Annotated in this window: 56 protein-coding genes (2 of these 56 only partly in view); 33 read left to right on the top strand and 23 right to left on the bottom strand. The window is 66.4% G+C overall.

All coding sequences use genetic code 11. The features are described from left to right. Both ACFVUS_RS04710 and ACFVUS_RS04715 read right to left on the bottom strand, forming a co-directional pair. Positions 1–40, bottom strand: partial view of a VOC family protein gene (locus ACFVUS_RS04710; RefSeq protein WP_387761790.1) — the beginning only. The gene continues 419 nt to the left of window position 1, outside the view; 40 of the gene's 459 nt are visible here — the first part of the coding sequence; its start codon is at positions 38–40; its stop codon lies off the left edge, out of view. A gap of 108 nt (positions 41–148) precedes the next feature. Next, entirely contained in the window at positions 149–1,360 is a 1,212-nt protein-coding gene (locus tag ACFVUS_RS04715) for a pyridoxal phosphate-dependent aminotransferase (protein ID WP_387761791.1), read from the bottom strand. A 92-nt stretch (positions 1,361–1,452) separates the two neighbouring features. Between ACFVUS_RS04715 and ACFVUS_RS04720 the strand changes: the two genes are divergently transcribed. Continuing rightward, complete coding sequence (locus ACFVUS_RS04720) at positions 1,453–2,025, top strand: winged helix-turn-helix transcriptional regulator (protein WP_387761792.1); 573 nt, start codon at positions 1,453–1,455, stop codon at positions 2,023–2,025. Beyond that, on the top strand, positions 2,025–3,023 hold the full coding sequence (locus ACFVUS_RS04725; protein WP_387761793.1) for a zinc-binding alcohol dehydrogenase family protein: 999 nt from the start codon (positions 2,025–2,027) through the stop codon (positions 3,021–3,023). The genes ACFVUS_RS04720 and ACFVUS_RS04725 overlap by 1 nt, the downstream gene beginning before the upstream one ends. Here the strand turns inward: ACFVUS_RS04725 and ACFVUS_RS04730 are convergent. Further along, on the bottom strand, positions 3,012–3,440 hold the full coding sequence (locus ACFVUS_RS04730) for a CBS domain-containing protein (protein ID WP_387761794.1): 429 nt from the start codon (positions 3,438–3,440) through the stop codon (positions 3,012–3,014). The two genes, ACFVUS_RS04725 and ACFVUS_RS04730, sit on opposite strands and share 12 nt — an antisense overlap. Before the next feature lie 88 nt (positions 3,441–3,528). Then, entirely contained in the window at positions 3,529–4,899 is a 1,371-nt protein-coding gene (locus ACFVUS_RS04735) for a dihydrolipoyl dehydrogenase family protein (RefSeq protein ID WP_387761795.1), read from the bottom strand. A 198-nt stretch (positions 4,900–5,097) separates the two neighbouring features. Here ACFVUS_RS04735 and ACFVUS_RS04740 point away from each other — a divergent pair, with 198 nt between their 5' ends. The 15 genes from ACFVUS_RS04740 to ACFVUS_RS04810 all read left to right on the top strand — a co-directional run bounded on the left by ACFVUS_RS04740 (position 5,098) and on the right by ACFVUS_RS04810 (position 23,351). Beyond that, positions 5,098–5,508: a hypothetical protein gene (locus ACFVUS_RS04740; RefSeq protein WP_387761796.1), complete on the top strand. Its 411-nt coding sequence runs from the start codon at positions 5,098–5,100 to the stop codon at positions 5,506–5,508. A 318-nt stretch (positions 5,509–5,826) separates the two neighbouring features. Then, positions 5,827–6,207, top strand: a complete 381-nt coding sequence (locus tag ACFVUS_RS04745; protein WP_364634516.1) for an NADH-quinone oxidoreductase subunit A — start codon at positions 5,827–5,829, stop codon at positions 6,205–6,207. Positions 6,208–6,281: 74 nt separating this feature from the next. Beyond that, the gene (locus ACFVUS_RS04750) at positions 6,282–6,836 is read left to right on the top strand and encodes an NADH-quinone oxidoreductase subunit B family protein (RefSeq protein ID WP_330180717.1); all 555 of its coding nucleotides are present in this window, start codon (positions 6,282–6,284) and stop codon (positions 6,834–6,836) included. Continuing rightward, a complete protein-coding gene (locus tag ACFVUS_RS04755; protein WP_387761798.1) occupies positions 6,833–7,648 on the top strand; it encodes an NADH-quinone oxidoreductase subunit C in 816 nt (271 codons plus the stop codon). The genes ACFVUS_RS04750 and ACFVUS_RS04755 overlap by 4 nt, the downstream gene beginning before the upstream one ends. Beyond that, positions 7,648–8,976 carry an NADH dehydrogenase (quinone) subunit D gene (nuoD, locus tag ACFVUS_RS04760; protein WP_387761800.1) on the top strand — a complete coding sequence of 443 codons (1,329 nt, stop codon included), beginning with the start codon at positions 7,648–7,650 and terminating at the stop codon, positions 8,974–8,976. Before ACFVUS_RS04755 ends, nuoD begins: the two co-directional genes overlap by 1 nt. After that, on the top strand, positions 8,973–9,665 hold the full coding sequence (gene nuoE / locus ACFVUS_RS04765) for an NADH-quinone oxidoreductase subunit NuoE (RefSeq protein WP_387761801.1): 693 nt from the start codon (positions 8,973–8,975) through the stop codon (positions 9,663–9,665). Before nuoD ends, nuoE begins: the two co-directional genes overlap by 4 nt. Continuing rightward, a complete protein-coding gene (gene nuoF, locus ACFVUS_RS04770) occupies positions 9,662–10,999 on the top strand; it encodes an NADH-quinone oxidoreductase subunit NuoF (protein WP_387761802.1) in 1,338 nt (445 codons plus the stop codon). Before nuoE ends, nuoF begins: the two co-directional genes overlap by 4 nt. Next, complete coding sequence (locus ACFVUS_RS04775) at positions 10,996–13,461, top strand: NADH-quinone oxidoreductase subunit G (protein WP_387761803.1); 2,466 nt, start codon at positions 10,996–10,998, stop codon at positions 13,459–13,461. The genes nuoF and ACFVUS_RS04775 overlap by 4 nt, the downstream gene beginning before the upstream one ends. Positions 13,462–13,471: 10 nt before the next feature. Beyond that, positions 13,472–15,292 (top strand): NADH-quinone oxidoreductase subunit NuoH, encoded by a 1,821-nt coding sequence (nuoH, locus tag ACFVUS_RS04780; protein ID WP_387765400.1) that lies wholly within the window; start codon positions 13,472–13,474, stop codon positions 15,290–15,292. After that, a complete protein-coding gene (locus ACFVUS_RS04785) occupies positions 15,292–16,134 on the top strand; it encodes an NADH-quinone oxidoreductase subunit J (protein WP_387761804.1) in 843 nt (280 codons plus the stop codon). Before nuoH ends, ACFVUS_RS04785 begins: the two co-directional genes overlap by 1 nt. Next, positions 16,131–16,430, top strand: a complete 300-nt coding sequence (gene nuoK, locus ACFVUS_RS04790; RefSeq protein WP_067563639.1) for an NADH-quinone oxidoreductase subunit NuoK — start codon at positions 16,131–16,133, stop codon at positions 16,428–16,430. Before ACFVUS_RS04785 ends, nuoK begins: the two co-directional genes overlap by 4 nt. Positions 16,431–16,449: 19 nt before the next feature. Continuing rightward, a complete protein-coding gene (gene nuoL, locus ACFVUS_RS04795; RefSeq protein ID WP_387765402.1) occupies positions 16,450–18,321 on the top strand; it encodes an NADH-quinone oxidoreductase subunit L in 1,872 nt (623 codons plus the stop codon). Further along, a complete protein-coding gene (locus ACFVUS_RS04800) occupies positions 18,318–19,934 on the top strand; it encodes an NADH-quinone oxidoreductase subunit M (RefSeq protein ID WP_387761805.1) in 1,617 nt (538 codons plus the stop codon). Before nuoL ends, ACFVUS_RS04800 begins: the two co-directional genes overlap by 4 nt. After that, the gene (gene nuoN / locus ACFVUS_RS04805; protein ID WP_387761806.1) at positions 19,931–21,544 is read left to right on the top strand and encodes an NADH-quinone oxidoreductase subunit NuoN; all 1,614 of its coding nucleotides are present in this window, start codon (positions 19,931–19,933) and stop codon (positions 21,542–21,544) included. The genes ACFVUS_RS04800 and nuoN overlap by 4 nt, the downstream gene beginning before the upstream one ends. Before the next feature lie 85 nt (positions 21,545–21,629). Beyond that, on the top strand, positions 21,630–23,351 hold the full coding sequence (locus tag ACFVUS_RS04810) for a WD40 repeat domain-containing protein (protein ID WP_387761807.1): 1,722 nt from the start codon (positions 21,630–21,632) through the stop codon (positions 23,349–23,351). Here the strand turns inward: ACFVUS_RS04810 and ACFVUS_RS04815 are convergent. The 3 genes from ACFVUS_RS04815 to ACFVUS_RS04825 all read right to left on the bottom strand — a co-directional run bounded on the left by ACFVUS_RS04815 (position 23,330) and on the right by ACFVUS_RS04825 (position 26,395). Beyond that, the gene (locus ACFVUS_RS04815) at positions 23,330–24,268 is read right to left on the bottom strand and encodes an alpha/beta hydrolase fold domain-containing protein (protein ID WP_387761808.1); all 939 of its coding nucleotides are present in this window, start codon (positions 24,266–24,268) and stop codon (positions 23,330–23,332) included. The two genes, ACFVUS_RS04810 and ACFVUS_RS04815, sit on opposite strands and share 22 nt — an antisense overlap. 38 nt (positions 24,269–24,306) lie before the next feature. Then, the gene (locus ACFVUS_RS04820; RefSeq protein ID WP_387761809.1) at positions 24,307–25,644 is read right to left on the bottom strand and encodes a S8 family serine peptidase; all 1,338 of its coding nucleotides are present in this window, start codon (positions 25,642–25,644) and stop codon (positions 24,307–24,309) included. A gap of 79 nt (positions 25,645–25,723) precedes the next feature. Continuing rightward, positions 25,724–26,395 carry a TetR/AcrR family transcriptional regulator gene (locus ACFVUS_RS04825; protein ID WP_387761810.1) on the bottom strand — a complete coding sequence of 224 codons (672 nt, stop codon included), beginning with the start codon at positions 26,393–26,395 and terminating at the stop codon, positions 25,724–25,726. A gap of 79 nt (positions 26,396–26,474) precedes the next feature. On the opposite strand from ACFVUS_RS04825, the gene ACFVUS_RS04830 reads away from it, so the two are divergent. From ACFVUS_RS04830 to ACFVUS_RS04850, 5 genes are all read left to right on the top strand, one after another. Then, positions 26,475–27,038, top strand: coding sequence for an ester cyclase (locus tag ACFVUS_RS04830; protein WP_387761811.1), 564 nt, complete (start codon positions 26,475–26,477; stop codon positions 27,036–27,038). After that, positions 27,035–27,826 carry an MBL fold metallo-hydrolase gene (locus tag ACFVUS_RS04835; RefSeq protein ID WP_387761812.1) on the top strand — a complete coding sequence of 264 codons (792 nt, stop codon included), beginning with the start codon at positions 27,035–27,037 and terminating at the stop codon, positions 27,824–27,826. Before ACFVUS_RS04830 ends, ACFVUS_RS04835 begins: the two co-directional genes overlap by 4 nt. Before the next feature lie 87 nt (positions 27,827–27,913). Continuing rightward, on the top strand, positions 27,914–28,669 hold the full coding sequence (locus ACFVUS_RS04840) for a DUF3658 domain-containing protein (RefSeq protein ID WP_387761813.1): 756 nt from the start codon (positions 27,914–27,916) through the stop codon (positions 28,667–28,669). A gap of 89 nt (positions 28,670–28,758) precedes the next feature. Then, positions 28,759–29,607, top strand: a complete 849-nt coding sequence (locus ACFVUS_RS04845) for an SMP-30/gluconolactonase/LRE family protein (protein ID WP_387761814.1) — start codon at positions 28,759–28,761, stop codon at positions 29,605–29,607. A gap of 178 nt (positions 29,608–29,785) precedes the next feature. Next, on the top strand, positions 29,786–30,037 hold the full coding sequence (locus tag ACFVUS_RS04850) for a hypothetical protein (RefSeq protein ID WP_387761815.1): 252 nt from the start codon (positions 29,786–29,788) through the stop codon (positions 30,035–30,037). Here the strand turns inward: ACFVUS_RS04850 and ACFVUS_RS04855 are convergent, their stop codons facing one another. Continuing rightward, the gene (locus ACFVUS_RS04855) at positions 30,038–30,856 is read right to left on the bottom strand and encodes an alpha/beta fold hydrolase (RefSeq protein ID WP_387761816.1); all 819 of its coding nucleotides are present in this window, start codon (positions 30,854–30,856) and stop codon (positions 30,038–30,040) included. Between the two features lie 199 nt (positions 30,857–31,055). Here ACFVUS_RS04855 and ACFVUS_RS04860 point away from each other — a divergent pair, with 199 nt between their 5' ends. Continuing rightward, positions 31,056–31,847 carry a CPBP family intramembrane glutamic endopeptidase gene (locus ACFVUS_RS04860; protein ID WP_387761817.1) on the top strand — a complete coding sequence of 264 codons (792 nt, stop codon included), beginning with the start codon at positions 31,056–31,058 and terminating at the stop codon, positions 31,845–31,847. Positions 31,848–31,865: 18 nt separating this feature from the next. Here the strand turns inward: ACFVUS_RS04860 and ACFVUS_RS04865 are convergent, their stop codons facing one another. Then, the gene (locus ACFVUS_RS04865; RefSeq protein ID WP_387761819.1) at positions 31,866–32,726 is read right to left on the bottom strand and encodes a helix-turn-helix domain-containing protein; all 861 of its coding nucleotides are present in this window, start codon (positions 32,724–32,726) and stop codon (positions 31,866–31,868) included. Between the two features lie 117 nt (positions 32,727–32,843). On the opposite strand from ACFVUS_RS04865, the gene ACFVUS_RS04870 reads away from it, so the two are divergent. The 3 genes from ACFVUS_RS04870 to ACFVUS_RS04880 all read left to right on the top strand — a co-directional run bounded on the left by ACFVUS_RS04870 (position 32,844) and on the right by ACFVUS_RS04880 (position 35,087). After that, the gene (locus ACFVUS_RS04870; RefSeq protein WP_387761820.1) at positions 32,844–33,245 is read left to right on the top strand and encodes a heme-binding protein; all 402 of its coding nucleotides are present in this window, start codon (positions 32,844–32,846) and stop codon (positions 33,243–33,245) included. A gap of 69 nt (positions 33,246–33,314) precedes the next feature. Further along, positions 33,315–34,154, top strand: a complete 840-nt coding sequence (locus ACFVUS_RS04875) for an alpha/beta fold hydrolase (RefSeq protein WP_387761821.1) — start codon at positions 33,315–33,317, stop codon at positions 34,152–34,154. A 105-nt stretch (positions 34,155–34,259) separates the two neighbouring features. Continuing rightward, the gene (locus ACFVUS_RS04880) at positions 34,260–35,087 is read left to right on the top strand and encodes an NAD(P)H-binding protein (RefSeq protein ID WP_387761822.1); all 828 of its coding nucleotides are present in this window, start codon (positions 34,260–34,262) and stop codon (positions 35,085–35,087) included. On the opposite strand, the gene ACFVUS_RS04885 is transcribed toward ACFVUS_RS04880, so the two are convergent. From ACFVUS_RS04885 to ACFVUS_RS04905, 5 genes are all read right to left on the bottom strand, one after another. After that, positions 35,088–37,124: a M3 family metallopeptidase gene (locus tag ACFVUS_RS04885; protein ID WP_387761823.1), complete on the bottom strand. Its 2,037-nt coding sequence runs from the start codon at positions 37,122–37,124 to the stop codon at positions 35,088–35,090. Between the two features lie 120 nt (positions 37,125–37,244). Beyond that, positions 37,245–38,294, bottom strand: coding sequence for a ParB/Srx family N-terminal domain-containing protein (locus tag ACFVUS_RS04890; protein ID WP_387761824.1), 1,050 nt, complete (start codon positions 38,292–38,294; stop codon positions 37,245–37,247). Between the two features lie 127 nt (positions 38,295–38,421). Next, positions 38,422–38,931 carry a hypothetical protein gene (locus ACFVUS_RS04895; protein WP_387761825.1) on the bottom strand — a complete coding sequence of 170 codons (510 nt, stop codon included), beginning with the start codon at positions 38,929–38,931 and terminating at the stop codon, positions 38,422–38,424. A 33-nt stretch (positions 38,932–38,964) separates the two neighbouring features. Then, positions 38,965–39,765 (bottom strand): inositol monophosphatase family protein, encoded by an 801-nt coding sequence (locus ACFVUS_RS04900; protein WP_387761826.1) that lies wholly within the window; start codon positions 39,763–39,765, stop codon positions 38,965–38,967. A 22-nt stretch (positions 39,766–39,787) separates the two neighbouring features. After that, on the bottom strand, positions 39,788–40,660 hold the full coding sequence (locus tag ACFVUS_RS04905) for an LLM class flavin-dependent oxidoreductase (RefSeq protein WP_387761827.1): 873 nt from the start codon (positions 40,658–40,660) through the stop codon (positions 39,788–39,790). A gap of 204 nt (positions 40,661–40,864) precedes the next feature. Between ACFVUS_RS04905 and ACFVUS_RS04910 the strand changes: the two genes are divergently transcribed. After that, positions 40,865–42,427, top strand: coding sequence for an alpha/beta fold hydrolase (locus ACFVUS_RS04910; protein WP_387761828.1), 1,563 nt, complete (start codon positions 40,865–40,867; stop codon positions 42,425–42,427). A gap of 9 nt (positions 42,428–42,436) precedes the next feature. Here the strand turns inward: ACFVUS_RS04910 and ACFVUS_RS04915 are convergent, their stop codons facing one another. Both ACFVUS_RS04915 and ACFVUS_RS04920 read right to left on the bottom strand, forming a co-directional pair. Then, the gene (locus ACFVUS_RS04915) at positions 42,437–43,090 is read right to left on the bottom strand and encodes a response regulator (protein ID WP_387761829.1); all 654 of its coding nucleotides are present in this window, start codon (positions 43,088–43,090) and stop codon (positions 42,437–42,439) included. Between the two features lie 3 nt (positions 43,091–43,093). Then, the gene (locus tag ACFVUS_RS04920) at positions 43,094–44,257 is read right to left on the bottom strand and encodes a sensor histidine kinase (RefSeq protein WP_387761830.1); all 1,164 of its coding nucleotides are present in this window, start codon (positions 44,255–44,257) and stop codon (positions 43,094–43,096) included. A 151-nt stretch (positions 44,258–44,408) separates the two neighbouring features. On the opposite strand from ACFVUS_RS04920, the gene ACFVUS_RS04925 reads away from it, so the two are divergent. Both ACFVUS_RS04925 and ACFVUS_RS04930 read left to right on the top strand, forming a co-directional pair. Then, positions 44,409–45,563 (top strand): helix-turn-helix domain-containing protein, encoded by a 1,155-nt coding sequence (locus ACFVUS_RS04925; RefSeq protein WP_387761831.1) that lies wholly within the window; start codon positions 44,409–44,411, stop codon positions 45,561–45,563. A 75-nt stretch (positions 45,564–45,638) separates the two neighbouring features. Then, complete coding sequence (locus ACFVUS_RS04930; protein WP_387761832.1) at positions 45,639–46,049, top strand: hypothetical protein; 411 nt, start codon at positions 45,639–45,641, stop codon at positions 46,047–46,049. 67 nt (positions 46,050–46,116) lie between these two features. Here ACFVUS_RS04930 and ACFVUS_RS04935 read toward each other — a convergent pair whose 3' ends face one another. Then, complete coding sequence (locus tag ACFVUS_RS04935) at positions 46,117–46,518, bottom strand: PPOX class F420-dependent oxidoreductase (RefSeq protein WP_387761833.1); 402 nt, start codon at positions 46,516–46,518, stop codon at positions 46,117–46,119. Positions 46,519–46,555: 37 nt separating this feature from the next. Then, positions 46,556–48,166, bottom strand: a complete 1,611-nt coding sequence (locus ACFVUS_RS04940; protein WP_387761835.1) for an FAD-dependent monooxygenase — start codon at positions 48,164–48,166, stop codon at positions 46,556–46,558. 100 nt (positions 48,167–48,266) lie between these two features. Here ACFVUS_RS04940 and ACFVUS_RS04945 point away from each other — a divergent pair, with 100 nt between their 5' ends. Further along, positions 48,267–48,965 (top strand): TetR/AcrR family transcriptional regulator, encoded by a 699-nt coding sequence (locus ACFVUS_RS04945; protein ID WP_387761836.1) that lies wholly within the window; start codon positions 48,267–48,269, stop codon positions 48,963–48,965. A 10-nt stretch (positions 48,966–48,975) separates the two neighbouring features. On the opposite strand, the gene ACFVUS_RS04950 is transcribed toward ACFVUS_RS04945, so the two are convergent. Next, on the bottom strand, positions 48,976–49,917 hold the full coding sequence (locus ACFVUS_RS04950; RefSeq protein ID WP_387761837.1) for a LysR family transcriptional regulator: 942 nt from the start codon (positions 49,915–49,917) through the stop codon (positions 48,976–48,978). 75 nt (positions 49,918–49,992) lie between these two features. On the opposite strand from ACFVUS_RS04950, the gene ACFVUS_RS04955 reads away from it, so the two are divergent. Genes ACFVUS_RS04955 through ACFVUS_RS04965 form a run of 3 tightly spaced genes read left to right on the top strand, consistent with a single transcriptional unit; the run spans position 49,993 to position 52,975 of the window. After that, positions 49,993–51,513: an MFS transporter gene (locus ACFVUS_RS04955; RefSeq protein WP_387761839.1), complete on the top strand. Its 1,521-nt coding sequence runs from the start codon at positions 49,993–49,995 to the stop codon at positions 51,511–51,513. 50 nt (positions 51,514–51,563) lie between these two features. Beyond that, on the top strand, positions 51,564–52,385 hold the full coding sequence (locus ACFVUS_RS04960) for a metalloregulator ArsR/SmtB family transcription factor (protein ID WP_387761840.1): 822 nt from the start codon (positions 51,564–51,566) through the stop codon (positions 52,383–52,385). Beyond that, positions 52,382–52,975: a dihydrofolate reductase family protein gene (locus ACFVUS_RS04965; protein ID WP_387761842.1), complete on the top strand. Its 594-nt coding sequence runs from the start codon at positions 52,382–52,384 to the stop codon at positions 52,973–52,975. Before ACFVUS_RS04960 ends, ACFVUS_RS04965 begins: the two co-directional genes overlap by 4 nt. Before the next feature lie 14 nt (positions 52,976–52,989). On the opposite strand, the gene narI is transcribed toward ACFVUS_RS04965, so the two are convergent. The 4 genes in view from narI to ACFVUS_RS04985 are tightly spaced (at most 2 nt apart) and all read right to left on the bottom strand, a layout consistent with a single transcriptional unit that may run on beyond the window. Beyond that, positions 52,990–53,718, bottom strand: coding sequence for a respiratory nitrate reductase subunit gamma (gene narI, locus ACFVUS_RS04970; RefSeq protein WP_387765404.1), 729 nt, complete (start codon positions 53,716–53,718; stop codon positions 52,990–52,992). A 2-nt stretch (positions 53,719–53,720) separates the two neighbouring features. Beyond that, positions 53,721–54,359: a nitrate reductase molybdenum cofactor assembly chaperone gene (narJ, locus tag ACFVUS_RS04975; RefSeq protein ID WP_387761843.1), complete on the bottom strand. Its 639-nt coding sequence runs from the start codon at positions 54,357–54,359 to the stop codon at positions 53,721–53,723. Further along, complete coding sequence (gene narH, locus ACFVUS_RS04980) at positions 54,356–56,020, bottom strand: nitrate reductase subunit beta (RefSeq protein WP_387761844.1); 1,665 nt, start codon at positions 56,018–56,020, stop codon at positions 54,356–54,358. The genes narJ and narH overlap by 4 nt, the downstream gene beginning before the upstream one ends. Then, positions 56,017–56,852: the 3' end of a nitrate reductase subunit alpha gene (locus ACFVUS_RS04985; protein ID WP_387761845.1), read on the bottom strand. Its footprint extends 2,851 nt past the window's final position; the window shows 836 of its 3,687 coding nt (coding positions 2,852–3,687); its start codon lies beyond the right edge, outside the window; the stop codon is at positions 56,017–56,019. Before ACFVUS_RS04985 ends, narH begins: the two co-directional genes overlap by 4 nt.

Consider the following 56,852-nt stretch of genomic DNA (forward strand, 5'->3'; position numbering starts at 1 on the left):
GGTTGTCGAACCAGAGGAAGGTGTTGACGGTGGTGCTCATGATGGGCTCCTGAGGTGTTGGTGCGGTGCGTTCACCTACAGGTCGGAGCCAATCACGTCCCCTCGACGTATCCCCGGAGATCTCTCGAAAACTTTTTCGCGCCCCGGATCACTGCTTGTAGGTGGCCAGGAAGCGGCCGACGCGCTCGATGATCGCCTCCAGGTCATCGGCGTACGGCAGGGTGACGATCCGGAAGTGATCGGGGCGCGGCCAGTTGAAGCCGGTGCCCTGCACGATATGGATCTTCTCCTGGAGCAGCAGATCCAATACGAACTGCTCGTCATCGTGGATCGGGTACATATCGAGGTCGATGCGCGGGAACGCGTACAGCGCGCCCTTGGCCTTCACGCACGAGACGCCCGGAATCGTATTGAGCGCCTCCCACGCGCGATCACGCTGCTCACGCAGTCGGCCGCCGGGCAGGGTGAGATCGTAGATGCTCTGGTGCCCACCGAGCGCGGCCTGAATCGCTTGCTGCGCAGGCACATTCGCGCACAACCGCAGCCCCGCGAGCATGGTCAGCCCCTCGAGATAGTTCTGCGCGTGCTCGATCGGACCGGAGACCACCAGCCAGCCGGAGCGGAATCCGGCCGCGCGATAGGACTTCGACAGTCCGGAGAAGGTCAGCACCAGCAGATCGGGAGCGAGCGAGGCGGTGGCGGTGTGCTGCAGATCGTCGTAGAGGATCTTGTCGTAGATCTCATCGGAGAACACCACGAGGTTGTGCCGCCGCGCGACCTCGAGTACCTCGCGCACCACCTCGGGCGAATACACCGCTCCGGTCGGGTTATTGGGGTTGATCAGCACGATCGCGCGGGTGCGATCGGTGACCTTGGATTGGATATCGGCCACATCCGGAAACCAGTCCGAACCCTCATCGCAGATGTAGTGCACGGGCTTGCCGCCATTGAGCGCCGTGGCGGCGGTCCAGAGCGGGAAATCCGGTGCGGGAACCAGGACTTCGTCCCCGTTCTCCAGCAGCGCCGTCATCGCCATCATGATGAGCTCGGACACGCCGTTGCCGAGGAACACCTCTTCGACATCGACCCCCGTCACCCCGAGCGTCTGGTAGTACTGCACCACCGCGCGCCGCGCCGAGAGCAGCCCCTTCGATGACGAGTACCCGCTGGAAACTGGCAGGTTCCGCACCATGTCGTGCAGCAGTTCCGCAGGCGCCTCGAACCCGAAGGGCAGCGGGTTGCCGGTATTGAGCTTCACCACATGATGACCCTCCGCCTCCAGCCGTGCCGCATGCTCAGCCACCGGCCCGCGGATCTCATACGACACACCCGACAGCTTGCTCGACTGCTTGACCTGCATGGAAGTCCCTTCTGAATGCGCTTGCGGCATACCTTACTTGGAAATTCCAAGTTTGCACTTTGTTTTTCCAAGTTAGAAGTTACAGTAGACCCGTGCCCCGCCGAAGCTACGACCACTACTGCGCCGTCAGCCGCGCCCTCGACATAGTCGGCGACCGCTGGAACCTCCTGATCGTCCGCGAACTCTGTTCCGGCCCCCGCCGCTACAGCGACCTGTTCGCCGACCTCCCCGGCATCAGCACCGACGTCCTGGCCGCCCGCCTCAAGGAACTCGAACGCGACAACATCCTCACCCGGGGCAAAGCCGGCCCCCGCGCCGCCACCGCGCTGTACGAACTCACCCCCACCGGCATGGCCCTGCGCCCCGCACTGGACGCGCTGTCCGATTGGGGCACAGCCCATCTCGGCGACCGCCGCCCCACCGACGCGGTACGCGCCCACTGGTTCGCCCTCCCCCTGGGCCGCGCGATCGCCCGGATCCTGCCCGCGGGAACGGCCACCGTGCACATCGGCGAGACCGTGCTGCACTATGAGGTAACCGAGAACGGCATCACCCATCACGACGGCCCCGCTGCCGCCTCGGATCTGGAGTTGCACCTCGATCTGGCCACCGCCACCGAAGTGGCAACGGGGGCAAGAACTCTCACGGAGGAGATGTCACGGTAATGCGGGCGATAGTGGTCGAGACCCCCGGACCGGCGGAGGCGTTGCGCACCGCCGAGATCGCCGAACCCGCTCCGGGCGCGGGTGAGCTGGTCATCGAAGTGGCCTATGCCGGAGTCGGTTTCGTCGACACACTGTTTCGCTCCGGGGTTTTCGATCTCCCCGCGCCGTCGGTGCCGGGGTTGGAGATCACCGGCCGCGTGCATCGGGTCGGGGCGGGTGTCGCCGGTTTCCATCCCGGACAGCGGGTGGCCGCGCTGCTCAATGACTTCGGCCGGGGACCGCGGGCGGGTGGGTATGCCGAATTCGCGGTCGCGCACAGCAGCATGGTGATTCCGCTGCCCGCCGATGCCGATTTGGCGATGACGGCCGCGGTGCTGATCAACGGTGTCACCGCGTGGATGGCGCTGCATGATCTCGCTCGCGTCGATACTTCGGACAGCGTGCTGGTACTGGGTGGTGGCGGGGTCGGTGCCATGACTCGGCGATTGGCCGAGATCAGCCCGGTGGGAACGGTTATCGCGGTGGCGAGTGGTAGGGCGAAGGCGCTCGACAAGCCCGGGACGTGGATCCACCTGACCCCCGCAGATCTGCTGGAGCGGACGGTCGGCGAGGTGACCGGCGGACGCGGGGTCGATGTGGTGGTCGACGCGGTCGGCGGTGAGCTGCGCACGCGGGCGTGGGAGCTGCTCGCGCCGTTCGGTCGGCACGTCATCCTGGGTAATGCCAGTGGGGACGATCCGGTGGTATCCACCGATTCGGCCTGGCACGGCACCCGCCAGCTGATGGGTCTGAGTTTGGGCGGTGTCGCGCATCGGATTCCGGATCGCATCCGGACGGTGCTCGCCGCGGTGGCCGATCTCGCGCACCGCGGAATTCTGGTGCAGAACGGTCTGGCGGTGGTTCCGCTGGATGAGGTCGCCGAGGTGCATCGCGCGCTCGAACAGCGGACCGCGCCGCCGAAGACCGTTCTGGCCGTATCCGACTTCTCAGCCGTGTAGGTAGCGGACCAGGTGTTCGCGTTCGGTTTCCAGTTCGGAGATTTGGCTTTTCACTACGTCGCCGATGCTGACTATTCCGACCATGAGGCCGTCCTGGAGGACGGGGAGGTGGCGGACGCGGTGTTCGGTCATGGTTTCGTTGAGGGATTCGACGCGGTCCTCGGGTGCGCAGGTGTGTACCACCGCGGTCATGATCTCCGATGTCGGACGGTCGAGTAGGCCGGCGCCGATGCTGTGTAGGCGGCGGACCACATCGCGTTCGGAGGCGATGCCGACAATGTGCTCACCATCGTCGGACACCACCACCGCGCCGACATTCTTCTCGGCCAACACTCTGATCAATTCCCGCACTGTTGCATCGGGTGCAACAGTGACCACATCGGGCCCCTTGCGACGCAGGATTTCGGAGATTCGCATATGCCACCGCCAATTGCTCGAACCATCGATGCCTCTCAGGATGGCGCGTTCACGAGCGAGTGAACAGCAACGTTTTGTGCGTCGAAACCTAACTGGCAGACAGTGCATCCAGCGCGGCTTCGACGGCGCGATGGAATGTGGGGTAGGCGAAGATCATTCGGCGGAAAGTACTGGTCGGCACCTTCGCGTGCACCGCGAGAGTCAATACGGCGAGAACTTCGCCGCCGTCAGGCCCCACTGACGTGGCTCCGACCAGAATGCCGCGATCCGCGTCTTCGACGAGTTTGATGAAACCCGCATTACCGGTCTTGTGCAGCCAGCCGCGGGTGGAATTCGGCAGTTCGGTGAAACCGGTGCGGACATTCAGACCCGCCTTGCGCGCCTGGGCTTCGGTCATACCCACACCGCCGATTTCCGGATCGGTGAAGGTGACATGCGCGACCGCGTGATATTCGGCGGTTTCATCGGAATCGCCGAGAATATCGCCCGCCGCGATGCGCGAGTGGTACATCGACATATGGGTGAAGGCGCCGTGACCCACCACATCGCCGATGGCCCAGACGCCCTCGGCGGCGCGCAGGCGCTCATCCACGGTGATGCTGTGCGCGGATTCATCCAGCCCGATGGCCCCGATGCCCAAGGCGGACAAATCGATTCGACGGCCGGTGGCGATCAACAACTGCTGGGCGCTGACCGGATCGCCGCTGTCGAGCTCGACCGTGAATCGCGAACCGTCATGGCTGACCGCCGTGCCGTGGCCGCTGTGCACCGCGATGCCCTCGGATTCGAAGACCTGCGCCAGCAACTCACCCGCTTCCGGTTCGTTCTGCGGCACCAGATGACTGGCGATCACGGTGACCTTCGCACCGAAGCGCGAGAACACCTGCGCGAACTCGACTCCCACCGGACCGCCGCCCATGACGATGAGCGATTCGGGCACCTCGGTGACCGCGACGGCTTCGCGATTGGTCCAGTACGGAGTTTCGGCAAGACCGGGCAGCGGTGGAACCTGCGGCGAGGTACCGGGATTCAGCACGATCGCCCGGCCCGCCCGAAAGACCCGATCGCCGTCCGAGGTCGCGACGGTGACTTCGCCGGGTGCGCTGATCCGGCCCCAGCCGCGCACGAAGTGGCCGCCCGCCTTCTCGAATTTCACGACCGCGGCGGTGTCATCCCAGTTGTCGGTGATCTCATCGCGAATCCGCTCGGCGACCGGCGTCCAATCCGGTGTCACCACAGCCGATCCCGCGAGTTCGCCCACCCGCCGCGCCTCGGCCAGCGCCCCGGCCGCGCGCACCATCGCCTTGGTCGGAACGCACGCGTAGTACGGGCATTCACCGCCGACGAGCCGACCGTCGACACCGATGACATTCAGCCCGGCGCGCACCAGCCGCGTCGCCAGATCCTCACCGCCCGGCCCCATTCCGATCACGACTACATCCACGGCTTCGGCAGGCATGGCTCCTCTTTCGTTCGGCGGCGGTCCCGTCCGACGTTAATGCGCTCGTGCACTTGGCAACACCTGCCCCGCCGACTCGTCCCGGTCCGGTAATACTTCGGCGGGCCCGCCCCATCCGCCGGAGTTTCGTCGCGACGCGCGGAGGGATTCCGGCGAACCTGCCACCAGCACTCATACCTAACCCGTACCATCCGGTGCGTGGCCGAACCGAAGCGTCCCGCCGCGTTGCGGGTTCTCGTATACAGCAGTGACGCCGATACTCGGAGGCAGGTGATGCTGGCTCTGGGCAGACGCCCCGATCCGGCCCTGCCCCCGATCGAATACATCGAGGTGGCCACCGGTCCGATTGTCATCGAGCGCATGGACGCCCGTGAGCTCGACGTGGCCATTCTGGACGGCGAATCCGCGCCGACCGGTGGCCTGGGCCTGGCCAAACAGTTGAAGGACGAGATCGCGGACTGCCCGCCGATCGTGGTCCTGACCGGCCGCCCGGATGATGTGTGGCTGGCGAACTGGTCGCGGGCCGAGGCCGCGGTATCGCATCCGCTCGATCCGATCCGGTTGACCGACGCCGTGCTCGGCGTACTCCGGAACCGTTCCGCGGCCTGATCTTTCCGCTCCCCGTCACCTGGGGAAATCTGTGTCACGTGACATTCGCGATTCCGTCGAATCGGTCATGAAAGACCGTTCCGAATTCGATCAAACACCGTCGCGAAACGTCATGTATGTTCTCGTCTGAGTTGTAGGCTGTGCCGTAGCTCACACGAGCGCGGGCCCCGGTATCAATGAAGCCGCCGCGTCAGTCCCCCGAAGTCCGCGCCCTCGACGAGTGGTGCCCTGGTGTGACTGGCCCGGCAGACAACGATGTCAGCCCGCCTCGGCAGCTGCCGTCCACACGCGTCAGTCCGCAGGAGGGGTAGTGCTGTTGTGAATATCGAGGTGCCGACGCTTGTCCTCGGCGCGGTAGCAGCCGCGTTCGGGGTGTTCTCCGTTCTGCTTGCGGCCATGATCGGCCCCAAGCGCTATAACCGCGCCAAACTCGAAGCGTACGAGTGCGGTATCGAGCCGACCCCGCACGCCGTCGGCGGCGGTCCGGGAAATGGTGCGGGACAACGCTTTCCGGTGAAGTACTACCTCACCGCCATGTTGTTCATCATCTTCGACATCGAAATCGTCTTCCTCTACCCGTGGGCTGTGCATTTCGATTCGCTCGGCCTGTTCGGGCTGGCGGCGATGGCGCTGTTCATCTTCAACGTCTCGGTGGCCTACGCCTACGAGTGGAGGCGAGGCGGGCTCAGCTGGGACTGAGCCGCACACAGGGGATTCCAACCAGAACACCTCGCCCCGTGCGGGGTGTTCCGATCCGGGAGATGTAGTTCGACATGGGTCTCGAGGAGAAACTGCCCAGCGGATTCCTGCTGAGCACGGTGGAAGATTTGGCCGGCTATCTGCGCAAGAGTTCGCTGTGGCCCGCGACATTCGGCTTGGCCTGCTGCGCGATCGAGATGATGGCAACGGGCGGTGGGCGTTTCGATATCGCCCGCTTCGGTATGGAGGCGTTCCGCGCCTCGCCGCGCCAGGCCGATCTGATGATCGTCGCCGGACGGGTGAGCCAGAAGATGGCCCCCGTCCTGCGCCAGGTCTACGACCAGATGACCGAACCGAAATGGGTGCTGGCCATGGGTGTGTGCGCATCCTCGGGCGGCATGTTCAACAACTACGCCGTCGTGCAGGGTGTGGATCACATCGTGCCGGTGGACATCTACCTGCCCGGCTGCCCGCCGCGCCCGGAGATGCTGTTGAACGCGATCCTGAAGCTGCACGAGAAGATTCAGGAAATGCCGCTCGGCGTCAATCGTGAGGAAGCCGTGCGCGCCGCCGAGGCCGCCGCCCTCGCCAGCCCCACCACCATTCAGATGAAGGGGCTGTTGCGATGACGTTCGATGGTCCGACCGGCACCGAAAGCCCTCCGGAGGAAGCCGTGAAAGCACCCGGGGAATCCAATCAGGCGCCCGAGCCCGAACCGGTGGCCGAACAGCTCGCCGCAGGCGAAATCGAGCCCACGCCAACCGAATCCGCCGCACCGGCGGATGAGGTCATCGGCGTGCGCAAGGGCATGTTCGGTGTCACCGGTACCGGCGACACCTCCGGCTACGGCCGCCTGGTGCGCACGATCAGCCTGCCCGGCGGCAGCGCGCCGCCCTACGGCGGCTACTTCGACGAGTTGGTCGCCGTGCTGCACGACGCGCTCGCGGGTACGCAGAGCCGTTTCGAGGACGCCATCGAGAAGATCATCGTCTTCCGTGACGAACTCACCCTGCACGTGCGGCGCGAGCACCTGCCGGTGGTGGCGCTGACGCTGCGCAATCACGAGGCCCTGCGCTTCGAACTGTGCCTGGGCGTGAACGGCGCGCACTTCCCCGAGGACGCCGGACGCGAATTGCACGCGGTGTATCACCTGAACTCCATCACACACAATCGCCGTGTGCGCCTGGAGGTTTCGGTACCCGACGCCGATCCGCACCTGCCCTCGCTCTACTCCGTGTACCCCACCACGGATTGGCACGAGCGCGAGACCTATGACTTCTTCGGCATCCTGTTCGACGGTCACCCGTCGCTGACCAGGATTTCGATGCCCGACGACTGGCGCGGTCACCCCCAGCGCAAGGACTACCCGCTGGGCGGGATCCCGGTCGAGTACAAGGGTGCGCGTATCCCGCCGCCCGACGAGCGGAGGGCGTACCACTAATGCACGACACAGACATCGAACGTCCCCAGACCGGCGAGCGCCCCGAGCGCGTCATCACCGTCGGCGGCAATGACTGGGACGAGATCTCCGCCGCCCTCGATGGGGCCGCCGAGGAACGCATAGTCGTGAATATGGGCCCACAGCACCCCAGTACACACGGGGTGCTGCGTCTGATTCTGGAGATCGAGGGCGAGACGGTCACCGAGGCCCGCTGCGGCATCGGCTACCTGCACACCGGTATCGAGAAGAATCTCGAATACCGCAGCTGGGTGCAGGGCGTCACCTTCGTCACGCGCATGGACTACCTGTCGCCGTTCTTCAATGAGACGGCGTACTGCCTGGGCGTGGAGAAGCTGCTCGGCATCACCGACGATATTCCCGAGCGCGCCAGCGTCATTCGCGTCATGCTCATGGAGCTCAACCGCATCTCCTCGCATCTGGTGGCCCTGGCCACCGGCGGTATGGAGCTGGGCGCGCTCACGCCCATGCTGTTCGGCTTCCGCGAGCGCGAACTGATCCTGGACGTCTTCGAGAACATCACCGGTCTGCGCATGAATCACGCCTACGTCCGGCCCGGCGGCGTCTCGCAGGACCTGCCCGACGACGGCGTCGCCAAGGTGCGCGAACTGCTGGACCTGCTCCCCAAGCGCCTGCGGGATATGGAACTTCTCCTCAACGAGAACCCGATCTGGAAGGCCCGCACCCGCAATGTCGGCATTCTGGATCTGACCGGTTGTATGGCGCTGGGCATCACCGGCCCGGTGCTGCGCTCGACCGGACTCCCCCACGATCTGCGCAAGGCCCAGCCGTACTGCGGTTACGAGACATACGAATTCGATGTCCAGACCGATACCGGCTGCGACTGCTACGGCCGCTACCTCATCCGTGTCAACGAGATGAAGGAGTCGCTCAAGATCGTCGAACAGTGCCTGGACAAACTGCGACCGGGCCCGATCATGGTGGCGGACAAGAAGATCGCATGGCCTGCCGATTTGCAGCTGGGGCCGGACGGCCTGGGCAATTCGCCGCAGCACATCGGCAAGATCATGGGCACCTCCATGGAAGCGCTGATCCACCACTTCAAACTGGTGACCGAGGGGCTGCGCATTCCACCCGGCCAGGTGTACACGGCCGTCGAATCACCGCGCGGTGAGCTCGGCGTGCACATGATCAGCGACGGCGGCACCCGGCCGTACCGGGTGCACTACCGCGACCCCTCGTTCACGAATCTGCAAGCGGTGGCGGCGATGTGCGAGGGCGGGCTGCTCGCCGACGTCATCGCCGCGGTGGCCAGTATCGATCCGGTTATGGGTGGTGTTGATCGATGACAGAGATTCTGCTCAATCTGACCGTGCGCCCCATCCCGTATCCGCAGGAGGTGCACGACCGGCTCCAGTTGGAGGCCAAGGAGATCATCGCGCGGTATCCGCATCCGCGTTCGGCACTGCTTCCCCTGCTGCATCTCGTGCAATCGGTGGAGAGCTATGTCTCGGGCACCGGCATCGAATTCTGCGCCGAGCAACTGGGATTGACCGATGCCGAGGTGACCGCGGTCGCCACCTTCTACTCCATGTACCGGCGCGGGCGCACCGGCGACTACCACGTCGGGGTGTGCACCAACACGCTGTGCGCGGTCATGGGCGGCGATGAGATCTTCGGAGAACTGAAGCGGCACTTGGGGATCAAGCACGGTGAGACCACCGCCGACGGCGCGGTCACGCTGGAGCACATCGAGTGCAACGCGGCGTGCGATTACGCACCCGTTGTCATGGTGAATTGGGAGTTCTTCGACAACCAGACGCCGGAATCGGCTCGCGGCCTGGTGGATTCGCTGCGCAAGGGTGATCAGGTGACGGGTTCGCGCAGCGGTATCCCGCTGTGCACCTTCCGCGAGACGGCACGCATTCTCGCGGGCTACCCGGATGCGCGCCCCGGTGCCACCGATGGCGCACCCGGACCCGCCACCCTCGCGGGTCTGCATGCGGCCGAACAGGATTCGAACGGAGGCGGGAAGTGACGCAGACCCAGGCCGCCCCGCGCGGACTGACACCGGTGCTGTCCAAGTACTGGGGTGAACCCGATTCCTGGACCCTGACGGCGTATCGCAGCCAGGGCGGTTACCGCGGTCTGCCCAAGGCACTGCGCATGCAGCCCGACGAGGTCATCGCCACCGTCAAGGACTCCGGTCTGCGCGGTCGCGGCGGCGCGGGCTTCCCGACCGGTATGAAGTGGGGTTTCATTCCGCAGGGCCCCGGCCCGGACGGGGTGAGCAAACCGCACTACCTGGTGGTCAATGCCGATGAGTCGGAACCGGGTACCTGCAAGGACATTCCGCTCATGCTGGCGAGCCCGCACACCCTCATCGAGGGCGTCATCATCGCCTCCTACGCGATTCGCGCCTCGCACGCGTTCATCTACGTGCGCGGTGAGGTCGTGACGGTGCTGCGGCGTTTGCAGGCGGCGGTCGAACAGGCCTATGCCGCAGGGTATCTCGGCGAGAACATCCAGGGCTCGGGCTACAGCCTCGATATCGTCGTGCACGCCGGTGCGGGCGCGTACATCTGCGGTGAGGAAACCGCGCTGCTGGATTCCCTGGAAGGCCGTCGCGGTCAGCCGCGCCTGCGTCCGCCGTTCCCGGCCGTGGCTGGTCTGTACGCCTGCCCGACCGTGGTCAACAATGTGGAATCCATTGCCTCCGTGCCGTCCATCCTCGCCAATGGCGTGGATTGGTTCCGGTCTTTCGGCAGCGAGAAGTCGCCGGGGTTCACTCTCTACTCGCTCTCGGGTCACGTGACGCGACCGGGGCAGTATGAGGCGGCCCTCGGAATCACGCTGCGCGAGTTGCTGACTCACGCCGGCGGCGTCCGCGCTGGCCACACCCTGAAGTTCTGGACCCCGGGCGGATCCTCCACCCCGATCTTCACCGACGAGCACCTCGACGTCCCCCTCGACTACGAGGGTGTCGCCGCCGCGGGTTCGATGCTCGGCACCAAGGCATTGCAGATCTTCGACGACACCACCTGCGTGGTGCGCGCCGTGCTGCGCTGGACCGAGTTCTACGCCCACGAATCCTGCGGTAAGTGCACCCCCTGCCGCGAGGGCACGTACTGGCTGGTCCAACTGCTCGATCGACTGGAGAAGGGCACCGGTCACGAGACCGACCTGGACAAGCTCATGGATATCGCCGACAACATCAACGGCAAATCCTTCTGCGCCCTCGGCGACGGCGCGGCGAGCCCGATCTTCTCCTCCCTCAAGTACTTCCGCGACGAGTACGTCGAGCACATCCGCCTCGGCGCATGCCCGTTCGACCCGGCCCGGTCCACCGCCTGGGCGCAAGGAGAGCGATGACCGCGATAGCCAATTCCAATGCCAGCGGAGTCACGCCCACCGATATGGTGAGCGTGATCATCGACGGCACCACGGTTTCCGTGCCGGTGGGGACGCTGGTGATCCGTGCGGCCGAGCTGATCGGCGTGCAGATCCCGCGTTTCTGCGATCACCCGCTGCTCGATCCGGTCGGCGCGTGCCGCCAGTGCCTGGTCGAGGTGGAGGGCCAGCGTAAGCCGGTTGCCTCCTGCACCCAGACGGTGGCCGAGGGCATGGTGATTCACACCCAGATGTCCTCGCCTGCCGCGGAGAAGGCACAGGAGGGTGTGATGGAGCTGCTGCTCATCAATCACCCCCTGGACTGCCCGGTGTGCGATAAGGGCGGCGAATGCCCGTTGCAGAATCAGGCCATGTCCACCGGGCGGGCCGAATCGCGATTCGACGGTGAGAAGCGGACCTATCCCAAGCCGATTCCGCTGTCCTCGGCGATTCTGCTGGACCGCGAGCGCTGCGTGCTGTGTGCGCGCTGTACCCGCTTCTCCCAGCAGGTTGCCGGTGATCCGTTCATCGAACTGATGGATCGCGGTGCGCTGCAACAGGTCGGGATCGCCGCCGGGGAGCCGATGGACTCCTACTTCTCCGGCAATACCGTGCAGATCTGCCCGGTGGGCGCGCTCACCGGCAGCACCTACCGCTTCCGGGCGCGGCCCTTCGATCTGGTGTCCAGCCCGGCGGTGTGCGAGCACTGTGCCTCCGGCTGTGCCCAGCGCACCGATCATCGGCGCGGAAAGGTCATGCGCCGCTTGGCCGGTGACGATCCGCAGGTGAACGAGGAATGGAACTGCGATAAGGGCCGGTTCGCCTTCCAGTACGCGACCGAGCGGGATCGGCTCACCACCCCGCTGGTGCGCACTTGGGACGGCACCCTGCAACCCGCCTCGTGGTCCGAGGCCATCGCGCACGCCGCGCGTGGGCTGGCCGCGGCGCGCGGCAACGCGGGTGTGCTGGTCGGCGGGCGCGTCACCCTGGAGGACGCGTACGCGTACTCCAAGTTCGCGCGAGTCGGGCTGGCCACCAACGATATCGACTTCCGATCCCGGGAACATTCGGCGGAGGAGGCGGACTTCCTGGCGGCACGTGTTGCCGGACAAGGCATCACGGTCGATTACGCCGCGCTGGAACGTGCCCCGATCGTATTGCTCATCGGCTTCGAAGCCGAAGAGGAATCGCCGATGGTTTACGTGCGATTGCGCAAGGCCGCCCGCAAGAACGGCACCGAGGTCTATTCGCTCGCGCCGTACACCTCGCGCGGTTTGCAGCGCATGAACGGCACCCTGCTGCCCACCACCCCCGGTGGGGAACCGCATCTGCTGGAAGCCATTCGCACCGGCGAAACCGATTCCGTCGCAGTGGCTCCCGGCCATCTGCACCATATCGCCACCATGCTGCGTGAGCCCGGTGCGCTCATCCTGGTCGGTGAGCGGCTCGGCGGAATCCCCGGCGGCGTATCCGCCGCCGCCCGCCTCGCCGATGACACCGGGGCCGCGCTGGCGTGGATCCCGCGCCGTGCCGGTGAGCGTGGCGCGCTCGAAGCGGGCGCGCTGCCCGTGCTGCTCCCGGGTGGCCGCCCGGTCGCGGATCCCGTTGCGCGGCACCAGCTCATCGACGCCTGGGGCGTGGACGAGCTGCCGATGAATCCGGGTCGCGATACCGCCGCCATCCTGGCCGCCGCGCCGACGCTGGGCGCACTGCTCATCGGCGGTGTCGAGGTCGGCGATATGCCGGATCCGCATGCCGCGCTGGCCGCCATCGACGCCGCGAGTTTCGTTGTGAGCCTGGAACTTCGGGCCAGCGATATCAGTGAGCGCGCCGATGTGGTGTTCCCGGTGGCCTCGGCCATGGAGAAGGCGGGCACCTTCCTCACCTGGGAGGGCAGGCACCGCCAGTTCGATGCCGCCCTGCGCGATTCCACCGTGCGCCGCGAGGCCGCGCCCATGCCGGAACATCGGGTGCTGGACGCCATCGCACAGGAGATGGGCATTCGCCTCGGCCTGCCCGATGTCTCCAGTGCCCGTGCGGAATTGGCGGATCTGGGTGCGTGGGACGGTCCAGCCGCCCCTACCCCGGCGCATCGTCCGCAGCCGATCGCCCAGCCCACCTCGGGCACCGCGATCCTGTCCGCGTGGCGCATGCTCATCGACCGCGGACGGTTGCAGGACGGTGAGCCCAACCTGGCGGGCACCGCCCGGACGCCGGTGGTGCGGCTCTCGCACGTCACCGCGGCCGAAATCGGCGCCACCACGGGCGATCCGGTGACGGTCGGCAACGATCACGGTCATATCACCCTCCCGCTGGTCATCACCGACATGCCGGACCGGGTCGTATGGCTGCCCATGAATTCCCCCGGGGCCGATGTGCTGGTGCAGCTCGGCACCACACCCGGCCACCTCGTGCGCATCCGTCGGGAGGACCACCGTGAGTGAGCTCGTATCGATGTGGGCGGCCACGGTGCCCCAGGCCGCGGGGCCGGCACCGGCCGCCGGCACGCTGAGCGTGTTCGGCCACGATCCGTGGTGGCTGGTGCTGATCAAATCGATCGGCATCTTCGTCTTCCTGCTGCTGATCCCGATGCTCGCGGTGTACGCCGAACGAAAGATCGTGGCGTTCATGCAGATGCGCGTCGGCCCCAACCGGGTCGGCCCGCGCGGATCACTGCAATCGATCGCCGACGGCGTGAAGATGCTCCTCAAAGAGGACATCATCCCGGCCATCGTGGATAAGCCGATCTTCATTCTCGCGCCGATCATTTCGCTGATCCCGGCCGTGATGGCGTTCGCGGTGATCCCGTTCGGCCCCGAGGTGTCCATGTTCGGACATCGCACGCCGTTGCAGCTCACCGATATGCCGGTGGGTGTGCTCTACGTCCTGGCCATGGCCTCGGTGGGCGTGTACGGAATCGTGTTGGCGGGCTGGGCTTCCGGGTCCACCTACCCGCTGCTGGGCGGGCTGCGCTCCACCGCGCAGGTGATCTCCTACGAGATCGCCATGGCGCTGTGCTTCGCGGCGGTGTTTCTGCTCTCGGGCTCGATGGCCACCTCGGATATCGTGCGCGCGCAGTTCGGCACCTGGTACGTCTTCCTGCTGCTGCCGTCGTTCCTGATCTACGCGGTGTCCATGGTCGGTGAGACCAACCGCGCGCCCTTCGACCTCCCCGAGGCCGAGGGCGAACTGGTCGGCGGTTTCCACACCGAATACTCCTCGCTCAAGTTCGCCATGTTCATGATGGCCGAATACATCAACATGGCAACGGTTTCCGCGCTGGCCACCACGCTGTTCTTCGGCGGCTGGCACGCGCCGTTCCCGATCAGCCTGTGGGCGGGCGCGAACACCGGCTGGTGGCCCATGCTGTGGTTCACCGCCAAGGTGTGGGGCTTCCTGTTCGTCTTCATCTGGTTGCGCGGCACGCTGCCGCGTCTGCGCTACGACCAGTTCATGAATCTCGGTTGGAAGCTGTTGATCCCGGTATCGCTGGCGTGGGTCATGTACGTGGCCACGCTGCGGGCGCTGCAGAACGAGGGCATTCACGTCCAGACGCCGGGCATGATCATCGGCGGCATCGTCATCGCGGCACTGCTGCTCGGATTGGTGCTCAAGGCCGGTCACGCGGGCGATGATCGGAACAAGGCCGCGCCGGATGCCGATGCGACAACGGCGTATTCGGACTTCCCGGTACCGCCGATGCCCGCCGAGGCGAGCGCGCCGGTGCAGAAGCCCGGTCTGCTGGAGCCGCTCGGTGGCTTCTATGTCACCGCCGCGACCATGTTCAAGAAGCCGAACACCGAGCTGTACCCGGAGGTCAAGACTCCGACCCAGCCGCGCTATCACGGTCGGCACCAGCTCAATCGGCATCCGGACGGACTCGAGAAGTGCATCGGCTGCGAGCTGTGCGCGTGGGCCTGCCCGGCGGACGCGATCTTCGTCGAAGGCGCGGACAACACCGAGGAAGAGCGTTTCTCACCCGGTGAGCGCTACGGCCGCGTCTACCAGATCAACTACCTGCGCTGCATCGGCTGCGGCCTGTGCATCGAGGCGTGCCCGACGCGGGCGCTGACCATGACCAACGAGTACGAGCTGGCCGATGACAATCGCGCCGACCTCATTCTCGAGAAGAAGAATCTGCTCGCGCCGATGGAGCCGGGTATGGCCCCCGCACCGCACGCCATGTATCCGGGTGCGGACGAGGGCTCCTACTACCGCGGTGAAGTCCCCGGTGCGCCAAGCGAACTCGCTGGCGTAGAAGGAGGGAAGAAGTAGTGCTCTCGCTCCTGGCCCAGCCTGCCCCGCAGCTGGTCACGCACACCTCCACCGGTGAGGCCGTGCAGTTCTGGATTCTCTCGGTGGTCGCGGTGGCGGGCGCGCTCGGCATGGTGTGCGCCCGCAAGGCCGTGCACTCCGCGCTCTGCCTGGCCGCCACCATGATCACGCTCTCGGCGTTCTACATCGCCCAGAACGCGCTGTTCCTTGGCATCGTGCAGATCGTCGTCTACACCGGCGCGGTCATGATGCTGTTCCTGTTCGTGCTCATGCTGGTCGGTGTCGACTCCTCGGAATCGCTGCGCGAGACGTTGCGCGGGCAGCGGATCGCCGTGCTGATCGTCGGCATCGGCTTCGGCATGCTGGTCATCGCCGCGGTCGCCCGCGGTATGAACGAGACCAGCGTGGCCGAGACCGGTCCGGGACTGGGCGGTAACGACGCCATCGGCGCGCTCGCCGAACTGCTGTTCGTGCGCTACGTGTGGGCGTTCGAGCTGACCGGTTCGCTGCTCATCACCGCCACCATCGGCGCGATGGTGCTCGCGCACCGGGAGAAGTTCGGACCGCGCACCGATCAGCGCACGCTGTCCAAGGAACGCTTCCGGGACGGTAAGCGGGTCACGCCGCTGCCGACGCCCGGCGTGTACGCCCGCCACAATGCCGTCGACGCCCCGGCTCGACTGCCGGACGGCTCCTTCGAGGAGCTCTCGGTCAGCAGCATTCTGCGGCATCGCCGCAATCGCGCCCATGAGGAAGCCGTGGTGCGGACCGTCGGCAACGGCGGTGCCCACGCATCGAGCGGCGAAGACGGCAACGATTCTCCCGAGGAAGGCTTGCGGTGAACCCGGACAACTATCTGTATCTCTCCGCCCTGCTCTTCACCATCGGCGCCGCCGGAGTCCTGGTGCGGCGCAACGCGATCGTGGTGTTCATGTGCATCGAGCTCATGCTCAATGCGGTCAACCTGGCCTTCGTCACCTTCGCCCGGCTGCACGCCAATCTGGACGGGCAGGTGTTCGCCTTCTTCACCATGGTGGTCGCCGCCGCCGAGGTCGTGGTCGGCCTGGCCATCATCATGACCATCTTCCGTGCCCGCCGCTCGACCTCGGTCGACGATGCGAATCTGCTGCGGTACTGACATGGACACTGCGCAGATGATGCTGTGGCTGCTGCCCGCGCTGCCCCTCGCGGGCGCTGTATTCCTGCTGCTCATGGGACGATTCAGCGATAAGTGGGGGCATATCGTCGGAACCGCTTTGGCGCTTGGCTCTTTCGGGGTCGCGGTGTGGGCGTTCTCCGAAATGCTCGGTCGTTCCGATGCGACGCGGGCGGTGCACTACAACCTGTTCAGCTGGGTGCCGGTCACCGGGCTGAAGGTCGATGCCGCACTGCAATTGGATCAGCTGTCGATGTGCTTCGCGCTGCTGATCACCGGTGTGGGATCGCTCATTCACATCTATTCGATCGGGTACATGGCGCACGATGAGGGTCGGCGGCGGTTTTTCGCCTATCTGAATCTGTTCCTGGCCGCGATGCTGGTGCTGGTGCTCGCGGACAACTTCCTGGTGCTGTATCTGGGCTGGGAAGGCGTGGGTCTGGCGTCGTATCTGCTGATCGGGTTCTGGTACCACAAGCCTTCGGCCGCAACGGCTGCCAAGAAGGCGTTCGTGGTGAACCGCGTCGGTGATATGGGTCTGGCCATCGCGTTGATGATCATGTTCGCGACGTTCGGGAGCATCGATTTCCGGACCGTGTTCGGGGCGGCCTCGCAGGCCAGCGACGGAACCCTCACGGCCATCGGGCTTTTGCTGTTGCTGGGTGCCTGCGGTAAGTCCGCTCAGGTGCCGCTGCAAGCCTGGCTCGGGGACGCGATGGAGGGTCCGACACCTGTCTCGGCGCTCATCCACGCGGCCACCATGGTCACCGCCGGTGTGTACCTGATCGCGCGGTCCAATCCGATCTTCGATCTCGCCCCGGGCGCGCAGGCCGCCGTAATGGCCGTCGGCGCAGTCACTTTGCTTTACGGCGCGATCATCGGCTGTGCCAAGGACGACATCAAGAAGGCCCTCGCGGCTTCCACCATGAGCCAGATCGGTTACATGATTCTCGCCGCGGGCCTCGGCCCGGTCGGATACGCGGCGGCCATCATGCATCTGCTCACGCACGGATTCTTCAAGGCCGGACTGTTCCTCGGCGCGGGCTCGGTCATGCACGCCATGAACGATGAGACCGATATGCGGCGGTACGGCGGACTGCGCAAACTGCTGCCGATCACCTACGTGACCTTCGGGCTCGGCTACCTCGCCATTCTCGGTGTGCCGCCGTTCGCGGGGTTCTTCTCCAAGGATCGGATCATCGAGGCGGCGTTCGCGCATGGCGGATTCGGCGGCATCATCACCGGGCTCGCGGCGCTCGCCGGTGCGGGTATCACCGCGTTCTACATGACCCGGGTCATGCTGCTCACGTTCTTCGGTGAGAAGCGCTGGAAGGAAGGCACTCATCCGCATGAGTCGCCCGCTTCCATGACCGGGCCGATGATCCTGCTGGCCTTCGGTTCCGTCGCCTCGGGCGCACTGCTGGCTTACGGTTCGTCGCTCCAGAACTGGCTGGCTCCCGTGGTCGGCACCCATCACGGCGAACCGATCATCCCGGTGTGGGCCATCACCTTCTTCGCGCTGGCCGTGGTCGCGGCGGGCGTATGGGTGGCCTACGACCAGTACTCCGCGCATCCGGTGCCCGAAACCGCCCCTGCCGGAACGCCGCTCACCGCGGCAGCGCGCCAGGATCTCTACGGTGACGCGTTCAACGAGGCCGCGTTCATGCGCCCGGGCCAGCATCTGACCCGTTCGCTGGTCTTCGTCGACAACCGCGGAATCGACGGTCTGGTCAACACCACCGCCGCCATTATCGGCGGCCTGTCCGCCCGAGTCCGGCGCGTGCAGACCGGTTTCGTGCGCTCGTACGCCCTGTCCATGTTCACCGGCGCGGCACTGGTGGCCGCCGCCCTGCTGGCGGTGAGGTTGTTTTGAGTGACTTTCCCTGGCTGACGACGCTCTGGGCGGTTCCGCTCGTCGGAGCCGCGCTGGTGCTGTTCTTCCCCGCCGCCTGGCGCACCGGAGCGCGATCGTTCGCGCTCGCGGTGTCGGTCGGCACGCTCGGGGTGGCGATCTGGCTGGCCACCCAGTTCGAAGCCGGTGGGGCGCAATACCAATTCGTGGAATCGCGGGAGTGGATTCCGGCGTTCGGGGCGGGCTACACACTCGGCATGGACGGCATCGCACTGGTGCTGGTGCTGCTCACCGCCGGACTGATGCCGCTGCTCATGCTCGCGGGCTGGCAGGACGAGCGCGAGGTCGGCAATGGGCCGCGGGTCGTGCACTACTACGTGGCGCTCATGCTGGTCGTGGAAGCCATGGTGCTGATTTCCTTTGTCTCGCTGGACATTCTGCTGTTCTACGTGTTCTTCGAGGTCATGCTGATCCCGATGTACTTCCTCATCGGCGGATTCGGTGCGCGCACCGGCGATCCGGCGATTCGGGCGCAGCGGTCCCGGGCCGCGGTGAAGTTCCTGCTGTACAACCTGTTCGGCGGGCTCATCATGCTGGCCGCGGTCATCGGACTGTATGTGCTGACCGCGCGGGAGAAGCTGGGCAGCAATGGCAGTGGCACCTTCGACTTCCGGACCGTTATGGAGGCCGCCAATTCCGGACAGCTCGGCGCCGGGCCGGTGGTGTTGAACGCGCTGTTCCTGGGCTTCATGTTCGCGTTCGCGGTGAAGGCTCCGCTGTGGCCGCTGCACACCTGGCTGCCGGATGCGGCCGTGGCCGCCACCCCGGCCAGCGCGGTGCTCATGATGGCGGTGGTCGACAAGGTCGGCACATTCGGCATGCTGCGCTACTGCCTGCTGCTGTTCCCCTCCGCCACAGCGACTTACGCGCCGGTGATCAGCGTGCTCGCGGTGATCGGCATCATCTACGGTGCGCTGCTGGCCATCGGGCAGACCGATGTGATGCGGTTGATCGCGTACACCTCGATCTCGCACTTCGGGTTCATCATTCTCGGCATCTTCGCGCTCACCACGCAGGGCGGGACCGGGGCGACGCTGTACATGGTCAATCACGGGATCTCCACCGCGGCGCTGTTCCTGATCGCGGGATTCCTGGTGTCGCGCAGGGGAACCCGGCTCATCGCCGAATACGGCGGGGTGCAGAAGGTCGCGCCGATTCTGGCGGGCACCTTCTTCATCTCCGGTCTGGCCACGCTGTCACTGCCCGGGCTCGCGCCCTTCATCAGTGAGTTCATGGTGTTGATCGGGACGTTCACCCGCTACCCGGTGGCGGCCATATTCGCTTCCACCGCACTGGTTCTCGCCGCCCTGTACATCCTGTGGATGTACCAGCGGATGATGACCGGGCCGGTGAAGAAGGGCAATGAGCGGCTCTACGATCTGCTGCCGCGCGAAATGCTGGTGGTCGCGCCGCTCATCATCGCGCTGCTGTTCCTGGGCGCGTACCCCAAGCCCGTGCTCGATCGCATCGATCCGGCGGTGGCGCGCACGCTCACCACGATCGGACAGCATGATCCGGCTCCGGCAGTGAAACCCGAAGCCGCCCAGACGTCTAGCGGAGGTGCTCACAAGTGAGTGCTACACCCCTGATCCTCGCCGCGGCCGTGCCCGCACCGAGTATCGAGTATCGCAATCTGTCTCCGATGTTGATCGTGTTCGGTGTGGCCGTGGTCGGGGTGCTGGTGGAGGCGTTCGCGCCAAGGGCATCCCGGTACGTGCTGCATATGGTGCTCGGGCTCGGCGGTATGGGTGTCGCGCTCGGCGCGGTCATCGGACTGCGGGGCACCAATTCGACCGCGGTGGTCGGCGCGGTCGCCATCGACGGTGTGACGCTGTTTCTCCAGGGCACGATCCTGGTGGTGTCCATTCTCGGACTGCTGCTGATCGCCGAACGGCGCGCGGATCGGATGCCGATTCACAAGGAGGGGCCGGGCACCTGGAGTCTGGCCGCCTCGCGCGGGGTGGACGCCTTCGCCCCGCAGGCGGCCGCCATGCCCGGCAGCTCCGATGAGATCGCCGCGACCAAGGCGGGCGTGTCGACCACCGAGGTCTTCCCGCTCACGCTGTTCGCGGTCGCCGGGCTGATGCTCTTCCCGGCCTCCAATGATCTGCTCACCATGTTCATTGCGCTGGAAGTGCTTTCGCTTCCGTTGTATCTGCTGTGCGGGCTGGCCCGCCGTCGGCGGTTGCTCTCGCAGGAAGCGGCGCTGAAGTACTTCCTGCTCGGCGCGTTCTCCTCGGCGTTCTTCCTCTACGGTATGGCGCTGCTCTACGGCTACGCCGGAACCGTGCGCATGGGCGGCATCGCCGACGCGGTGGCCCGCGACACCAGCAACTCGCACACCCTGGCCATTCTCGGTGTGGCCATGCTGGCGGTCGGCCTGCTCTTCAAGATCGGCGCGGTGCCCTTCCAGTCCTGGGTGCCCGACGTCTACCAGGGCGCACCGACCCCCATCACCGGATTCATGGCCGCCGCAACCAAAATCGCGGCCGTGGGCGCGATGCTGCGCGTGCTGTACGTGGCGGTCCCCGGCCTGCGCAACGATTGGCGTCCGATCCTGGCCGCCATCGCCATCGCGACCATGGTCGTCGGCGCGGTGCTGGCCATCACCCAGACCGATATGAAGCGCATGCTCGCCTATTCATCGGTGGCGCACGCGGGCTTCATCCTCACGGCCCTGGTGGCGGCCAACACCTCCGGCGTCTCCTCGGTCCTGTTCTACCTCGCCGTCTACGGCCTCGGCACCCTCGGCGCCTTCGCCGTGGTCAGCCTGGTCCGCGACGAAAACGGCGACGAGGCAACCGCATTGCCCGCCTGGGCAGGCATGGGCCGCCGCTCCCCCTGGCTCGCCACCATCTTCTCCCTCTTCCTCCTCTCCTTCGCCGGCATCCCCCTGACCAGCGGCTTCATCGCCAAATTCAGTGTCTTCGCCGCCGCCTCCTCCGGCGGCATGACCAGCCTGGTCATCGTCGGCGTCCTGAGCAGCGCCATCGCCGCCTTCTTCTACATCCGCGTCATCGTCCTAATGTTCTTCACCGACGCCCCGGCGACCGCCCCAACAGTCGTCTCCCCCACCCTCACAACAACGGTCATAGCCATGACCGCGGCAGCCACCCTCGTCCTCGGCATCTTCCCCCAGCCCCTGCTGGACCTGGCCGAACACGCAGCAACTTTCGCCCACTGACCCCGAAACCCCCAGTCCCGCCGCGACTCCCGCGGCGGGACTTTTTCGTTTCCGGAACTCGCATACTGCGTGCTAGGACTCTGGTGTGGATTCGTTTCTGAAACGACAGGCAGCGATCCGGCTGGCGAGGACGGGTCAGCTGGCGGAATTGCGGAAGTGGGCCGATAACGGGGATCCGCAGGGGTGCAGACAATTGGCTGTTGCGCTGGTTCGGGCAGGGCGGATCAGTGAGGTTCGGGACCGCACGGCTGCCGGAGATCTGTATTCGGCTCGCGCACTGGCGGATTGGCTGGTATATCGGCGACGTTTCGATGAGGCGATCGAGGTGATGCGGGTGGTGGCCGAGTCCGGGAACGTGGGTGCTCGCAGGCGGCTGGCTCGGCTGCTCGCCGGGCAGGGATACGTTGAGGAGGCCATCGCGCAGCTCGAACGTGTGCCCCGGTGGGAGCGGCACGAGAACATTGTCCGATGGGTGTCGGGCCAGTACCGGTTCGACCTGCTTCGGCAGCTCGCTGCCACCGGAAACGCCGCTGCCGTGGACGATCTCGAGCGGGCGGTCGTGTCGCTGTGGGGTAGTGCCCGCTTCACGGCCGCTATCGATCTACTGAGCGATATCGATGCGGGCCTGCCGCGCTACGACGCTCTTGACCTGAGCCTGGTGTGGTTCGCGAATCGGTGGCGGGTCCGGCGACTCCATCGGCGTGATGAAGCCATAGATCTGCTGGGTGGCACGAGTCATCCGATCGGTCGCCGGGCATTGGCCGGATTGCTGCTCATACAGGGACGTTATGACGAAGCGGTCGCCGAGCTTCGAAGTCTGATCGCCGCGGGTGACCATGTCGCCGAGGAGCGATTGCGAGTGGAGTTGCGTCGCGAGCGACCGGTGCTGGAACTGCGAGCATTCGAGCACTGCGCCGGAGGATTCCAGGCGGTCGCTTTCAGTCCGGACGGCACCATGCTGGCGACCTGCGACGGCAATAACCATGCGATCGTCCTGTGGAGTGCCACGCGCGGCGAGCACCTGCACACCCTGGATACGGAGTACCTCGTCTCTGCTCTCGCCTTCAGCGAGGACTGCGCCATGCTCGCCGCGAACGGCTGGGGTAGAGCGGGCCTGTGGGACACGGCCACCGGAGACCGCCTACGCGAAATCGGTACGGAATCCGAGTACGGCAGTGGCGTCGCCTTTCTCGCGGATGGCACGCTGCTCGCGGGCGAGACGACGTGGAGCATCGGCACCGGTGACCCCGTGCTGGTCCTGGATCCGGATAAGCCCGCGGACCGCTTCGCCAAGCGAGTCACCGCCATCGCGGTGGGACCGGGGGTGCTGGCTACCAGCACCGAGCGCCGGGATAAGGAACCCATGGAGAATCCGACTGTGCGGCTGTGGAATTCGGCCACGGGCGAACGCATTCGCGATCTGCGTATCGAGAATCAGCGGTTCGTCGAGCACCTCGCCATCAGCCCCGACGGTGAACTGCTCGCCGCTGCCTGCAATAGCGGTGTGTGGTTGTCGGACCTCAGCGGTGAGCGGATCCGCCGTATCGGCGACGAAGGTGCCCATGCGATCGCCTTCCACCCCGCCGGTCATCTCCTGGTGACTGCCCGCCGCCACAGCTGGGTCAATGGCGGAGTGCGACTGTGGAACCCGGTGTCGGGGACCTTGGTCGGTGAGTTGGACACGCCCGCCAACTCGATCGCGTTCAGCCCGGACGGCAAGTTTCTCGCCACCGCGGACGAGGGCAGCGGACTGGTGCGTCTGTGGGACACCACACCATTCGGGCGTCAGCGGTCCGGCGACAGGTGAGTATCGAGGAAGGCGAAGAACGGGGTGGTTATTCGGGAGGGGTGGAGGAAGCCGTAGCCGAGGAACATGTGGTCGGCCCGGGGGTAGATGATCAGTTGGTGTGGGACCTGGGCGGTGGTCAGGGCGCGGTCCAGGAGGATGCTCTGGTCCGGGGCGACTATGTGGTCGAATGCGCCGTGCTGGATGAGCATTGGGGCGGTATCGGGGGTGATGTAGGTGAGGGGGCTGGCGGCTCGGTTCAGGTCCGGGGATTGGGAGGGGACGACGCCGAGGAAGTGGGTTTCGGGTGAGTTCTCGATGTCGTGGCGGAGGAGGACCGGGCGGATGAGATGGTCGTCCATGCGGGCGAAATCGGTGGGGCCGTACCAGTCGACGGCGGCTTGGACTCGGCTGGAGACGCCGGTGACGCCCTGGTCGCCTTCGAGGTCGGGGTGGTCGCCGGTGGCGGCGAGCATGGCGGAGAACCAGCCGCCGGCGGATTCGCCCCAGGAGGCGAAGCGGTCGGGGTCGAGGTTGAATTCCTTTGCCTTGGAACGCAACCAGCGGACTCCGGCCTTCACATCGTGCAGCGGCAGTGGGAACTGTGCTTCACCGGAAAGCCGATAGTCCAGGCTCGCCACCGCATAGCCGCGATCGACCAGATCGGCGAAGAGGCTCACCGGATTACGGAAGCCGAGGGTGGGCAGCACCCCGGTCTTGTCGAACGCGGCGAAACCGCCGCCGTGGATGTAGACCACGGTGGGGCGAGGGCCCGGCCATCGCGATTCGGCGGGTGTGTACAGATCCAGTGCGAGATCCCGGTGCTGCCCGACGGTCGCGTACACCAGGTTGTAGCGGGCCAGACCGCCTTTCGCGAACTCCACCCCTTCCGGCCCCGCCGACGCGCCGGGCATCCGGCGCGATACGGCGGATGCCACGAATTCCCCTACCGCGCATACGCGCTCGAACACCGTCATCAGACGGTGGCGGTGGTGCGTTGCAGCGCTGCCAGCAGAGCCGCCGTATCGACGACGCCGTAGCCGTAGTCGTTGTCGAAGCCCAGCGCGCCGCGGTCGGTCGCGGTGTTGCGCAACAGATCTCGCAGCCGAGCGGGCGGCAGCGCGGTCGCGGACCATCGGGTGCGAATGGCGGCGACCACGCCCGCGGCGACCGGGCAGGCGGCGGAGGTGCCGGTATCGGGTTCGGTGGCTCCGAACGCCGTTGACCCGAGAAAGTGGGTGTAGGAGCAGATATCGGGTTTGCGGGCGCTGAGCCGGCCGGGCCCCTGGGAGGAGTAGCCGACGCGCGTGCCGGTGTTGTCGACGCCGCCGATGCTCAGCGCGCTGGGGTGCGAGTTCGCGCCGCCGATGGGCTGGTCCTTGTAGGCGCAACGACCGTCGGGGCAGTCGCGGCCGCAGTTCCCGGCGGCGAAAAGGATGTCGGCTCCGGCGGATTCGAGCGATCCCACGATCACATTGAAGGGATGCGAGGGGTTGTCGGAGTAATTGCCGGGGTTGCCCACCGGGAAGTCCCACTGCGGCGAGAACGAACCCCAACTGTTGCTGACCACCAGGGCACGGGTGGCTTCGGGTTGAGCGATCAGCACGGTGCGCAGTTGGGCGAACGCGGCGACCGCGTCGGAGAGCAGGCCATCCATGACGCTGCCGCCGTGCCGAGCACTCTGCAAGACGGGATAGTCGAGGAAACTGGCCTGCGGTGCGGCGATCAACGCGTCGAACGCGCACATCGAGCCGTGCGCCACCGGAAACTCGCCGGGCGTGCCGGTGACGCCGGACGGATTCCAACTGCGCGCGGCGTCGATGGCAGGCGGTGTGCCGCGCACCTTCCCGACGAACGCGGCATTGATCCCGGTGTCCAGAATCGCCAGCGCCACACCCGCCCCGGTGAGCCCGGCGGCGGTGAGTTGGTCTGTGTGCAAACGTGATTCGATATCGTGCCAGGTTCCGACCGCCGGAGTTCCACCGCAGGTCAGGTTGTTCTCGATGACCGGATCCGCGAACACCCCGCTGACGGTGGCCGATCGATTCAACAGCCGGATGCCCGGGGTGATCTCGTCATCGGGAATCTCCCCGCGCACGAGCACCGTCGCATCCTCGAGCGCCGCCGAGTAGGTCGCCCCACCGGACGCGGAAGCGATCGGCCCCACCCCGGGCAGCAGCACCGGCGTATACGAATCATCGAGCGTGAACCCGCCCGATTCACCCAGCACCTCGGACGAGCGAACCGTGACCCCGGGATCTGCCACCGCCGCAACCAGTTCGGCCGACGGGCGAAGCTGAATCAGAAGACGCATTCCGCCATCCTGCCGTCATTCGCGTCTTCTCGCGCGAATCGTGATGAAAATCAGGACGTACCAGCGGGATACAGGGATCTCATGCGGACCGGGTGACGATCCCGACGATGAGATCGAGCGTGTACTCGAACTCCCGATCACGGTCGAAGCGCGCCAATTCGGGCGCGGCCGCGGCGAGTTGCGGCAGGCCGGACTGCTCCAAAGTGCGACGGCGTTCGGCGATGCCCTCGAGGTCGGCGGTGCCGAATGTGGGTCCGGCGGAGACTTCGCGGAGCAGGGTTCCGACGAGGGTGGCCAGCAGGGTGCGCAGCAGCTGGACGGATTCGGCCGGGGGCCTTCCGGTTCGGCTGAGCAGGGCCAGGATCGCGTCGGTCGGCGCGAGTCCGGCCGTTGAGGAGAGTTGACGGGTCAGGACCAGGGTCGCCGCTTCCGGGTGCGCGTGGGTGACGCGGCGGAATTCGTGCGCGAGGGCGCGCAGATCGGCGGCGATGGAATCGGTCGGGGGCGGTATCCGGAGTTGGCCGAGGATGTGTTCGGCGACCGCGTCCAGCAGGTCGTCCTTGCCGTTGACGTGGTGGTAGAGGCTTTTGGCGTCGACGCCGAGCACCCGGCCGACGGACCGCATGCCCAGCGCCGCGATGCCTTCGGTATCGATCACCGTGAGCGCCGCCGACTGGATCGCCGCGCGCGAGAGCTGCGTCTCATGCTTGGGCGGACGTCCGCGCCGAGGTGGGGTAGCCGGATCGGTCATCCTTCCACCATTGCATATTTCCACGGCGTGGGTTTAATCTGACGGCTATTCCCACGCCGTGGGTTTACAGGAGATTGTCATGACCGACCGGTTCGCCATGCCGTCCGCCGAGGTGCTGCGGGCGCGGGAAAAGCTCGTCCTCGACCATTTTCACGATGAGGTGCGCCAGGACTGGGACGATGTGCTCGCCACCTTCCCGCATCCGCGCTACGAGATCATTCCCACGCTCACCGTCCACGACGGCGATACCGCGGTGCGCGGCTATTACCACGACACCCGCGTCGCCTTCCCCGATCAGGACCACGAGATCATCGCGCTGCGGCACAGCGCCGATGCGGTCATCGTCGAATTCTGGCTGCTGGGAACGCATTCCGGCCCGCTCGGCGCGATCCCGCCCACCGGTTCCCGGCATCGCACCCGCATGACGGCCTACTTCGTCTTCGACGCGGACGAGAACCTGATCGCCGAACGCATCTACTTCGACACCCTGACAATGCTCAAACAGCTCATCGGCGGATTGAACCTGCGTGATCCGCGCACCTGGCCCCTGGTCATCCGCGCCCTGCGTGGATTGCTCGCCATGACAGGCGATCCCAATCCCGCGCTCGTGGACACCCCGGCAGCGGATCTCGCGGTCCGATGAGGGTCCATCACCTGAACTGCGGCACCATGCGACCACCCGCCGCGCCCGGCGGACTGGTCTGCCACGTCCTGCTCATCGAAACCGAAAACGGTCTCGCGCTGGTGGATTCGGGCCTGGGCCGGCACGACGCGGACTCCCCCGGCGCGCGGTTCGGCGTCGCTCGCCACTATGTCCGGCCGGTATTCGATCCGGCCGAAGCCGCGATCACCCGCATCCGGGAACTCGGCCACGACCCCCGGGACGTCCGGCACATCGTGCTCACCCACTTCGATGCCGACCATGTCGGTGGGCTCGCCGATTTCCCCTGGGCGCAAGTGCATCTCACCGATGCCGAGGCATTGGCCGCCCGGCATCCGCGCACGCTGGTCGAGCGACAGCGCTATCGGCCCGCCCAGCGCTCCCACACCCCCGATCTCATCGCCTACCCGCCGACCGGTGAAGCCTGGCGTGGCTTCGAGAGCGCGCGGGAACTCACCGCCATCGCCCCCGGCATCGTCCTGATCAACCTGCCCGGTCATACCCGCGGCCACGCCGCCGTGGCCGTCGACGCCGGTGCGCACTGGATCCTGCACGCGGGTGACGCCTTCTACCATCACGCCCAACTCGACGGTACGAACGCGGCCCCGCGCAGTCTCACGGCCATGGAACGCGGCGTCGCCGCCGACTGGCCTCGGGTGCGAGCCAATCATGAACTATTGCGGCAACTTTGGTGGCAACCGGACCCGTCGCTGGCGCTGGTCAACTCCCACGATCCGTATCTGCTCGCCCGCGTCCTGGAACGGGCGTGAGCCGATATCGGGCGCGTGCCGGGTTCCTGGACATGATGGGTGGAAACCCTGAGGCGCGGACCAGCTACCCATAGGCACACTTGTTGGATGGACAGTTTGCACCTGGTGGCGGGTCCCGCCGCGGGCGAGTCCCTGCGTACCGCGCTCGCCACCGACATCGCCCGCCGCCACGACACCGTCATCGAATTCCCGGACAGTCTGGATTGCGGTCCGCTGCTGCCCGATGACCCGGCCGTCCGGGTCGAATGGTGGAGCTGGCTGACCGATATGGTGCTCGCGCAAACCGGCAGCCATTTCGCCCCGCTCGGCGAGCTGCCCGGGGAACTGGCCGCCTTCTGGAAGCAGGTGGACGGCGCCCGGTCGCCGATCATCTGGTACGGCCGCGACAATGTCGGCGAACTCGCGATGTTCCAGCAGATCTGCGCCACCCGGCCGGGCGCGTCGTTCGACGTTGTCGAGATCCCGGGAGCGGTGGGTGCTCAATCCCCCGATGCTCTGGCCGCATCGTTCGCGGGGATTCGGCCGCTCACCGCGGCCGAACACGAAGCGGCAGCGCGTAACTGGCACGCCGTGGCCGAGCAGAATCAACCCTTCCGCATCATCACTCCCGCCGGTCTGGCCTCCGCGCCCGCCGACCACTACGACGCCGCGATTCTCGATGCCACCGGCCCGGAGTGGACCGTCATCGCCCGTGCCGTCGGTTCGGTGATGGCGGAGTTGAACGTCGGCGACTCCCCGCTGTTCTGGCGGGTCAAGACGCTGGTCGATGCCGGTGTCCTGATTGCCGACGGTAACCCCTGGCTCCCGCGCCAAACCAAGATCAAACGCGCCAACCTCGGATAGTCGGCCACGCGGGACCGATATCGGGCGCGATGATTTTCGCGATGCTGCGTCGTCTGAAGTGGTGGATAACTCTATTCGGAGGTTGGAGCATGGCTGAATACCCGGTTCTGGTGCCGAGCGTGCTGCTGGAGGGGCTGGCGCTGGGCGAGTCGCCGCGCTGGCACGAGGGACGGCTGTGGTTGTCGGACTGGCTGGCCGGGGAGGTGATGTCGATCGACGCGGCCGGTGTGCCGACCGTCGAATTGACGATGTCGGGGCTGCCGTTCTGTTTCGATTGGCTGCCGGACGGTCGGTTGCTGATTCTGTCGAATGCGGACGGGCGCAAGCTGTTACGACGTGAGCACGACGGCTCGCTGGTCACCCACGCCGAACTCGCGGACGTCTCGCCCTATCCGTGGAACGAGATCGTGGTGGATGCGCGCGGGAACGCGTACATCAATTCGATCGGCTTCGACATGATGAGTGGCGAGGATCCCAAACCCGGTGTGCTGGCGGTGGTTTCGCCCGACGGCGCGGTGCGGCAGGTCGCCGATGACCTGCATTTCCCCAATGGCATGGTGATCACCCCGGACGGGTCGACGCTGATTGTCGCCGAATCGCACGCCCGGCGGCTGACCGCGTTCGATATCGCCGCCGACGGCGCTCTGGCGAACCGGCGCGTATGGGCTGAACTGGATGGATATCCGGATGGCATCTGTCTCGACGCCGAGGGCGCGGTATGGGCCGCGGCGATGGAGCACTGCCTGCGCATCGAGGAGGGCGGGCGCGTGCTGGCTCGGGTCGAGCTGGATCGCGCGCCGTTCGCGTGCATGCTCGGCGCGGAAACTTTGTATATCGTTGCGGCGGAATGGAAAGGGACGGAAGGGATGACACTGCCAAATCGGACCGGCCGAATCCTCGCTGTGCAAGCCCCGGCTCCGCGCGCAGGGCATCCCTGACCTCGGCAATTATCCGGCAGTTCAGCAACTTCGAGCATGCGACGCGTGAACGTGCCATAGCGTGGAGTCTCACCGGGCCCGGACACGGAAGGATGGGCAGATGCGGCAACAACCGGCGGCGATCGGATTTCTCCGCCACGACGTGTCGGGCACGCACCAGCGTTGGGACAGAGCCCAAATGCAGCAGCTGGCAAAGCGTTTGGGATACGACCTGTGTCACACGCTCGTATTGGGGCCGGAGACAGGCGAACTCATCGACGAGGTGCGCACCGCCATCACCGAGGCCGAAGCCGATGCGGTGATCACCCCAAGCCTGGAGCATTTCGACGGCGCGATCCCCGACCCCCTGGTCGAGGTCGCCGATCTCATCACCGTCACGCCCGAGAACACCTACGCCCGCTGGAGGGTCCCACCCACCCCCAAATCCTGACTAGAGAAGTGCGCGTACACGTTTGGCGAAGGCTTCGGGATCCTGCATGAAGCCGACGTGGCCGCCGGGAAAGAGTTCGGGCTCGATATCGAGTGCAGCGGTGAGGTGGCGCGAGGTGCGATCACAGAACAGGCCCGCGGAGGTTTCGCCGATGCCGACGACGATCCGTACGGGGGTGGCGCGCAGGCCGTCCAGATCTGGTCGCCAGCCCGCCGTGCCCTGGAACTCGTGCAGGTAGAAAAAGCGTTCGGAGGCAAGATCCGCCGCGCTGCGCTCGCCGCCGAAGGCGTCCTGGAAGACCGGTTCGGGCAGGGTCAATCCGGTGCTGGCGAAGAATCTGCGGATCGCGGGGAGGATCTCGCCCGCGGCATAGGTGGCGATGATGTCATCGTCCTGGGCGCGTCGTTCGACACGATCATCCAGAAGTTCGCGCAATGGCGGTTCGTGCGCGATCAGGGTGCGCACGGTTGCGGGATGATCCAACACCAGCGCCAGCCCGGTGATCGCACCACCGCTGGACCCAATCACAATCGCCGGTCCCGCATCGAGATTGGTGATCAACCGAGCCATATCGTCCGCCCGCAACTCGGGCGTGGAATCCTTCTCCGGATCCGTGAGCACACTCCTGCCATGCCCGCGCGGATCCGCCGTCAACACCGTGTACTCCGAGGCCAGCAGCTCAGCCAGCGGAACAAACGGCACCGAATCCATCGGTGCGCCGACGAGGGCAACCAGCGGCCCGCTACCCCGGGTTTCGTAGTAGACCCGACCATCCGGAACAGTCAGAAATCCGGAGCTGACGGGAATCGTCGAGGCCATACTTACTCCCAGCGAGCGGACTACGCGGACACCACCCCAGACGCTACGCCGCCACGCTCCCCCTCGCCCCGGATCGTTCTCGCCCCGAATCCTTCGGCCCGACCACTCGGGCCCGGGCCGCGGCCGCACGATGGTGTACCGCCGCAGGACGATTACGGTGAATCCGGTGCGCACATCGATTCGAACGGGTACGGCACTGTTGGTCGCCGGAATCGCTATTTACGGCATGGCGCTTATCGTGCTGATCGTCAGCGGGGAGACCACGGTGCGATTCTCGGCCGATACCGGGGAGGCGCGGCCGGTTTGGATGCTGTGGATACCCGCTGGGGTGGGGCTGGTGATCGCGGCGTTGATCCCGCCGCGTACGGCTGCTTCGGACCGATTTGCGGACGCCGAGCCGCGAATACTTACTCGCGACACCTGGCTGCTGGTCGCCGCCGCGGTTGCCTTCGCTGTCGGATTTCATCTGGCGCGGGGTGATGACCTGTGGTTCCTGATTCTGAAAGGTGTTCTGCTGCTGGCATTCCCGCTGCTGGTCTGTCACGTTGGCTGGGCCGAATGGGCGCGCCTGGATGTGCGCGGCCGCTGGCTTCGGCCCGCGATCGCGATCGCCGCCTTCCTGCTGGCATCCATCGCGATGGACCCCGGCTGGTCAGGTAACCCGCCCGACGTCGTCACCGTCCTCGCCGTCTTTCTCATCAACGCGGTGCTCGAGGAAATCTTCTATCGCTTCTGGTTGCAGACGCGCCTCGAGTCCCGCTACGGCCGCTGGCCCGCCATCCTCCTCACCAGCTTGCTGTGGGCCGCATGGCATTCCGCCATTCACGGCGGCAACGGCCTACTCGTCGATTCGGCAGCCGCAATCCTGAACATCGGCGTAACCGGCCTATTCCTCGGCTACCTCTGGTCCCGCCACCGCAACCCCTGGCTGCTGATCGCGGCCCACGGCTTCATGAACGCCCCACCCGCAATGCTCGCCGCAATGGCCTGACCTCGATGCTCGGCTCCGTCACGGGCGGATCGGGGCGGTGATGGTTTGAGCGGGCTGCGGCGGTTGGGCGGCCCAGGAGGCGAGGATGCGGAGGGCTTCGTGGCTGGGTGAGCCGATGGGCGCGGTGTATGTCACGAGGGATTGTTCGGTGGCGGAAAGCACCTGTAGGACTTGCCAATCCAGGTCCAGGTCGCCGACGACGGGGTGGTGTAGGCGTTTGCGTCCGCCGGCCAGGGCGCGGACGCCGTGGCCGGCCCACCAGCGGCGGAAATCGGTGTCACACACCGAGAGTTCGCCGACCAGGCGGAGTAGTCGGGGGTCGCCGGGGGTGCGGGCGGCTGCCATTCGCAGGCGGTCCACCGCTTCGGTGGCCACGGCTTCCCAATCGCGGAAGATCGCTCGCATGTGCGGCTCCAGGAATATCAATCGGACCAGTGCGCGCTGCTCGGCGGGAATCTCGCCGAAATCGAGGAAAAGTGCTGTGGCGGCGGCATTCCAGGCCAGGAGGTCGGTGCGCGGACCCAGGACGAACGCCGGGGTGGTGAGCGTATCCAGCAGGTCGCGCAGCGGTGGGCTGACCTCCGGCGCGGAGTGGCCGCCGCGCGCGGGTCTGGCCTGCACCAGTATGCGCAGGTAGTCATGCTCGGCCGCGGTCAGTCGCAAGGCGCGCGCGATGCCCGCCAGCAGATTCTCCGAGGCGGCCGCGACGCGCCCCTGTTCCAGTCGCGTGTAGTGGTCGACGCTGACCGCGGCCAGCAGCGCGACCTCCTCGCGGCGCAATCCCTTGACCCGGCGCGGATTTCCGATGGCGGGCAGGCCCACATCCGCCGGGGATATCGCCGCCCGCTTGGCCTTCAGGAATTCGCCCAACTCGCTCACCGGGCCAGTCTCGCATTCCACGACCGGATGTTCCTGGGGGTTCCATCCCCCGGAACGGCGGCCCCGGCCACGACAGCACCCTGGCTGAAGATCGCCCGCACGGCGAATCTCATTGGCATGACGAATATTTCGCTCGACAGCGCGGCCCGCATCACCGCCGCCGGATTGCAGGCGGCCACCGCCATCGACACCCCGATGAATATCGCGGTCGTCGACGCGGCCGGACACCTGCTGCACTTCGCCAGGATGGCGGATTCGATGCTGGGCTCCATCGACCTCGCACAGCGGAAAGCCAAGACCGCCATCCTCTTTCACATTCCGACGGCCGTACTCGGCACGCTGTCCCGCCCGGACGGCCCGATCTACGGCATCGAACTCAGCAATGACGGGCTCGTGTCCTTCGGCGGCGGCCTGCCCATCACCGATGCGCAGGGCCGGGTGATCGGCGCTGTCGGCGTCTCGGGCGGTACGGCGGATCAGGACGTGGAGGTGGCGCAGGCCTGCCTCGCAGCGCTTTAACGGGGTTTGCCCGCACCCTCTTCCTATGTATATTAGGTCAAACCCTAAGAACAATAGGAAGAGGGCGAGATGAGATCCGATACCCTGCGCGTACCGGGCGCGACCATTCACTACGAGGTGCGCGGCACCGGTCCACTGCTGCTGTTGATTCCCGGCGGCGGCGGTGACGCCGCAGTGGTGGACCCGATCGCGGACCGGCTCGCCGCGCACTTCACCGTGGCCTGCCTGGATCCGCGCGGGTACTCCCGCAGCACCATCGACGCGGGTGAACCACTGGATCAGCGCGTCGAGGTGCAGAGCGATGATGTGCACCGGTTGATCACGCACCTCACCGATGAGCCCGCCTATGTCTTCGGCGGCAGCAGCGGTGCCATCGTGGGCCTGGATCTGCTCGCGGGCTATCCCGAGCGGGTGCATCGGCTCGTCGCGCACGAACCACCCTGTTTCGCAATCCTTCCCGACGCCGCGGCGCAGCGCGCCTTCATCGACGAGGTGTACGCGCTGTTCCGCGCCGAAGGGCCGGGCGCGGCCGGAGCGCGGTTCCTGGCGGGCATCGGCGGCACGATGAAACCGCTCCCCGACTCCGCTGAGCTGCCGCCGCGCGCCCGAGCCATGCTGGCCCGGCTCACCGCGAATTTCCCCATCATGCTGGAACATGAACTGCGACAGTTCACTTCGCATATCCCGCATATGGACGCACTGGTGACGGTGACCGACCGGCTGGTGCTGGCCTCGGGCCGCGACACCGGTCTACACCTGCCCGCGCGCCCGGCCGCGGTGCTGGCCGATCAGCTCGGCATGGAGGTCACCGAATTCCCGGGTGGCCACAGCGGCTTCACCGATGAGCCGGAGGCCTTCGCCGATCTGCTCGTGGAGATATTCGCGCTACCTGCGATGAGAACCGCCTGATCGGACGTCGGTAATCGTAAGGATTCGGTTCGGCCGTCGTCCGCCGTTGCCGGTTTCGTGTATTGCTTGATGGGGGCTGCCGGTTGGGGAGCCATCGTCGATGGGATGAGCATGATCGTGGTGACGGGCGCGACCGGCAATGTCGGCGCGGATTTGGTGGCGGCCCTGGCGGATGACGCGGAGCCGGTCCGGGCACTGGTGCGCGATCCGGCACGGGCGCAGCTCCCGGCCGGAATCGAAAGCCGTGCAGCCGATTTGACGGCTCCGGACAGTCTCGCCGCCGCATTCGAGGGCGCGCGGGCGCTCTTCCTGCTGCCGGGTTATCCAGGCGTCGCGCAGGCCGCCGCGAAGGCGGGCGTGGAACACATCGTGCAATTGTCGGGGGTGTCCGCGGCGACCGGTGACACCGGCAACGCGGTGACGCGCTACATGATGGCCTCCGAGCGCGAGGTCACCGAATCCGGTGCGGCCTGGACGATACTGCGGCCGTGCGCCTTCGATTCGAACGCACTGCGCTGGCTGCCGCAACTGGCGGCGGGTGATGTGGTGCGAGCGCCGTTCCCGGAGGTCCGCACCGCCGCACTCGATTCCTACGATCTCGCTGCGGTGGCATCGCACGCGCTGCGCGATGACGCCTACCGCGGCGAAATCCTGTGGCCCACAGGTCCGGAACCGCTGCGGCCGGCGGACCAGGTCGCCATTCTCGCGCGGATTCTGGATCGGGATCTGCACTGCGTCGGCCTGTCCGACGAGGAGGCGCGCACGGAAATGCTGCGCACCACCCCGGTCGAATACGTGAACGCCTTCTTCGATTTCTATGTCGACGGCGCGATCGACGAATCCATTGTGCGGAACACCGTCGAGGAGATCACCGGCCGCGCACCGCGCACCTTCGCCCAGTGGGCCACGGTGCACGCCGATGCTTTTCGCTGACTAGCCGGTCAGACCCCGCCGGGCCAGCAGCGGCTGGATTTCCGGAGCACGCCCCCGGAATGACGCGTACGCCACGAGCGGATCCACCGATCCGCCCTTGGCGAGCAGACCGCGACGGAATCGTTCACCCTTCTCGCGGATCGGCGCTTCCCCGTCCTCGAACCATTGCACGGTGTCGGCGTCGAGCACCTCACTCCAGATGTAGGAGTAGTAGCCCGCGCCGTACCCGCCCGCGAAGATATGGGCGAAATAGCCGGTGCGATAGCGCGGCGGGATCGCCGACAGCGCGAGCCCGGCCTTGTGCAGTGCCGCCTCCTCGAACAATTCGGCGTCGATATCGGCGGACTGGTCGGCGGTAATGCGATGCCAGGCCCAATCCAGCAGGGTCGCGCCCAGGTATTCCACGGTGCGGAAGCCCTCGCCGAATCGCTCTGCCGCCGCACGCTTTTCGAGTAGTTCGGCGGGAATCGGCGCACCGGTTTCCACGTGCCGGGCGTAGTTGGCCAGGATTTCCGGGCGGCTCGCCCACATCTCATTGACCTGGGACGGGAATTCCACGAAGTCGCGCGGCACGGCCGTTCCGGCGAAGAACGGATACCGCACATCGGAGAACAGGCCGTGCAGGGCATGGCCGAACTCGTGGAACAGGGTGCGGACGTTATCCCAAGTCAGCAGTGCCGGTTCGGATGCGGGCGGCTTCACGATATTGAGGTTGTTGACCACCACGGCCCGGGTGCCCAGCAATTCGGACTGGCCGACGAGTTCATTCATCCACGCGCCGCCGCGCTTGGACGGGCGGGCGAAGAAATCACCGAGGAACAGGCCCAGCCCGCTGCCGTCGGCGTCGAAGACCTCGAACACCCGCACCTCGGGGTGGTAGCCGACCAGGTCGGTGCGTTCGGTGAAGGTGAGGCCGTATACCTGTTCGGCGGCGTAGAAGACGCCGTCGCGCAGTACCCGTTCCAATTCCAGGTACGGGCGCAGCGCGTCGGCATCGACCGAGAAGCGTTCGGCCCGTACCTTTTCCGACCAGTACTGCCAATCCCAGGACCGCAATTCGGCATCGTCCGAGGATTCGCCCGCGCGCATGGCGGTGGTCAATTCCGCCGCCTCGCGTTCGGCATTGGTGACCGCGGGGCCGATGAGCTGGCTCAGCATTTCCTCGACCGCGTCGGTGGTCGTGGCGGTTTGGTCGGCGACGATATACGAGGCGTGATCCGGATAGCCGAGCAGTGCGGCGCGGGACGCGCGCAGCCGGGCGATCCGGCCCGCGAGTTCGGCATTCGGATTGTCGCCGAAGCCGCGGCCCAGCGAGGCCATCATCATGCGCCGCCGAACTTCACGATCGGCCAGTTCGGCCAGCACCGGCTGATTGGAGACATTCTGCAGACTCAGCGCCCAGCCGTCGTGTTCAAGCGAGCGGGCGTTCTCGGCGGCGGCGGTGATCGCGGCGGGTGCGAGCCCGGCCAATTCGCGCTCGGTGTCCAGGAACAGGGTCGCGGCCTTGGTGGCGGCCATGATGTTGTGCTTGAACTCGGTGGTGGCCGAGGCCAATTCCATATTCCAGGTGCGCAATTGATCCCGCTCGGTCGCGCTCAGCGCCGCGCCCGCCCGCACGAATCGGTTGTGGTAGCGCTCCAGCAGCCGCGCTTCCTCCGCACTCAACCCGAGCGTGTCGCGCTGGTCGAAGAGCGTGCGAATGCGGGCGAACAGGTCCTGGTTCAGCAGCACCGCATCGCTGAGCGCGGCCAGTTTCGGCGACATCTCCGATTCGATGGCCTCGCTGCCCGGCGTGGAATCCGAGGACGAGATATTGAAGAACACATTCGCGACCCGGGTCAGGATCGCACCCGAAAGCTCCAGCGCCACCACGGTATCGGCGAATGTCGGCCCATCCGAGGCCGTGATGGCGGCTATCTCGGCCAGCTTCTGCGCGATGCCCGCTTCGAAAGCGGGCAGGTAATGCTCCTCGCGGATATCCGCGAACGGCGGCAGCTGATACGGCAGGGTGCTGGGTTCGAAGAACGGATTGCTCACCCCGCAAACCCTATGCCGGAACCGCGAGCGGGGTACACCGGACACGAATGCGGCCTCGGTCGCGCGGTGGGTTCGATGCCACCGCGCGACCGGGTCGATCAGTCGGTCGATCCGGAAATATCAGCGTCCGTTGCGGATTCGGTACTCGACCGCGTAGCCCAGCTTGCCCGGCTTGTCCGCCGAGTACGGCTGCGAGATCTTGGCGAATTCGCCCTTGTCCTCGGCCTTGCCGTCATTCCACGCGCCGAGCTGGTCGAGCTCGCGGGCGGTCTTGCCCTCGGCGACGATGGCATCGGGGGCGAGCGCGGTCTGCGCCTTGGTGACGGTCTTCAGCGCGGCCAGGTAGGCGGAGAAATCGCTGCGATTCCAGTCGCCGCCGACGTTGCCCTTGCGCATCCAATCGCCCCAGAAGAATTCCTCGAACGGCAGATCGCCGACGTGGTAGCCGATATCGCGGGCGAAGTACATCATGCTGCGGAACTTGTCATCGGAGAAGTTGGACAGGCCCAGCGACTTCGGGAGCTGATCCACCGCGACCGGATTGCCCGCGACATCCTTGAGCCAGACCCAGCCCTTGGCCTTCATCTGCGTCCAGAAGTCGGCATCGGACAGGGTGCTCAGGTTGCCCAGCACCTTGAGCCGCACGTGCAGATCAGCTCCGCCGTCCGGGGTCTCCAGGTAGGAGGTCAGCGTGTGATGCCCGTCGGTCAGGTACGGCTTGCCGCCGGGGCCGATGACCACGGTCTTCATCGCGGCGATGCTCTCGGGAGTCTCCTGGCCGACCGCCAGTTTGCACTGGAACGAAGACGGATCAGTCAGGCGCGCATCCGGTTTGGCCGATACGACGGCCAGCTGGCCGTTGCTCTCGCACCAGTCGTTGAACTTGGAGTTGATCTCGTCCTTGCCGAGCGTGTAGCGGCCCAGCTTGTAATAGATCTCGTCGTAGCCCAGCGACGGCTGGGTGGCCAGCACATCACCGATCCGCACATCGAGCAGATCACCCGCCGCCGCGCAGGCGTACGACGATCCCGCCGATCCGCTCTGTAGCGCGCACAGCGGATCCGCGCTCGCATTGCCCGGGGCGACCCAGGTGATGCCACTGGCCAAGGCGACCAGGGCCGCGGCGATGCCCGCGGTCCAACGACCCCGCACGACGGTGGTACTGCTCATCGATTTCCTCACATCCGCATGTCATCCAAGCCGCATCACGGTGACCATCGCTCGTGACGGGCATGCGATCACTCGGCGGACGAATGCTGTTCACTACGACAACAATTGGTGAACAGGTGCGCACTTGTCAGGCGGTCCAGAGAGATTCGGCGGGTTTCTGCGGGTCGACCCATTCCTGATCGAAGTACCAGACCAGGCCTTCGGCCTCCTCGGCGATGCGCAGGGCGATCACCGAGCCGAAGACCGCGCCCAGGCGATGCGAATCCTCGGCGGACATTTCGATATTCACCACCTGGGTGGTTTCGGCGAGATGTGCGCGGATGCGGTCCGGGCCGGGGCCGACCGCGCCGATCAGGTGCTCCCCCAGTACTTCTCCGACCTGGGCGACCACATCGGCGCCGAGTGCGTGCCAGACGCGCATACCGCGGCCTTCGGTCTTCCAGCCGACCGATACCTCGGCGTCGGCGTCGATGCGCAGGTTCACCAGGGCGTGTTCGAGGGCGTCCTCGACCTCGGCGTCGTTCTCGAAGAAGCCCTCCGCCAAGGTCCACAGATCCGCGCTGGATATCCAGTCCCACACCTCAGCGCCATCCAACTCGACCGATTCCCGGCAGTACACGCTGATCCACTCCGCCACGGCCCCACCGTATGCGTCCGACGGGTGATCGGGCTACCTATCTGTTACGTGCTGGCGGGCAATGATTTCCAGCAGCCGTTCATGAGTCGCGGTGTCGGCGGCGGCCACCAACCCGTGCGCTCCGGCGAGCACCTCTTCGCCCGCCAGCCCGGTCACCACGCATCCCGCCGCGCGGCACAGCGCTATTCCGCTGCTGAAATGCACATTGTCCCGGAAATCGCCATCGGTCAGATATGCCGCGCGACGGCCCGCGGCGACCCAAACCAATGCCAGTGAGGTGGAGAGAACCCGGGGATGGAATCGCGTCATGAATCGGTCGTCGGTGAATAGGCGACCGGCGCTGAATGTTCCGCGATTCGGATAGGGCGGATCGACGTCGATATCGACCAGTTTGCTATCGGCGCGGGGTGCCAGTGGACGGTCCGCGCCGTCGCGCCGGGCGAATGCGCCCGTTCCCGCCGTCCAGAAGATCTCTCCGGCGAAAGGATCGGCGACCGCCGCGACCTTCAGTGAATTCCCTTCGCGCAGTGCGATATTCACGCCCACCTCAGGGGTGCCCGCCGCGAAGTTCCGGGTTCCGCACAGCGGGTCGATCAGCCAGACGCGATCCGCGCGCGAGGCGCCGGACCGGCCCGATTCCTCGGCAATGAATCGATCGTCCGGGCGGGCGGCGCTGATCACCTCGAGAATGGCTTGTTCCGCGGCGATATCCGCCTGGGTCGCGAAATCGTCGCCTTCCTTGGCATAGTGCTCGACGGGGCCGCGGAAGGCCGCGCGCAGTACATCGGACGCGGCTTCCGCTGCGCGAATGGCGATTTCGACATCTGAGTCCACCATTCGCACGCTACCGAGTTCGTCAGGGCAATAGGGGGCGGACCTGTTCGGCGGTGAAGCGCAGGAATCCGATCGGGTCGGGTTCGTCGGCGGTGGGTTGCAGGATGACGCTGGTCGCGCCCGCTTCGTACCAGCGCAGTACCGATTCGGCGATGGCTTCGGCATTGCCCGCGACGCCGATATCGGGAATGGTGTCGCGGTCCTTGATCTGCAATTCGGCGGCGATGCGGTCGGCGGCGTCGGGTCCGGTGGCCGTCAGCAGGTATGCCACGATCGGGAAAGGCTGGGCAGCAAGCGATTCCGTTCGGGCATCGCGGAAGATGTCGACGGCGGCCCGGATGCGCTCGGGTGAGGCGGTGCTGTCCAGCACGACGCCGTCGGCCGATTCGCCCACCAGCCGCAGGGTTTTGGGGCCGCTCGCGGCGGCGAGGATCGGCGGCGCGGCGGCCGGGGGCCAATCCAGAGCCACGCCATCGAGTTGCACGTAGCGGCCCTTCACCGTGAGTCGCTCACCGGCCAGCAGTGCGCGCAGGGCCTCGAGGTATTCGCGCAGCAGCGTCACCGGCGACGCCGCACGCGCGCCCACCTGGCCCATCCAATCCTGGACGCCGTGGCCGACGCCCCAGATGCCGCGACCGGGGAACATGCGCTCGAGCGTCGCGATCTCCATGGCGGTGAGGGCGACATTGCGCAGCGGTACGGGCAGCACCCCGACCCCGATGCGCACCCGCTCGCTCCACGCCAATGCGGCTGCGGCGGTGGAGATTCCGCCCTCCAGGAAACAGTCCTCCCACAGCCACAATTCGTCGAGTCCCGAATCATCCGCCACCCGAACCGCCTCGCGCAGGCGCTCCGGCGGATTCTGCGGACGGAACACCGCTCCCAAGGTCGTCATGAACCCATGACTACCAGATGCGGATGACATCGGACCGGACATCGAACCGGGGAGGGATTCGGCTCTTCCGAACGGGCGAGATCAGCGGCCGGAAAAGGGGTCGCGCGGTAGATGCCGCCGGGTGGCGGTGCTACCTAGCGTCGAATGCGGCCGTCGCTCGGCGGCATTCGAGGCACCACCGTCTGTGAGGGTTTCATGCAATCGATGATGTCGGCCGCACATGCGCGGGCAGCGGTTCCGCTGCTTGCCGTGACCATGCTGGCCGGATGTGGCACGGGCGGACCGGATTCGCCCGCCGCGGGCGGACTGCCCGCGCGATTTCAGGAGCAGCTGATCACCTGGCACGACTGCCGGACGGGTCCGGAGGATGTGACCGGGGAGCGATTGGCAGCCGCGGGCGCGCAGTGCGGAGAATTCCGGGCCCCGGTGAACTATGCCGATCCCGGTGGCGCGACCATCTCGATCGCGGTCGCGCGGCGGCTGGCCACGGATTCGGTGCATCGGCTCGGGACGCTGGTGGTGAACACCGGTGGACCGGGGCCGTCACGCGATGGAGTGACCATGATCGTCGACGGTCCGGAAGGTGGGCATCCCGCGGCGGCGGCGATTGCCGAACGGTTCGATCTGGTGGGGATGGATCCGCGGTTCTTCGGGGCCAGCTCGCCGCTCGACTGCGGCTGGGGCACGGGTGAATACCTCGGCATCGCGCAGGCCGCGCCGGTCGATCGCGAATCCTTCGATCGGACCGTGGCCACCGCCCGGTCGCTGGCCGCGCGGTGTGAGTCGTCGCGTGCGCTGCTGCCGTTCGCGTCCACGCGGGCGATTGCCCGCGATCTCGATCTGCTGCGAGTTCTGTTGCGGGAGTCGCGGATTTCCTACCTCGGCTGGTCCTGGGGGACGTATCTGGGCGCGGTCTATACGCAACTCTTCGGTGATCGGGTCGATCGGGTCGTGCTGGACAGTGCGCTGGATCCGCGAGCGCCGGGACCGGATCTGACGCGCGATACCGCGACCGCCACGGCGGCGGCTTTGGCCGACTGGGCTCGATGGGCCGCGCTGCGCGATGACGAATTCGGTTTGGGGACAACGCGGGACGCGGTATTGGAGGCGGTCGGCGGGATCGCCGATGCCGTCGCCGTACGGCCGGTGACGATCGGCGGGGTGAGCATCACCGCCGATATGGTCCCGGGGCTGTTGCTGACGGTGGACGATTCCGATGCGTACTACGAGGTATTCGGGCGGCAGGTGCGGGCGTTGTATGACGCGGCATTGGGGCACTCATCGGATCCGGCACCGGAGCTCGAGGCCAAGCTGGCGCTCTACGCGGACAAGTCGGTGTCCCCCGAATTCGGTTTCAGCGCAACGGTTGCCAATCAGTGCGCGGAGCGGTCGGCGCGCGGGGTCGAGGACTACTTCACCGATATTCGGGCTTACCGCGCCGATGAGCCGATGTTCGGCGCGCTGGCGCGGCATCTCACCCCGTGCGCGGTGTGGCCGGTCGGTCCGGCAGAACCTGCCACCGAGATCAGCAACGGTCGTCCGGCGCTGCTCATCGGTGCGTCGGGTGATCCCGTAGCGCCCGTGGCTGGACAGCGGGCATTGCGGCGGGCGCTGCCCGAAGCTCGAATGCTTGTGATGGAAGGGGCGTTTCGGCACGGCGTCTATCTGGCCGAGCCCTCCCGGTGCATAGATTCCGCCGTTGAGAGCTACCTGCTCGATGGTGTCCTGCCCGGCGGTGACGGAACCTGTCGCCGAGTCGCGGACTGACATCCGCCGCTAGCGAGCGCCGGGCCGCACCAGCCCGGCCTCGTGGGCGATGATCACCGCCTGCACGCGGTCGCGCACGGCGAGTTTGGTGAGGATATGCCGCACATGGGTTTTCACGGTTCCCTCGCCCACCGCCAATTCGATCGCTATCTCGGCGTTGGAGAGTCCGCGCGCCAGCACCCGCAGTACCTCGGTCTCCCGGTCGGTCAGGGTCGCGACGAGGCGCTGGGCGGCGGGATCGACCGGTGGGGCGAGGCGGGCCAGCAGGCGGCGGGTGGTGGAGGCCGCCAGCACCGCGTCACCGGCGTGCACGGTTCTGATCGCGGTCAGGAAGTCTTCCGCCGGCGCGTCTTTCAGTAGGAATCCGCTGGCTCCGGCGCGTACCGCCGCGACGGCGTAGTCATCGAGGTCATAGGTGGTGAGCATGAGGATCTTCGGGGTGCGGGACGCCGACAGGATCTGCCGGGCCGCTTCGATGCCGTCCAGGTGCGGCATGCGCACGTCCATGACGATCACATCGGGGGTGAGTCGCGCGGCTTCGGCGATGCCCGCCGCGCCGTCGCCTGCCTCACCGACCACCCGCATATCCGATTGCGAGTCCACGACCATGCGGAACCCGGCCCGCACCAGCGCTTGATCCTCGACGAGCAGCACGCTGATCACCGTCTATTCCTCGATTCGCACGGGGATTCGTGCCACCAATAGGTGGCCGTCCGGCTTGCGGCGCAGTTCGATATCGCCGCCGTGCGATGCGACGCGTTCTCGCATTCCCCGCAGGCCGTAACCCGGGCTGTTCGAAACCGAGGAGCCGTTGCCGTTATCGTCGATACCGATCGAAAGCCAGCCTTCGTGCTGGATAATCGAAACTTGCGCTCGTGCACCGGCTCCGGCATGTTTGACCACATTGGTCAGGCCCTCCTGCACAATCCGGTACACGACCAGGCCGATGCCTTCGGCAATTCCCTCGGGCACATCGAGTGCCAATTCCACGGGGAGTCCCGCATCGCGCAGATCGCCGACCAGCCTCGGGATATCGGCGAAGCCGGGACTCGGTGACGTCTCGGGCTGCACATCCGCTCGCAATACGCCTATGGCGCGCCGGGTTTCGACCAGTGCTCGCCGCCCGTGTTCTCCGATCGCCGTCAATGCGTCGATCGCGGCTCGGGGCTCCCGTGCGGCCGCATAGCGCCCGCCATCGGATTGCGCCACGATCACCGATAGCGAATGCGCCAGAATGTCATGGATATCGCGTGCGATCCGAGTGCGCTCGGACAGCACCGCCAATCTCATCCCCTGATCCCGGGTGCGCTCCAGCAACTCCGCCCGCTCGGCCAGCGCCAACAGTTCCCCCCGCCGCGCCCGCTGCCAAGCCCCGCCCAGCCACGCGGCCAGCACCGTACTGGCCAGCCCCGCACCGACAATCACATGCGCCAGCACCGGCATCGGCAACTGCGGCCAACTCCACCCGCCCAGCACCGCGCCGATGAGCCCGCCCGCCAACCCGATCCGACTCGAATACCCGCGCCCATAAGCCGCCAACGTATACACAGCGATCGGCACCGCGATATCGGCGGGCAATGCCCCCGTCGAATCCCGAATCAGCACCCACTGCACAAACGCACCGACTGCCACTCCGACAGCCGCCCCCTCCGGCCACCGCCGCCGAATCGCCAACGGCCCCAACACCACCGCCGACAAAACGAAATAGTCGACATCCGCCCCCACCAGAATCCCGCACAGCACACACCCCGCCAGCAACGTCGCCGCCAGCACCACGTCAACCAGCCCGGACCGCCGCCGCAACCAGGACACCACCCGCTCGTCGACCACCCAACCACCCTAATTCGACCGGAACAGCGACACCTCACCCTCCGGAATGAGTCGCGGCCCCACGCAATCCGCCTACCGGAATACCCGGCCGCGACGATCGGCGATCCACCGACCAGGTCCGCACACGCGTGCGCAGCCTTAGCCTGGATTCATGAGCGGGGACGTCGGGCAGTACCTGCAATCGGTGCGGAAGCGGCGGGGATTTACGCAGCGGGAGCTCGCCGAGGCTTCGGGGGTTTCGCTGTCGTTCATTCGGAAGCTCGAGCAGGGTGAGCGGGATGACGCGCGAATGGAGACATTGCGCAGACTTGCTGTGGCGCTGGGGTGTCCGTTGACGACGCTGTTGGGGCCTGCTCCGGTACCTCCGGAGAGCTGGGATGGTGCGTTGTGGGAACCGACTCGCGCAGCCATCGCGACGACCCAACCGAGTGAAAGTGCCGATTCCAGCGGCGCATTGGAAGGATCGCTCGCGGCTGCCGTGCAGCTGTACCACGACAACCGATACGACCGGCTGGCACAGGTACTACCGATCCTGATCGCTGAAGGGCGGGCGGCCGATCCGGTGATTCGGTCCAGGATCTTGCAATTGACCGGCTCGGTCATGGTGCAGACGCGTCAGTTGCGGCCCGCGCGAATCGCTCTCGAACAGTCGGTCAGCGAGGCCGAGGCGACAGGGAACGCGCTGGATTCCGCATCGGCGATCGTCACCCTGTGCTGGCTGATGATTGTGGAGCGGCAGTTCGACGCGGTGCGAGAACTCGCGACGCGGTGGGCCGATCGGATCGAGCCGCGGCTGTCGGTGGCGACGGAGCGGGAAATCTCGACCTGGGGTTGGCTGCTGCTGCGCGGCTCGGCCGCGGCGATTCGCGACAATCGCCCGGACGAAGCCGACGACATGATGCGGCTCGCACAGGCCGGGGCGGTGGTCATGAAGCGCGATACCGTTGGCTATCAGGACTATTGGACGAGGTTCGGACCCGCCACCGTCGCGATGAAGCGGGTCGAGAACGCCGTCGTCGATGATCGGCCGGATCTCGCCTTGCAACTGGCCCGCGAGGTCCCCGCAGGATTGCGCCCCACATCCGACAACCGCAACCGACACCTCCTCGACGTCGCCTCCGCGCATCTTGACCTGCGACGCCCCGAAACCGCCTTCGAAGTCCTGCGGCAACTCTCGATGGAAGCCGGACCATGGCTGGTCGAACAGCGCCTGGCCCGAGATCTCATGGGCCGCTTGATCACCGAGCGGCGCACGCTCACCACGGAGATGCGCCAGCTCGCCGACCTCATCAACCTCGAATACTGACCCCGCACCACGCGTCGGCTGACAGCCTGTGGCACTTCCGGGTGCTGCACCCCGCAAGTGCCATTGTCACTGGACATGGTCGCGGACAAGCTGATTCCGAACATTCGAGGATTGCTATCGATCCCCGCACCGAAGGAAACTCCGATGCTCGATATCCCTACCGCAGTCGGATTTCTGCGCAGCGATATTTCCGGATCACGTAGGCAATGGGATGAAGCGCGAATCAGAAAGCTCGCGTGCAGGCTTGGGTACGACCTGCGGAAGATCGCCGTGTTCGGGCCGCATACCGATCGACCAATTCATAGATTGCGAGTGCTGGTGTCGCGGCTCGACGTGGATGCGATCATCACTCTGCATCTCGAACATCTCGGAGGCACAGCCCCGGATGAGATCGTTCAGGTCGCCGATGTGATCACGGTCGAACCTCAGGAAACGTACGCACGGTGGGCGATTGCCCCGATGCGCGAGGTGGCAAGGGATCGATGAGAGTGCGCTCGCCGGGCCGGGACCGGATGGCCGGCCCGGCGGCAGCGCACCTTCATCGCTCGCCGGGTCAGTCGCGGGAGACGGCGTTGCCGTAGAGGCCGGTGGGGCGGATGGCGAGGGCTACGCGGTCTTTGGCGTCCGGGGGGACTACCGGGCCGTTGTTGTAGCGCTCGGAGAGGCGGGTGTAGAGGGCGCCGGTGGGGTCGTCGTCGATGTGGTCGACAACGCCTCGGATTTCGAGGTAGCGGTAGGGGTTGTCGGGGTCGAAGATCGAGATGGAGACGCGGGGTTCGTGGGCCAGGTTCTTGAATTTCTGGCGGTAGTTGGTGTGGGTGAACCAGATGAATTCGCCATCCCACACGAACCACATCGGGTTGACCTGGGGTGCGCCGTCCGGGCGGGTGGTGCCCAGGCTCGCGTAGACCGGGCGCTCCAGTAGGTCTTGGGCCTTTTCGGGAATCTCGACCATGGTGTACCTCCGCTCGAAATGGGCAGTTGCTTTGCCATCAAACCGCATTGGGGGTGCGGATGATTCCTCGGGTTGCCGATATCTGATCCAGTGCCCGAATGAGATCGGCCTCGGGTTCGGCGTGCTGACCTGCGGATCGCCAGGCGATGAAATGGTCGGGGCGGACCAGGACCGCGCCGAGTGCGCCGATGCCGGTGGCGGTGCTCCACTCGCCCGGGGGGATTCGATGCACGGTCAGGCCGGACGGATGGGAGTGGGAAACTTCGCGGGCTGCGGTCGCCCAGGACGAGTTTGCGGTCAGGAGGGTGAGGGTCGGGGCGATCAGGTCGAGGGTTGATAGCTTCGCGCCGTTGTGGTCGAGCCAGCGGTGGGGTAGGCGGGAGCCGGGGGTGCCGTCGAGGTTGCGGGAGACGTCTTCGGTGGAGGGCAGGGTTGGGGTGGGGTCGATTACGGCTGTCGAGTTGTAGCGGTAGCCGAGTTGGACGACGGGGGCGTTCTGGACGCCTGCGGCGTGGCGGGCGGCGGCGATTTCCGGGCCGGTGCCCCAGTGCAGGCGGGGGTCGGGGAGGCGGCGGAGGGCTTGGGCGAGGACCAGTTCGGAGACCGGGCGGCGTTCGGTGGCATAGGTGTTCAGTAGGGCGGATCCGGCTCGGCCCGCGTGTACGGCGGCGATCTTCCAGGCGAGGTTGTGGCCGTCGGCGATGCCGGTGTTGAGGCCGAACGCGCCCAGTGGCGGGACGACTCGGGCGGCGTCGCCGATGAGGAAGACTCGGCCGGTCTGGAATCGGTCGGCGATCAGACCGCGTGGCCGCCAAGGCAATACGCTGACGATCCGCACGTCGGGGGCGGGATCACCGATGGCCGCGTGAATCAGGTTCCGGCAGTGGTCATTCGAGAACGCATCGGCCGCGTCATCGCACTCGACGTGCAGAATCCACTCCTTCGCGCCGTCGACGGTGACCAGCATGCCGCGCACACCGGGATTCTCGACATTGCACGTGACGAATTGCCGCCCTTGCAGATACGAGGTCAGGTCGGCGTGGAAGAGCATGCTCATCATCGGATTCCCCAGCGCCCCCGGGCCACTCACCCCGATGCCCAGCGCATCCCGCACACCGCTGCGCACCCCGTCCGCGCCGATCAGATAGTCGGCGACCACCGTCGATCCGTCGGACAGCAGCGCCCGCACTCCCGTCGCGTCCTGCGTGAACGATTCCAATCGCGTCGAATACCGCACCACCGCACCGCGTTCCCGCACCGCGGGCAACAGCACCGAATCGAGCCGATGCTGCGGGCAGATACCGCGCACCCGGCCGGGGCTGACCTCGTCCTGCCCGGATATCCGCCGCATCGGCGCGATCGACGGCAGCGCCGCGAAGTCCGTCTCGGCGAGAGTCCGCACGGCGATCTTGCCGAGCCCGCCCTCGACCATGTCCACGCACGCCGCGTCGACCGCCTCCTGGAGGCCGAACCCGCGCAATATCTCCACGGTGCGCGGTCCGAGTCCGGTGGCGCGCGGATGCGCGGACGGCCCGTCCTGCGCCTCCACCACCAGCGTCTCGACACCTTGATCGGCCAGGAACAGCGCGGTGGCGAGCCCGACCGAACCACCCCCGGCAATGAGCACCGGAATTCGCATATCCGCCATGACAATCCCCTTATGGATACAGTGTTGCCGTAATGGCTACACCGTATCCACAGTGTTAGGATGGGCGCAACGACCATTTCCCGAGAACGAAGGGCAGGCGATGCCGGACAACACCCCGCAACTGGTGTGGAGCAAGGACCGCCGCACCCCGGCCCGCCGCGCGCCCAGCGTGGACCGCATCGTGCACGCGGCACTGACCATCGCCGATACCGAAGGGCTGGAAGCGGTTTCCATGCGCCGCGTCGCCACCGAACTGGCCTCGGGCACGGCTTCGCTCTACCGCTATGTGGCCGGCCGCGACGAACTCCTCGACCTGATGATCGACGCGGCGCAGGGCGAAACCGATGCGCCCGCACTCACCGGCGAGTGGCGTACCGATCTGGCCGCCCTCGCCCATCACCTGCGCGATACCCTGCTCGCGCATCCCTGGCTCGCGGCGGAACTCTCCGGCCGCCCCGCATTGGGGCCGAATGCCCTGCGCCGCTACGACACCGGACTAGCAGCCCTGATTCCCTTCACCGGCGATATCACCCTCGCCACGAATATCGTCGACACCGTGACGGCCTACGTCTTCGGCGCGGTCAACCATGTCCTCGCCGAAATCCGGGCCCAGCAGCGCACCGGCCTGACCGAGGACCAGTGGCGCGCCACCGTCGGCCCCTACCTACGCGACGTCATCGCGACCGGCGACTATCCGAATTTCGCCCGCCGCCTCGCCGACGCCGAAGACATCACCGCCACAGCACGTTTCGACTTCGGCCTGACCTGCCTGCTGGAGGGCATCGGCCGCACTCGATAAGCGGCGGCGATCACCCGGACACTCCCCCATCGCCCGGCTCCGTCGTATCCGAAGTCACCTCGAGTGCTTGACGAATCGTGTCCCGCAGCCAGCGCTGCACCGGATCGGCATCGAGCCGCGCATGCCACAGCAGCCGAACCTCGACCTCCGGCAGTTCCGCCGGAATCGGAAACCAGCGCAGCCCCAAGGCTTTTCCGTACTGCTCGGCCAGACGCTGCGGTACCAGCCCCACGTAGCCGCTCGAGGCGACCAGTAGCGCGGCCACCGCGGAGGTCGGGACGACGGCCGCAACCTGGCGCTGCAACCCCTCCGCTTCGAGGGCGTCATCGAGCGGTCCGCGCGCCCGGCCCCGCCGCGAGGATGAGACATGCGGGTGCTCGCAGAGTTCCGCGAGCGTCGGCACCGAATTCCGGCCGAGCGGACTATCGCCACGAACGATGCCGACCATCCGCTCCCGATAGAGCGCGGCGGTCCTGATATCCGGTGCCGCGTCATCCCCCGCGCCGATATCCAGATCCACCGACCCGTCCCGCAACGCCTCGATGCTCTCATTGCCCTCGGTGACGAAACGCAGCGTCACCCCCGGCGCGACCGCCGCCGTGGCCTCGACAGCGGCCGTCACCAAGGTCACCGCGATACCGTCATTGATCCGAATGGTGAAGGTGCGCTTCAACTTCGCGATATCGAACTCCCGATCGGCGCTGATCAGCGCCGCCGCCTGCTCCAGCAGTGAGCGCACCCGCGGCGCGGTGCGCAGCGCGAACGGAGTCGGGGCCATCCCGCGCCCGGCACGCACCAGAATCGGATCGTTCATGGCACGGCGCAGACGCCCGAGCGCGCGACTGGTCGCCGGAATCGACAGGTGCAAGCGCTCGGCGGCCGAGGTGACGCTGGCGTCCTGGAGCAGCGCGTCGAAGACGCGTAGCAGGTTCAGATCGATCTGCTCGGGCATGATTGCATTCTAAGCAAGTCACCCTTATCAAACTTGCGTGGCACGCATACATCCCTGCTCCATAGCGTGAATCGCATGGCACTGAACGATCTGATTCGCGATCAACCACCCATTCCGCGGTTGTCCCGCCCGGTCTCGCAACGCGGCCTGCTGGCGCTCATGTGCGCCTGCGTCGTCCTCGTGGTCGGGATGGTCGCCGCCATCAACCTCGCGGTCCCGATGCTGGCCGCCAGCGGTATGCACCCGTCGGCGTCGGCACTGGTCTGGATCGTCGACACCTACGTCATCTTCTTCGCCTGCCTGGTGATTCCGGGCGGCGCGGCCGGAGATCGCTTCGGCCGCAAAGGCGTACTGCTCACCGGGCTGGGTCTTTTCGCGGTCGGCGCGCTGCTGTCGGCCATAGCCCCGAATATCGCCCTGCTGCTCGTCGGCCGCGCGATCACCGGTGTCGGCGCGGCCGCCGTGCTGCCCAATACCCTCGCGATCCTGCTGCACGCGGTCCCCGTCGAACGCAAGGGCGCGACCATCGCGACCTGGGCGTCGATGACCGGTATCGGCGGCGTGGTGGGCAATGTCGGTGGCGGAGCGATCCTTTCGGGCGGTTCCTGGCGCTGGCTGTTCACCGCCGCCGTGCCCATCGCGGTACTGCTCGCCGCCCTGACAGCCCGGATCGTGCCGGTGTCCGAGCGTCACGATCGCCGCCTGGACTGGCTGGGCGCGGTCCTGCTGGTCGCCGCCTCGGTGGCGCTGCTGCTCGGCATCGTCCAGGGCCCGGAATCGGGCTGGGGCAGTCCCCTCGTCGTCGCCGGATTCGCCTGCGCCGCCGCGCTGTTCGCGCTCTGGACCTTGGTCGAACTGAAGGTCGAACACCCGCTGCTCGATCCCCGGCTGTTCCGCCTGCCCGCACTGCGCAGCGCCGGCCTGGGCATGACCGCGGTGTTCTTCGGCATGTTCGCGCTGTTCTACGTGAACGCGTCATTCCTGCAGTACGCCAAGGGTTTCGGGGTGCTTCGCACCGGTCTCGGCATCATCCCGCTGACCATTCCGATCATTCTCGGCGCGCGCCACGTGGGCCGATTGACCCAGCGCATCGGCATGAACGCCACCACCGCCCTGGCCTTCGCCTTCGTCGGCGGCGGTTTGCTCGGACTCTCCACCAGCGGCGAGCGCACCGCGTACGTCGAATACGCCGCCTGGCTGATCATCACCGGAATCGGTGTGACACTGGCACTTCCGACGCTGTCCGGAGCCATCGCGGGCTCGCTGCCCCCGGCCCAGGCCGGTGTCGGGGCGGGCTTGCAGGCCACCACGCGCGAATTCGGCAGCGCGCTCGGCGTCGCGGTCATCGGCACCATTCTCACCGGACGCTTCGCCGCCGCCCTACCGTCCGATATCCGCGCCGCCCACGATCCGCACACGGTCGCGCAGGCACTGGCCGCCGTACCCGGCCGCGCACCGGAGATCATCACCGCCTTCGTCTCGGGCGCGGACCTGGGCCTGCGGGTGATCGGAGTGAGCGTGCTGGTCCTCGGAGTGCTGGTCCTGGCGGAATCGCTGCTGTCCCGGCGCGGTCGTTCGGCACGAGCTCAACGCTGATTTCAAATATTCCTTGACAAGAATATTCCTTTTGGAGAATACTTCTTGGCATGGAGCAGATCGCAGCAGCACTCGGAGACACCGCGAGGTGGCGCATTGTCGAACTCCTCGCCGAACGTCCCCGATCTGTCGGCGAACTGGCCCAGCTGACCGGTCTGCGCCAGCCGCAGACCACGAAGCATCTACAAGCACTGGCTCGCGCGGGGCTCGTCACGATGTTCCCGCTCGGCCAGCGCCGGGTGTACGCCATCGAATCCGCTCCACTGCGAGCACTCGAACAGCACCTGCACGGTCTGGTCGAGACCATCGCGAGCCATGAGGGCGAGCGAGATGTGCTGGCGCGCTATCAGGCGGCCATCGAATCGGAGTCCGCGAACGCGACTGGCGACCGCTGGGCCGACGGACGCACCTTCGTCTTCGAACGCACCCTGCCCGTCGCGCCGGACACCGCCTGGCACTACTGGATCGATTCCGATCTCCTCGAATCCTGGTGGGCGCCAACCACGATGACCATCACCGACTGCCGAATCGAACCGCACTCCGGCGGCGCGGCGGTCCTGGAATACCTCGACGCCGACGGGCAGCGCTACCGCTCGCAGGGCCGGGTGCACACCGTACGCGAACCCGAACACCTCGTCTTCGATCTGTCGGTGCTGGACGCGGCGGGAGCCGTCTCGTTCACCGGCCACTACGACCTCACCCTGGCCGCGGCCCCGGAAGGCACCCGGCTACGGCTCGAATTGACCATCACCGACACCGCCGTCGCGGCCGTCCCCTATATCGCCGGAATCGAAGCCGGTTGGGGTCAGGTCCTCGACAACCTCGTCACCACCATCACAACCGACAGCACCGAAAAGGAAGTACAGCCATGACCACTCGTAAAGTCACCGCGAATATCGCCATCACCCTCGACGGCCGCTACAACGGCCCGGGCGGCCCCGGCGATCTGGGCTCGATCGTGCGCTACGCGGCCACCGATGTCTCCCGCGATCAGATGACCCGCATGTGCGAGAACGCGACAACCGCGGTCCTGGGCCGCGGCAATGCCCAGGGCTTCCTCGGGTACTGGCCGGTCGTCGCCACCGACGACAATGCCGACCCGCGTGATCGCGGCTATGCGAAGTGGCTGGTCGACACCGAAAAGGTGGTCTTCTCAACGACTTTGACCGACGCGCCGTGGGAACGTGCCCGCGTGGTGAACGCGCCCACCGCCGAAGCCATCGCCGAACTTCAGGCCTCCGGTACCGGCGACATCCTGATCAACACCAGCCCGAGCGTGCTCAAGCCATTGCTCGCGGCGGATCTGGTGGACCGGCTGTACCTGATCATCTGCCCCGAGATCGCCGGTGGCGGCGACCGCCTGTTCGAGGACGGCCTGCCCGGCTCACAGTGGACCCTGACCTTCCAGCAGGCCGGCGAACAGGGCGAGGTCGCCGCGGTCTACGACCGAGTGCGCGGATAGCGTTGGCGCACGGGCTACTGCACCCGCTCCCAGCCGCGCGGCTGCGCCTTGGTGCCCAGTCCGGTATTGCGACTGCGGTAGACGATATAGGGGCGGGTCAGGTAGCCGACCGGTGCGGAGAACACGTGCACCAGGCGACTGAAGGGCCAGAACGCGAACAGCGCGCAGGCCGAGAGCGCGTGCAGGCGGAAGCCCAGCGGGGCCGAGACCATCAACTCGGGCTTGGGCTGGAAGTAGAAGATGGACCGGAACCACGGCGAGATGTCCTCGCGGTAGTTGTGTGGATTGCCGGTCAGGTTGCCGTACAGGGTCGCTCCGAGGCCGAGCAGCAGGGTCAGCCCGAGCAGCACGTACATGATCTTGTCGTTGCGGGTGGTCGCCGAGAACACCGGACCGACCGTGCGACGGCGATAGATCAGGATGAGCAGACCGACCACCGTCGCCACGCCCGCCACCGCGCCGAGGCTGAAAGACGCGGCGTGATACATGCTTTCGGTGATGCCGACCTTATCGGTCCACGATTCCGGAATCACCAGGCCGATCACATGCCCGAGGAAGACGAACACGATGCCGTAGTGGAACAGCGGACTGCCCAGGCGCAGCAGGCGATTCTCGTACAGCTGCGAGGACCGGGTGGTCCAGCCGAACTTGTCGTACCGATACCGCCAGATCAGCCCGCCGATGCAAATGGCAAGCGCCGCATACGGTATGGCGACCCACAGCAGTACATCGCTGGCGCTCAGCGTCATCGACGGCCTCCGATCATCTGCGGCATATAGGTGGGCGGGGCGAACGGTTCGAGTCCGACATCCTCACCGGGCGGCCCCTCGGCAATCAGCTTGGCGATGGCGGTGCTCTCCTCACCGCGCAACGGCGGCAGCGTCGCCGAGAGCGAGTCCAGCACCCCGGTCCACGGAGATCCGGCCTCGCGCAGCGCCTTTCGCATGACCTCGATACCCGCGCGATGCTCACGCAGCAGCTGCCCGCCGGGTTCGGGGTGCGCGGCCGCGAACTCCAGCACCACCGCGAGATGATCGGACAGCTCGCCATCGTCCAGCACCATCCCGGACGCCCGATACAGCTGTTTGAAGCGCAGCAGCGCCATCCCGCGCTTGCGGGTGTCGCCGTACAGGAACCAGGTCAGATACGGGCTGAACCGCTTGCGATGATCGAAGGTGTCGACGTACTCGGTCGCCAGCGCCAGCGGTGCGCCGCGTTCGAGATGATCGAGCAGCGATCGCAGCGGCGCACCCACCGGTTCGGGCAGCGCAGCGGCCGTACGGCACAGCAGCGACAGCGAATCCAGCAGTCCCTCATCGGGATACGCCAGCAGCAGCGACTGCACCTGCCAGGCTCCCGATCGCATCGAATCGGTCAGCTTCATTTGCGATGCCTCCCGCCGTTGGACTCCGGCATGAGCCCGTCCGGTGCGCCGCGGCCGTCCCAGTTGAGCAGGTTGACCCGGCCCGAACCCGCCATGCTCGACGGGGTGTCCGCGGTCTGGCGGTCCTGCAACATGCGGAAGTTCTCCACCGCGACCGGTGTCGGCTGCCCGGAACTCTCACCGAACGGCCCCCATCCGTTCATGCCCGGACCGCCGTCGTAGTCCAGGCTGCATTCGGTGGCCAGTTCCTCCAGCCCGTGTGCCTGTTCGGCGTGCGCGGTCGGAATCACATAGCGCTCTTCGTATTTGGCGATGGCGAGCAGCCGGTACATGTCATAGAGCGATTCCTCGCTCATCCCGACCCGCTCGGCGATCTCCGGACGCGAGGGGCGGCCCAGATTGATGTCGCGCATATAGCTGCGCATGGCCGCCAGTCGGCGCAGCACCGCGTCCACGGGTGCGGGATCGCCCGCGGTGAACAATTCCGCCAGATATTCGATTGGAATGCGCAGCGCCTCGATGGCGGCGAACAGATTGCCGTGGTCCTCGGCATCGTGCCCGGTATCGCGCAGCGCGTCGACCACCGGCGATAGCGGCGGGATGTACCAAACCATCGGCACCGTGCGGTATTCCGGATGCAGCGGCAATGCCACCCGATACTTGCGAATGAGCGCGTACACCGGCGAATTCTGCGCCGCCTGCACCCAATCCCGGGGCATGCCCGCGCGTTCGCAGGCAGCGATCACCTTGGGGTCGAAGGGATCCAGGAACGCGTCCCGCTGGGCGGCGTAGAGATCCTTCTCATCCGGGGTGGCCGCGATATCGGCGACGGTATCGGCGTCATAGAGCATGACGCCGATGTATCGCAGCCTGCCGACACAGGTTTCGGCGCACACCGTCGGCAGCCCGACCTCCACGCGCGGAAAACAGAACGTACATTTCTCGGCTTTACCGGTGCGGTGATTGAAGAACACCTTCTTGTACGGACATCCCGAGACACACATGCGCCAACCGCGGCACTTGTCCTGATCGACCAGGACGATGCCGTCCTCTTCACGCTTGTAGATCGCGCCGGACGGGCAGGACGCCGCACAGGCCGGATTCAGGCAGTGCTCGCAGATGCGCGGCAGATAGAACATGAAGGTGCGGTCGAATTCGAACTTCACCTTATCGCCGACCTGCTCGAGCAGCGGATCACCGCCGGTGAGTTCCGGTGCGCCACCGAGGTTGTCGTCCCAGTTGGCCGACCAGGTGATCTTGGTGTCCTCACCGGTGATCAGCGACTTCGGCCGGGCCACCGGTGTGTGCTGCTGTACCGGCGCGGTGGTGAGCGTCTCGTAGTCGTAGGTCCACGGCTCGTAGTAGTCCGAGAGCTCGGGCAGGATCGGATTGTCGAAAATGGTGAACAGCTTGTGCATTCGCCCGCCGCCGCGCAATCGCAACCGGCCCTTGCGGTTCAGCTCCCAGCCGCCGCGCCACCGGTCCTGATCCTCATAGGTGCGCGGATAGCCCTGTCCCGGACGGGTTTCCACATTGTTGAACCAGACGTACTCCACGCCCGCGCGATTGGTCCAGGTCTGCTTGCAGGTCACCGAACAGGTGTGGCAGCCGATGCATTTATCGAGGTTCATCACCATCGCCATTTGCGCCATGGGCTTCATCGGTACTGGACCTCCTGGCTCCGACGGCGGATAACCGTCACCTCATCACGCTGATTGCCGGTCGGGCCGAGATAGTTGAAGGCGAAGGACAATTGGGCATAGCCGCCGATCAGATGCGTCGGCTTGATGAGCAGCCGGGTCAGCGAATTGTGAATACCGCCGCGCTTACCCGAGGATTCCGCGAGCGGGACATCGATGAGCCGATCCTGCGCGTGATGCATGTACACCGTGCCCTCGGGCATGCGATACGACACCACCGCGCGGGCCACCACCACACCGTTGCGGTTGACCGCCTCGATCCAATCATTGTCCGAGATACCGAGTTTCGCGGCGTCGAGGTTCGACATCCAGATGGTCGGTCCACCGCGCGACAGGCTCAGCATGAGCAGGTTGTCCTGATATTCGGAGTGGATGGACCACTTCGAATGCGGGGTCAGATATCGCAGGGTGAGCCCCTGCGCGTCCTGCTCACCGAGCCGCGGCTCCGCGAACAGCGCGGTCATATTGAGCGGCGGCCGGTAGACCGGCAATTGCTCGCCGACCTCCTGCATCCAATCGTGGTCCAGATAGAAGTGCTGGCGGCCGGTCAGCGTGTGCCACGGCTTGTTTCGCTCCACATTCACCGTGAACGGCGAATAGCGACGGCCGCCGGATTCGGATCCGGACCACTCCGGTGAGGTGATCACCGGGACCGGCGCGACCTGGGTGTCGGCGAAGGTGATGCGCTTACCCTCATGCTCGGCGGCGAGATCCGCCAGCGCGGTACCGGTGCGCTTCTCCAGCGTGCGGAAACCCTGGGTTGCCAAGTGGCCGTTGGTGGTTCCCGAGAGCG

The organism is Nocardia sp. NPDC058058 (genome assembly GCF_042885355.1).
Taxonomy (GTDB): domain Bacteria; phylum Actinomycetota; class Actinomycetes; order Mycobacteriales; family Mycobacteriaceae; genus Nocardia.

Coding starts and splice junctions, on each gene's coding strand:
- ACFVUS_RS04870 (WP_387761820.1), top strand. CDS start 32,844: ATGACGAATATTTCGCTCGACAGCGCGGCCCGCATCACCGCCGCCGGA.
- ACFVUS_RS04830 (WP_387761811.1), top strand. CDS start 26,475: ATGACCGACCGGTTCGCCATGCCGTCCGCCGAGGTGCTGCGGGCGCGG.
- ACFVUS_RS04750 (WP_330180717.1), top strand. CDS start 6,282: ATGGGTCTCGAGGAGAAACTGCCCAGCGGATTCCTGCTGAGCACGGTG.
- nuoD (WP_387761800.1), top strand. CDS start 7,648: ATGCACGACACAGACATCGAACGTCCCCAGACCGGCGAGCGCCCCGAG.
- ACFVUS_RS04875 (WP_387761821.1), top strand. CDS start 33,315: ATGAGATCCGATACCCTGCGCGTACCGGGCGCGACCATTCACTACGAG.
- ACFVUS_RS04735 (WP_387761795.1), bottom strand. CDS start 4,899: ATGCCTGCCGAAGCCGTGGATGTAGTCGTGATCGGAATGGGGCCGGGC.
- ACFVUS_RS04850 (WP_387761815.1), top strand. CDS start 29,786: ATGCAGCAGCTGGCAAAGCGTTTGGGATACGACCTGTGTCACACGCTC.
- narH (WP_387761844.1), bottom strand. CDS start 56,020: ATGAAGCCCATGGCGCAAATGGCGATGGTGATGAACCTCGATAAATGC.
- ACFVUS_RS04820 (WP_387761809.1), bottom strand. CDS start 25,644: ATGCGTCTTCTGATTCAGCTTCGCCCGTCGGCCGAACTGGTTGCGGCG.
- ACFVUS_RS04840 (WP_387761813.1), top strand. CDS start 27,914: ATGGACAGTTTGCACCTGGTGGCGGGTCCCGCCGCGGGCGAGTCCCTG.
- ACFVUS_RS04755 (WP_387761798.1), top strand. CDS start 6,833: ATGACGTTCGATGGTCCGACCGGCACCGAAAGCCCTCCGGAGGAAGCC.
- ACFVUS_RS04945 (WP_387761836.1), top strand. CDS start 48,267: ATGCCGGACAACACCCCGCAACTGGTGTGGAGCAAGGACCGCCGCACC.
- ACFVUS_RS04845 (WP_387761814.1), top strand. CDS start 28,759: ATGGCTGAATACCCGGTTCTGGTGCCGAGCGTGCTGCTGGAGGGGCTG.
- ACFVUS_RS04880 (WP_387761822.1), top strand. CDS start 34,260: ATGAGCATGATCGTGGTGACGGGCGCGACCGGCAATGTCGGCGCGGAT.
- ACFVUS_RS04935 (WP_387761833.1), bottom strand. CDS start 46,518: ATGGTCGAGATTCCCGAAAAGGCCCAAGACCTACTGGAGCGCCCGGTC.
- ACFVUS_RS04905 (WP_387761827.1), bottom strand. CDS start 40,660: ATGACGACCTTGGGAGCGGTGTTCCGTCCGCAGAATCCGCCGGAGCGC.
- ACFVUS_RS04825 (WP_387761810.1), bottom strand. CDS start 26,395: ATGACCGATCCGGCTACCCCACCTCGGCGCGGACGTCCGCCCAAGCAT.
- ACFVUS_RS04955 (WP_387761839.1), top strand. CDS start 49,993: ATGGCACTGAACGATCTGATTCGCGATCAACCACCCATTCCGCGGTTG.
- nuoL (WP_387765402.1), top strand. CDS start 16,450: ATGCTGTGGCTGCTGCCCGCGCTGCCCCTCGCGGGCGCTGTATTCCTG.
- ACFVUS_RS04775 (WP_387761803.1), top strand. CDS start 10,996: ATGACCGCGATAGCCAATTCCAATGCCAGCGGAGTCACGCCCACCGAT.
- ACFVUS_RS04715 (WP_387761791.1), bottom strand. CDS start 1,360: ATGCAGGTCAAGCAGTCGAGCAAGCTGTCGGGTGTGTCGTATGAGATC.
- nuoH (WP_387765400.1), top strand. CDS start 13,472: ATGTGGGCGGCCACGGTGCCCCAGGCCGCGGGGCCGGCACCGGCCGCC.
- ACFVUS_RS04730 (WP_387761794.1), bottom strand. CDS start 3,440: ATGCGAATCTCCGAAATCCTGCGTCGCAAGGGGCCCGATGTGGTCACT.
- ACFVUS_RS04950 (WP_387761837.1), bottom strand. CDS start 49,917: ATGCCCGAGCAGATCGATCTGAACCTGCTACGCGTCTTCGACGCGCTG.
- ACFVUS_RS04925 (WP_387761831.1), top strand. CDS start 44,409: ATGAGCGGGGACGTCGGGCAGTACCTGCAATCGGTGCGGAAGCGGCGG.
- ACFVUS_RS04940 (WP_387761835.1), bottom strand. CDS start 48,166: ATGGCGGATATGCGAATTCCGGTGCTCATTGCCGGGGGTGGTTCGGTC.
- ACFVUS_RS04890 (WP_387761824.1), bottom strand. CDS start 38,294: ATGAGCAGTACCACCGTCGTGCGGGGTCGTTGGACCGCGGGCATCGCC.
- ACFVUS_RS04725 (WP_387761793.1), top strand. CDS start 2,025: ATGCGGGCGATAGTGGTCGAGACCCCCGGACCGGCGGAGGCGTTGCGC.
- nuoE (WP_387761801.1), top strand. CDS start 8,973: ATGACAGAGATTCTGCTCAATCTGACCGTGCGCCCCATCCCGTATCCG.
- ACFVUS_RS04855 (WP_387761816.1), bottom strand. CDS start 30,856: ATGGCCTCGACGATTCCCGTCAGCTCCGGATTTCTGACTGTTCCGGAT.
- ACFVUS_RS04965 (WP_387761842.1), top strand. CDS start 52,382: ATGACCACTCGTAAAGTCACCGCGAATATCGCCATCACCCTCGACGGC.
- ACFVUS_RS04835 (WP_387761812.1), top strand. CDS start 27,035: ATGAGGGTCCATCACCTGAACTGCGGCACCATGCGACCACCCGCCGCG.
- ACFVUS_RS04910 (WP_387761828.1), top strand. CDS start 40,865: ATGATGTCGGCCGCACATGCGCGGGCAGCGGTTCCGCTGCTTGCCGTG.
- narJ (WP_387761843.1), bottom strand. CDS start 54,359: ATGAAGCTGACCGATTCGATGCGATCGGGAGCCTGGCAGGTGCAGTCG.
- ACFVUS_RS04930 (WP_387761832.1), top strand. CDS start 45,639: ATGGTCGCGGACAAGCTGATTCCGAACATTCGAGGATTGCTATCGATC.
- ACFVUS_RS04960 (WP_387761840.1), top strand. CDS start 51,564: ATGGAGCAGATCGCAGCAGCACTCGGAGACACCGCGAGGTGGCGCATT.